The sequence below is a fragment of the Citrobacter sp. MGH106 genome (genome assembly GCF_001037495.1).
Lineage (GTDB): Bacteria > Pseudomonadota > Gammaproteobacteria > Enterobacterales > Enterobacteriaceae > Citrobacter > Citrobacter murliniae.
The window spans coordinates 683,638-741,308 of record NZ_KQ089823.1 but is presented as its reverse complement, the minus strand read 5'-3'; the positions used below and the strand labels follow the sequence as shown (position 1 = coordinate 741,308).

The 57,671-nt window shown below is 50.9% G+C and carries 46 protein-coding genes, 6 tRNA genes, 3 rRNA genes, 1 pseudogene and 2 riboswitches (1 of these 58 running past the window's edge); of the genes and pseudogenes, 14 read left to right on the top strand and 42 right to left on the bottom strand.

Annotated elements, in window-relative coordinates; genetic code table 11:
• Positions 1-825, bottom strand: the 5' portion of a protein-coding gene (gene zraS / locus SK36_RS23040; protein WP_045438393.1) for a two-component system sensor histidine kinase ZraS. It extends 570 nt beyond the left edge of the window; only the first 825 of its 1,395 coding nucleotides appear in the window; it begins with the start codon at positions 823-825; its stop codon lies off the left edge, out of view.
• 263 nt (positions 826-1,088) lie between these two features.
• Between zraS and zraP the strand changes: the two genes are divergently transcribed.
• On the top strand, positions 1,089-1,538 hold the full coding sequence (zraP, locus tag SK36_RS23035) for a zinc resistance sensor/chaperone ZraP (protein ID WP_045449394.1): 450 nt from the start codon (positions 1,089-1,091) through the stop codon (positions 1,536-1,538).
• Between the two features lie 37 nt (positions 1,539-1,575).
• Here the strand turns inward: zraP and SK36_RS23030 are convergent, their stop codons facing one another.
• The 6 genes from SK36_RS23030 to nudC form a co-directional block, all read right to left on the bottom strand.
• Positions 1,576-2,268, bottom strand: coding sequence for a DUF1481 domain-containing protein (locus tag SK36_RS23030; RefSeq protein ID WP_045449391.1), 693 nt, complete (start codon positions 2,266-2,268; stop codon positions 1,576-1,578).
• An 11-nt stretch (positions 2,269-2,279) separates the two neighbouring features.
• Entirely contained in the window at positions 2,280-2,552 is a 273-nt protein-coding gene (gene hupA, locus SK36_RS23025) for a nucleoid-associated protein HU-alpha (protein ID WP_001044509.1), read from the bottom strand.
• A 186-nt stretch (positions 2,553-2,738) separates the two neighbouring features.
• Positions 2,739-3,329, bottom strand: coding sequence for a YjaG family protein (locus SK36_RS23020; protein WP_003842015.1), 591 nt, complete (start codon positions 3,327-3,329; stop codon positions 2,739-2,741).
• Between the two features lie 33 nt (positions 3,330-3,362).
• Positions 3,363-4,043, bottom strand: coding sequence for a deoxyribonuclease V (gene nfi, locus SK36_RS23015; RefSeq protein ID WP_048223462.1), 681 nt, complete (start codon positions 4,041-4,043; stop codon positions 3,363-3,365).
• A 9-nt stretch (positions 4,044-4,052) separates the two neighbouring features.
• Positions 4,053-5,117 carry a uroporphyrinogen decarboxylase gene (hemE, locus tag SK36_RS23010; RefSeq protein ID WP_045438381.1) on the bottom strand — a complete coding sequence of 355 codons (1,065 nt, stop codon included), beginning with the start codon at positions 5,115-5,117 and terminating at the stop codon, positions 4,053-4,055.
• Positions 5,118-5,166: 49 nt separating this feature from the next.
• Positions 5,167-5,940: an NAD(+) diphosphatase gene (gene nudC, locus SK36_RS23005; protein ID WP_045438378.1), complete on the bottom strand. Its 774-nt coding sequence runs from the start codon at positions 5,938-5,940 to the stop codon at positions 5,167-5,169.
• Positions 5,941-6,035: 95 nt separating this feature from the next.
• Between nudC and SK36_RS23000 the strand changes: the two genes are divergently transcribed.
• From SK36_RS23000 to thiH, 7 genes are all read left to right on the top strand, one after another.
• On the top strand, positions 6,036-6,524 hold the full coding sequence (locus tag SK36_RS23000; protein ID WP_045438375.1) for an Rsd/AlgQ family anti-sigma factor: 489 nt from the start codon (positions 6,036-6,038) through the stop codon (positions 6,522-6,524).
• A gap of 53 nt (positions 6,525-6,577) precedes the next feature.
• Positions 6,578-6,687: riboswitch (TPP riboswitch) on the top strand.
• Positions 6,688-6,774: 87 nt separating this feature from the next.
• Entirely contained in the window at positions 6,775-8,673 is a 1,899-nt protein-coding gene (thiC, locus tag SK36_RS22995; RefSeq protein ID WP_048223461.1) for a phosphomethylpyrimidine synthase ThiC, read from the top strand.
• On the top strand, positions 8,673-9,308 hold the full coding sequence (gene thiE / locus SK36_RS22990) for a thiamine phosphate synthase (RefSeq protein WP_048223459.1): 636 nt from the start codon (positions 8,673-8,675) through the stop codon (positions 9,306-9,308). The genes thiC and thiE overlap by 1 nt, the downstream gene beginning before the upstream one ends.
• Entirely contained in the window at positions 9,301-10,059 is a 759-nt protein-coding gene (thiF, locus tag SK36_RS22985) for a thiazole biosynthesis adenylyltransferase ThiF (RefSeq protein WP_045438360.1), read from the top strand. The genes thiE and thiF overlap by 8 nt, the downstream gene beginning before the upstream one ends.
• Positions 10,040-10,240 carry a sulfur carrier protein ThiS gene (thiS, locus tag SK36_RS22980; RefSeq protein ID WP_045438358.1) on the top strand — a complete coding sequence of 67 codons (201 nt, stop codon included), beginning with the start codon at positions 10,040-10,042 and terminating at the stop codon, positions 10,238-10,240. The genes thiF and thiS overlap by 20 nt, the downstream gene beginning before the upstream one ends.
• Position 10,241: 1 nt before the next feature.
• Positions 10,242-11,012 (top strand): thiazole synthase, encoded by a 771-nt coding sequence (thiG, locus tag SK36_RS22975; RefSeq protein ID WP_045438356.1) that lies wholly within the window; start codon positions 10,242-10,244, stop codon positions 11,010-11,012.
• Complete coding sequence (gene thiH, locus SK36_RS22970; RefSeq protein WP_048223457.1) at positions 11,009-12,142, top strand: 2-iminoacetate synthase ThiH; 1,134 nt, start codon at positions 11,009-11,011, stop codon at positions 12,140-12,142. Before thiG ends, thiH begins: the two co-directional genes overlap by 4 nt.
• A 328-nt stretch (positions 12,143-12,470) precedes the next feature.
• Here the strand turns inward: thiH and rpoC are convergent, their stop codons facing one another.
• The 13 genes from rpoC to SK36_RS22905 form a co-directional block, all read right to left on the bottom strand.
• Positions 12,471-16,694, bottom strand: coding sequence for a DNA-directed RNA polymerase subunit beta' (rpoC, locus tag SK36_RS22965; RefSeq protein ID WP_045438350.1), 4,224 nt, complete (start codon positions 16,692-16,694; stop codon positions 12,471-12,473).
• Between the two features lie 76 nt (positions 16,695-16,770).
• Entirely contained in the window at positions 16,771-20,799 is a 4,029-nt protein-coding gene (gene rpoB, locus SK36_RS22960) for a DNA-directed RNA polymerase subunit beta (RefSeq protein WP_048223455.1), read from the bottom strand.
• Between the two features lie 320 nt (positions 20,800-21,119).
• Positions 21,120-21,485, bottom strand: coding sequence for a 50S ribosomal protein L7/L12 (rplL, locus tag SK36_RS22955; protein WP_045438343.1), 366 nt, complete (start codon positions 21,483-21,485; stop codon positions 21,120-21,122).
• Positions 21,486-21,551: 66 nt separating this feature from the next.
• A complete protein-coding gene (gene rplJ, locus SK36_RS22950) occupies positions 21,552-22,049 on the bottom strand; it encodes a 50S ribosomal protein L10 (protein ID WP_007704673.1) in 498 nt (165 codons plus the stop codon).
• A 293-nt stretch (positions 22,050-22,342) separates the two neighbouring features.
• Positions 22,343-23,050, bottom strand: coding sequence for a 50S ribosomal protein L1 (gene rplA / locus SK36_RS22945; RefSeq protein WP_045438335.1), 708 nt, complete (start codon positions 23,048-23,050; stop codon positions 22,343-22,345).
• A gap of 3 nt (positions 23,051-23,053) precedes the next feature.
• Complete coding sequence (rplK, locus tag SK36_RS22940; protein WP_003033122.1) at positions 23,054-23,482, bottom strand: 50S ribosomal protein L11; 429 nt, start codon at positions 23,480-23,482, stop codon at positions 23,054-23,056.
• Positions 23,483-23,637: 155 nt separating this feature from the next.
• Positions 23,638-24,183, bottom strand: a complete 546-nt coding sequence (nusG, locus tag SK36_RS22935) for a transcription termination/antitermination protein NusG (protein ID WP_003033125.1) — start codon at positions 24,181-24,183, stop codon at positions 23,638-23,640.
• 1 nt (position 24,184) lies between these two features.
• The gene (gene secE / locus SK36_RS22930) at positions 24,185-24,568 is read right to left on the bottom strand and encodes a preprotein translocase subunit SecE (protein ID WP_003033128.1); all 384 of its coding nucleotides are present in this window, start codon (positions 24,566-24,568) and stop codon (positions 24,185-24,187) included.
• A gap of 229 nt (positions 24,569-24,797) precedes the next feature.
• On the bottom strand, positions 24,798-25,982 hold the full coding sequence (gene tuf, locus SK36_RS22925) for an elongation factor Tu (protein WP_003031109.1): 1,185 nt from the start codon (positions 25,980-25,982) through the stop codon (positions 24,798-24,800).
• A gap of 118 nt (positions 25,983-26,100) precedes the next feature.
• A tRNA-Thr gene (locus SK36_RS22920) sits at positions 26,101-26,176 on the bottom strand.
• A 5-nt stretch (positions 26,177-26,181) separates the two neighbouring features.
• A tRNA-Gly gene (locus tag SK36_RS22915) sits at positions 26,182-26,256 on the bottom strand.
• Positions 26,257-26,369: 113 nt separating this feature from the next.
• Positions 26,370-26,454 (bottom strand) — tRNA-Tyr (locus tag SK36_RS22910).
• Positions 26,455-26,462: 8 nt separating this feature from the next.
• A tRNA-Thr gene (locus SK36_RS22905) sits at positions 26,463-26,538 on the bottom strand.
• Between the two features lie 19 nt (positions 26,539-26,557).
• On the opposite strand from SK36_RS22905, the pseudogene SK36_RS25120 reads away from it, so the two are divergent.
• Both SK36_RS25120 and coaA read left to right on the top strand, forming a co-directional pair.
• Positions 26,558-26,638: pseudogene (locus SK36_RS25120) on the top strand (hypothetical protein); the annotation flags it as partial.
• A 289-nt stretch (positions 26,639-26,927) separates the two neighbouring features.
• Entirely contained in the window at positions 26,928-27,878 is a 951-nt protein-coding gene (gene coaA / locus SK36_RS22900; RefSeq protein WP_045449387.1) for a type I pantothenate kinase, read from the top strand.
• Between the two features lie 32 nt (positions 27,879-27,910).
• Here coaA and birA read toward each other — a convergent pair whose 3' ends face one another.
• The 9 genes from birA to btuB form a co-directional block, all read right to left on the bottom strand.
• A complete protein-coding gene (birA, locus tag SK36_RS22895) occupies positions 27,911-28,873 on the bottom strand; it encodes a bifunctional biotin--[acetyl-CoA-carboxylase] ligase/biotin operon repressor BirA (protein ID WP_045438322.1) in 963 nt (320 codons plus the stop codon).
• Positions 28,870-29,898: a UDP-N-acetylmuramate dehydrogenase gene (gene murB / locus SK36_RS22890; RefSeq protein WP_048223451.1), complete on the bottom strand. Its 1,029-nt coding sequence runs from the start codon at positions 29,896-29,898 to the stop codon at positions 28,870-28,872. Before murB ends, birA begins: the two co-directional genes overlap by 4 nt.
• 162 nt (positions 29,899-30,060) lie before the next feature.
• Positions 30,061-30,176: ribosomal RNA gene (rrf, locus tag SK36_RS22885) — 5S ribosomal RNA — on the bottom strand.
• A 91-nt stretch (positions 30,177-30,267) separates the two neighbouring features.
• A 23S ribosomal RNA gene (locus SK36_RS22880) occupies positions 30,268-33,173 on the bottom strand.
• A gap of 207 nt (positions 33,174-33,380) precedes the next feature.
• Positions 33,381-33,456 (bottom strand) — tRNA-Ala (locus SK36_RS22875).
• Positions 33,457-33,561: 105 nt separating this feature from the next.
• Positions 33,562-33,638 (bottom strand) — tRNA-Ile (locus SK36_RS22870).
• 70 nt (positions 33,639-33,708) lie between these two features.
• A 16S ribosomal RNA gene (locus SK36_RS22865) occupies positions 33,709-35,250 on the bottom strand.
• The 16S, 23S and 5S rRNA genes sit together here with 2 tRNA genes alongside, the layout of an rRNA operon.
• A 374-nt stretch (positions 35,251-35,624) precedes the next feature.
• Positions 35,625-36,476 carry a glutamate racemase gene (gene murI / locus SK36_RS22860; protein WP_048223449.1) on the bottom strand — a complete coding sequence of 284 codons (852 nt, stop codon included), beginning with the start codon at positions 36,474-36,476 and terminating at the stop codon, positions 35,625-35,627.
• A complete protein-coding gene (gene btuB, locus SK36_RS22855; protein ID WP_048223446.1) occupies positions 36,421-38,304 on the bottom strand; it encodes a TonB-dependent vitamin B12 receptor BtuB in 1,884 nt (627 codons plus the stop codon). Before btuB ends, murI begins: the two co-directional genes overlap by 56 nt.
• A gap of 65 nt (positions 38,305-38,369) precedes the next feature.
• Positions 38,370-38,565, bottom strand: a riboswitch (cobalamin riboswitch).
• Positions 38,566-38,680: 115 nt separating this feature from the next.
• On the opposite strand from btuB, the gene trmA reads away from it, so the two are divergent.
• Positions 38,681-39,781 (top strand): tRNA (uridine(54)-C5)-methyltransferase TrmA, encoded by a 1,101-nt coding sequence (gene trmA / locus SK36_RS22850; protein ID WP_048223444.1) that lies wholly within the window; start codon positions 38,681-38,683, stop codon positions 39,779-39,781.
• A 57-nt stretch (positions 39,782-39,838) separates the two neighbouring features.
• On the opposite strand, the gene SK36_RS22845 is transcribed toward trmA, so the two are convergent.
• Complete coding sequence (locus tag SK36_RS22845; RefSeq protein WP_045449381.1) at positions 39,839-40,198, bottom strand: YijD family membrane protein; 360 nt, start codon at positions 40,196-40,198, stop codon at positions 39,839-39,841.
• 15 nt (positions 40,199-40,213) lie between these two features.
• A complete protein-coding gene (fabR, locus tag SK36_RS22840) occupies positions 40,214-40,849 on the bottom strand; it encodes an HTH-type transcriptional repressor FabR (RefSeq protein ID WP_003028862.1) in 636 nt (211 codons plus the stop codon).
• Positions 40,850-41,040: 191 nt separating this feature from the next.
• Here fabR and sthA point away from each other — a divergent pair, with 191 nt between their 5' ends.
• Positions 41,041-42,441, top strand: coding sequence for a Si-specific NAD(P)(+) transhydrogenase (gene sthA / locus SK36_RS22835; protein WP_048223440.1), 1,401 nt, complete (start codon positions 41,041-41,043; stop codon positions 42,439-42,441).
• On the opposite strand, the gene oxyR is transcribed toward sthA, so the two are convergent.
• The 8 genes from oxyR to SK36_RS22795 form a co-directional block, all read right to left on the bottom strand.
• Positions 42,424-43,341 carry a DNA-binding transcriptional regulator OxyR gene (oxyR, locus tag SK36_RS22830; protein WP_045449377.1) on the bottom strand — a complete coding sequence of 306 codons (918 nt, stop codon included), beginning with the start codon at positions 43,339-43,341 and terminating at the stop codon, positions 42,424-42,426. The two genes, sthA and oxyR, sit on opposite strands and share 18 nt — an antisense overlap.
• A 268-nt stretch (positions 43,342-43,609) precedes the next feature.
• The gene (locus SK36_RS22825; protein ID WP_048223438.1) at positions 43,610-45,091 is read right to left on the bottom strand and encodes an FGGY-family carbohydrate kinase; all 1,482 of its coding nucleotides are present in this window, start codon (positions 45,089-45,091) and stop codon (positions 43,610-43,612) included.
• 10 nt (positions 45,092-45,101) lie between these two features.
• Positions 45,102-45,983 (bottom strand): L-ribulose-5-phosphate 3-epimerase, encoded by an 882-nt coding sequence (locus SK36_RS22820; RefSeq protein WP_048223436.1) that lies wholly within the window; start codon positions 45,981-45,983, stop codon positions 45,102-45,104.
• Positions 45,983-47,029: an ABC transporter permease gene (locus SK36_RS22815; RefSeq protein WP_048223434.1), complete on the bottom strand. Its 1,047-nt coding sequence runs from the start codon at positions 47,027-47,029 to the stop codon at positions 45,983-45,985. Before SK36_RS22815 ends, SK36_RS22820 begins: the two co-directional genes overlap by 1 nt.
• A gap of 13 nt (positions 47,030-47,042) precedes the next feature.
• Positions 47,043-48,035, bottom strand: coding sequence for an ABC transporter permease (locus SK36_RS22810; RefSeq protein WP_048223431.1), 993 nt, complete (start codon positions 48,033-48,035; stop codon positions 47,043-47,045).
• Positions 48,028-49,545, bottom strand: coding sequence for a sugar ABC transporter ATP-binding protein (locus SK36_RS22805; protein WP_048223429.1), 1,518 nt, complete (start codon positions 49,543-49,545; stop codon positions 48,028-48,030). The genes SK36_RS22810 and SK36_RS22805 overlap by 8 nt, the downstream gene beginning before the upstream one ends.
• 61 nt (positions 49,546-49,606) lie before the next feature.
• Positions 49,607-50,611, bottom strand: coding sequence for a substrate-binding domain-containing protein (locus SK36_RS22800; protein ID WP_048223427.1), 1,005 nt, complete (start codon positions 50,609-50,611; stop codon positions 49,607-49,609).
• A 145-nt stretch (positions 50,612-50,756) separates the two neighbouring features.
• A complete protein-coding gene (locus tag SK36_RS22795) occupies positions 50,757-51,569 on the bottom strand; it encodes a DeoR/GlpR family DNA-binding transcription regulator (protein ID WP_048223424.1) in 813 nt (270 codons plus the stop codon).
• Between the two features lie 430 nt (positions 51,570-51,999).
• Between SK36_RS22795 and araD the strand changes: the two genes are divergently transcribed.
• Positions 52,000-52,692 carry an L-ribulose-5-phosphate 4-epimerase gene (gene araD, locus SK36_RS22790; RefSeq protein WP_048223421.1) on the top strand — a complete coding sequence of 231 codons (693 nt, stop codon included), beginning with the start codon at positions 52,000-52,002 and terminating at the stop codon, positions 52,690-52,692.
• A gap of 60 nt (positions 52,693-52,752) precedes the next feature.
• On the opposite strand, the gene argH is transcribed toward araD, so the two are convergent.
• From argH to argC, 3 genes are all read right to left on the bottom strand, one after another.
• Positions 52,753-54,126, bottom strand: coding sequence for an argininosuccinate lyase (argH, locus tag SK36_RS22785; protein ID WP_048223418.1), 1,374 nt, complete (start codon positions 54,124-54,126; stop codon positions 52,753-52,755).
• A gap of 108 nt (positions 54,127-54,234) precedes the next feature.
• Positions 54,235-55,011, bottom strand: coding sequence for an acetylglutamate kinase (gene argB / locus SK36_RS22780; protein ID WP_136345564.1), 777 nt, complete (start codon positions 55,009-55,011; stop codon positions 54,235-54,237).
• Between the two features lie 7 nt (positions 55,012-55,018).
• The gene (gene argC, locus SK36_RS22775; protein ID WP_048223413.1) at positions 55,019-56,023 is read right to left on the bottom strand and encodes an N-acetyl-gamma-glutamyl-phosphate reductase; all 1,005 of its coding nucleotides are present in this window, start codon (positions 56,021-56,023) and stop codon (positions 55,019-55,021) included.
• Between the two features lie 155 nt (positions 56,024-56,178).
• Here argC and argE point away from each other — a divergent pair, with 155 nt between their 5' ends.
• The gene (gene argE, locus SK36_RS22770; RefSeq protein WP_045449364.1) at positions 56,179-57,330 is read left to right on the top strand and encodes an acetylornithine deacetylase; all 1,152 of its coding nucleotides are present in this window, start codon (positions 56,179-56,181) and stop codon (positions 57,328-57,330) included.
• Positions 57,331-57,671 lie beyond the last annotated feature (341 nt).

The following is a 57,671-nucleotide window of genomic DNA, read 5'->3' as shown; positions in this document are numbered from 1 at the left end:
ACCCGCTGGCGTACGTTCGGCAAAATACTTCGCTAATCCTTTGATGGAAGACAGTGGGTTACGAATTTCATGCGCTACCCCTGCCGCCAGATGTCCGAGCGCCATCAATTTCTCTTTGCGCTTCATCGCATCCTGCAATTCTTTATACGAACGCTGATAGCGCTGATACCAGAAAAATGTCAGCACAGTTGCCAGCAGCACGGCCGCCAGCGCAGAAAGGACAATCAGTGTATTACGCCACTCTCTGGCCTGCGTTGCCGCCAGATCGCTGGCATCAAAGGCGATAAAAATGGTTTGCTCAGGCGTATTACTGTGCTCGTCATTACCGTCACAGCGCGCCATGCCGTGTCTTCCTGGACCATACATCGGCTGGAACTGGCGATAAATTTCCAGTACCGGCATTTTTTCGCCGTCATCGGCCGGTATATCGATACGCCGCCAGCGTTCCTGTTCCCCAGAATTTAGCTCTCGCAGCACATCTGGCGAATAGAGTGTTTTGCCAACCATCGCGGAATTACTGTGCGTAATGATGGTGCCATGCGTGTCTACGACAGCAAACCATAGCACCCCCGGTTGCACCGCCATTTCCTCCAGCAACGTTTGTTGCTGAGCATGATGCATACGCATTCCCATTCCCACACGCGTACCAGACTCAAGGGCGCGGATCAGCACACTCCCTTTTTCCAGTAACGTTTGCCGGGCGGCGTCGCTTTCCCGACCATAGTCCCGAATGGTCATAATAGAAAACCAGCCGACCAATATCAGGATTGCCGCCGGCAATAGTCTGCTCAGCCACTTTGCCGCCGTATCCTTATATAAACGCATACGTTCTCCCTTTCACCATCGTTACCTTGCTTCGTTTCAGGTATACAGCAGAAATCATGCCATTTTTTCTCCCTGATAACCCAGCCCTTCGGCACAAACAATTGAAAGTAGTGGGTAAAAATGACCCACCGGGACGTTCCGACGAGTCATTTTTACTCACTTCCAGCGGGCAAATATCTGAACGGCACCCGTAGCGTGGGGATCCGCAGGCTGGCACGGAAGATGCAATAGAGAAAATAAGATAACCAACAGGAGAACAAATGATGAAACGGAATAACAAAATGGGTCTGGCGCTGCTCGCGCTCTCTCTTATGGCTTTGGGCTCCACCTCAGCGTTAGCACAACATCACTGGGGCAATGGTAATGGGATGTCACAACAGGGCGGAATTCCAATGACCACTGAACAGCAGACTGCCGCCCAAAAAATATATGACGATTACTACACGCAGACCAGCGCATTACGCCAACAGCTGGTTTCCAAACGTTACGAATACAATGCGTTGTTAACCGCCAGCTCGCCGGATACTGCAAAAATTAATGCAGTGGCAAAAGAGATGGAGTCTCTGAATCAGTCACTCGACGAGCAGCGTGTTAAGCGGGATGTCGCGATGGCGCAGGCGGGTGTACCTCGCGCAGCCGGAATGGGTTACGGCGGATGTGGTGGTGGCGGTAACCATCGCGGCGGTGGTCATATGGGAATGGGTCACTGGTAAGCGTAGTCTGCCGAATGACGGCTTACGGTCCAGGTTTTCAGAAGGTCTTGGCTTTAGGTTGCCAGTGACAAAAATCCTCATTGGCGACCAGCAATAGCTGAGATCCTTCTGGCGCTTCCAGCCAGGCAACGCTTACATCTACCGATGAGTGGCTCTGGCGGCGCTCAATATGGTTTATTGCCCATGAATCTAAGTCGGGCTTAATTGTCTCGCCCTCGCAGGTGGTGACCGTGTTATTCGCATGCCAGCGTCCCTGACGTAATACAACACGCCCCTGACGCAACGCGTCGCTGGTCTGGCGGATTTGATCGGCACGGTAGCGGTAGAGCGCTATTTGATCGCTGGAAAGCTGCTGCTTTTGCCCGTCAACTTCACGCTGCATGAAACTCAGCTCGCCCCGGTCATCGAAGCGTATGCGAATATGCTCCGGCGGCTTGCTGTATACATTAAGTTCTATCAGAGAGAGCGAATCACCCTGCCAGCGGTATTCACTGGTAGTGGTCTCGCCTTTACGCCACGGACTAAATACCGAGAGCAAGTGAACATCGTCACTGGAATCTTTACGCCAGACGCGCACCGCCCCCTGATCGCCAACATAGCCGCTGGCCGTGAACGGAGGAAGCTCAGAATGGCGACTGCAGGCTGACAGCAACAGAACACCTGAAAGCCAAAGCGTATGACGCCAGATGGACAAAAGGGGCGAAACCGCCCCTTCGTTAAAACTGTTCACTGCCACGCGAATTACTTAACCGCGTCTTTCAGTGCTTTACCAGAAACAAATGCCGGTACGTTAGCTGCGGCGATTTTGATTTCTTTACCGGTCTGCGGGTTGCGGCCAGTGCGCTCAGCGCGGTGGTTCACTTTGAAGGTACCGAAACCAACCAGTTGTACAGCATCGCCTTCTTTCAGAGACTCAGTAATAGCAGCCAGAGTGGATTCCAGAGCAGCTTTAGCCTGGGTTTTAGACAGTTCTGCTTTGTCTGCAATTACATCAATCAGTTGAGTCTTGTTCATAAGTTATCCTTACAATGTGTTTATCGCTTGCTAAGCATCGAGTGCGACGGAAATGCCAAAAAAGCACTCTCCTGCATACACGCACCGATAGCCACTTTTTTTCGCCCCCCAAATGTAGACCAGACCGGGGGCGGATGGGAAGCCTTCAGGCACGACAAATCAGGCGTTAAATCACGTTTTGTTGTGTCATTGCTGAAAATTTATACCAATATTGCTCTCGCCAGCCTCGCGCAGGTCTGCACGCAGCCCTTTTATCAGTTCAATATCGCGTTCTTCACAGTCGGCCAAAAGTCGGAATATTTCCCACTGAATATCCCATTCTTGTTCAACGGCAGGGTTTTCTTTCAGCTCTTCATCGGTCATTTCGCGACCAGCCTGAGTCATTTCCAGCATCGCGACCGTCGTGATCGAAGCTTTACTGACTTCAATCGCGTGCTCGAGAGTTTCACCACTCAAACGTGAGTGCATCAATTCACTTAATGCCACGCAAGCATCAATTGCCGGATAAACGCCGTACAGATCGTAATCATCTGCCGACGGGATAGCCTCTTCAAACTTCTCCAGTTGGCTGTCAAAGTTGATTTTTGCATCTTTGACCGTCAGCGCTTCCCAAATCAAATCCAGAATTCGGCGGTAAATTTGCCCATCGCCAAACTCAGTTTGCTTACAGAACATGGCGTAGTTTGGGTACATGCGCTCGCACAGGCATGCCATAAAAGTGACGTGCTGCCAGCTTTCCAGCTTCTCCAGGCGCAAATGAATCGGATTTTGTAACATGTTGAGTTCTCAAATACGGAAATTAGCGGCAGTTTACCCGATATGGGGTGTTTTTGCTGCAAGCCGCGAAAATGCCGGGCGTTCCGATGCTACCGCATCCGCCCAGCGAGTCGGTTCCGGCAGACGATAGCCGTTCATACAGCGCTGCACCCACGCCAATGCGCTGTCCATGCTCACGCGATGACCAGTAGAGATAAACAGTGGATTACAGCGTGCTTTGCTACGCCAGACCCATGCCAGCTGCTCACCGTTATCCAGTAGCGGAGATAAGGCACCAGGTTCAGCGTCAAGCGGTTCAAATTTACCGCACAGTCGCTTTTTCGCCACACCAATTGTCGGCACATCCACCAGCAGACCAAAATGGCTAGCGACACCCAGACGGCGAGGATGGGAAATCCCGTGTCCGTCCACAAACAGCAGATCCGGCTTTTGTGATAAAAGCTGCCACGCCGCCATTAGTGCGGGAGTTTCACGAAAAGAGAGAAAACCGGGGATATACGGCATGGTGGTGGCGATACGCGCCACCTTGTATTCAACCAGCTCAAGCGTGGGGTATTTCAGCAAGACCATCGCGGCTCGCGTCACTTCACCGCCCTGCTCAAACCCAACATCCGCCCCACCGATCAGATCCGGCGGATCGTTCTCAAGGCGATCCTCCCGGATCACCGAAGAAGCCAGTTCAAGCTGTTTTGCGCGCAGCGACGCGAGATCCATGCTGATTCCTTAGCGGTGGTACTGTTCGGACAAGCGATGCACCGCCTCCACGAAGACACCCGCATGCTCTGGCGGCACGTCCTGGTGAATACCGTGACCAAGGTTAAAGACGTGCCCTTCGCCCTGACCAAACCCAGCGAGAATGGTCGCCACCTCTTCTTCGATACGAGCTGGCGGCGCATACAGCATGGACGGGTCCATATTGCCCTGCAGCGCCACGTTATGACCAACACGACGACGCGCATCAGCAATATCCGTCGTCCAGTCGAGACCTAATGCATCACAACCGGTTTCCGCCATCGCTTCCAGCCACTGTCCACCGCCTTTAGTGAACAGCGTTACCGGCACGCGGCGACCTTCGTTTTCACGCAGCAAGCCATCAACAATTTTGTGCATGTAGTAGAGAGAGAACTGCTGATAATCACGCCCGGTCAACACACCGCCCCAGGTGTCGAAGATCATCACCGACTGCGCACCCGCTTTGATCTGTGCGTTCAGGTACAAGGTGACGCTTTTCGCCAACTTATCAAGCAGCAGATGCAGAGCCTTAGGGTCGGCGTACATCATCTTTTTAATCACGGTGAAGGCTTTGCTGCTGCCGCCCTCTACCATATAGGTTGCCAGCGTCCACGGGCTACCGGAGAAGCCGATCAGCGGCACTTCGCCCTTCAGTTCACGGCGAATAGTACGTACCGCATTCATAACGTATCCCAATTCACCTTCAGGATCCGGAATCGGCAATTTATCAACATCGGCTTTACAGGTAATTGGCGAGGTAAAACGTGGACCTTCACCGGCTTCAAAATGGAGACCAAGCCCCATTGCATCCGGAATAGTCAGAATGTCCGAAAAGAGGATCGCCGCATCGAGTTTATATCTGCGCAACGGCTGTAGCGTCACTTCACATGCCAGCTCGGCATTTTTGCACAGCGACATAAAATCGCCCGCCTGTGCTCGGGTGGCTTTGTACTCCGGCAAATAGCGGCCCGCCTGGCGCATCATCCATACTGGAGTGACATCAACGGGCTGGCGCAGCAGCGCACGCAGGTAACGATCGTTCTTCAGTTCGGTCATTTTTATATTCCTTATAGCGTCAGACCGCCAGTGTATCACTACTCGAAGTTTACTCGTACTCGGCCCGACACATCGCGACGGTATCTTCGATCAGTCGACGCGCAACGGTTCCCGGCGGGGGAAGAAGCGGTAAATCATCGTAGCGATACCAGTTCGCTTCCAACAGCTCTTTCGGGTCGATTACAATCTCGCCACTGTCGTACTCTGCCATAAATGCGGTCATCAACGACTGCGGAAACGGCCACGGTTGGGAGGTGACGTAGCGCAGGTTCTTCACCTTGATACCGCTCTCTTCCATCACTTCACGTGCTACCGCCTGTTCTAATGTTTCCCCCACTTCGACAAAACCTGCCAGCACGGTATGCACGCCATTGCGATGGCGAACATGTTGGGCAAGAAGAAGGCTGTCATCACGGCGGATAGCAACGATAATGCAGGGCGCAATTTGCGGGTAGTAGCGTTCACGGCAGTGGCTGCACAACATCGCCCATTCGGTTTTACTCGGGTACATAGCATGGCCGCAGTAACCGCAGAATTTGTGCGAGCGATAGAACTCCGCCAGTTGCACACCGCGTCCGGCCAGTTGAAACAATCCTACATCCTGATCGATAACCTGACGCACCGAGCCCATATCATGCCGTCGCTGCTGCTGCACCAGCCAGACCGTATCCCCTTCCCATTCGCCGATCGGCAGTGCGCGCTGTCCTACCAGATCAAAATTTGCCGCTTCACCATATGGCAGCTCTCCGCGAGGTAGCCAAATTTTTTGCTCATGGCTGACAATCCACCAGCCGCTGTCTAATTTTTCAATTATACGATCCATATCTCTTGCGCAACCTTTGCTTCACAGGCATGTTGTTTACATTATTTTTACATTTATGGGCGAGCAGTTCTTAAACATCACTTGCGGAGTCAATCATGCTAAACCAGCTGGAAAGCCTGACGGAGCACGTCGGAGGAAGTAATAAACTGGTTGATCGCTGGCTACATGTACGTAAGCACCTGCTCGTGGCTTACTACAATCTGGTTGGCATTAAGCCTGGCAAAGAATCGTACATGCGGCTCAATGAAAAAGCGCTGGATGATTTTTGTCAAAGCCTGGTCGATTACCTATCCACCGGACACTTCAGTATTTATGAACGTATTCTCCATAAATTGGAAGGGAACGGGCAGCTTTTAAAAGCAACAAAAATTTGGCCATCACTGGAAGCCAATACGCAGCTGATCATGGACTATTATGATTCCAGCCTGGAAACCGCGATTGATCATGATAACTTCCTTGAATTTCAAAAGGCTTTGTCCGATCTTGGCGAGGCACTGGAAGCCCGGTTTGTGCTGGAAGATAAGCTGATTATGCTGGTGTTTGACGCGATGCATGACAATGCCATGATCAAACGTCCTGCTTGAGATCTGCAGCATTAACGAGTAGTTTACATTCATTACCTCTAATCATCAGAGGTTGCTTCTTGTCGGAGTGCCTTACGTGAAAGCGTAGGCTGAGACCGTTAATTCGGGATCCGCGGAACCTGATCAGGCTAATACCTGCGAAGGGAACAAGAGTAATTCAGCTTTATGCTGCTGCCTTCACGGGCGGCGCGCATCCATTACTCAATCCGTCGTCTGACAAGCCATATCCTTACTTTTTTTGGAATGAGCTATGTCTGCCACTACTAAACCATCACGTCGCGAACAGCGCGCCCAGGCCCAACACTTTATCGATACCCTGGAAGGAACCGCCTTTCCTAACTCGAAACGCATCTACATAACCGGTTCGCAGCCGGATATCCGTATTCCGATGCGTGAAATCCAGCTTAGTCCGACGCTGACCGGCGGTTCGAAAGACAATCCGCAGTTTGAAGATAACGAAGCTGTACCGGTGTACGATACCTCCGGCCCGTACGGCGATCCGGATGTGGCGATTAATGTCCAGAAGGGGCTGGCAAAGCTGCGCCAGCCATGGATTGCAGCACGTAACGACAGCGAAGAGCTTAATGACCGCAGCTCGGCGTACACCAAACAACGTCTGGCCGATGATGGCCTTGACGAGTTACGCTTCACTGGCCTGCTGACCCCAAAGCGCGCCAAAGCCGGTAAGCGCGTCACGCAACTGCACTACGCCCGTCAAGGGATCGTCACCCCTGAGATGGAGTTTATCGCTATCCGCGAAAACATGGGCCGCGAGCGTATTCGTAGTGAAGTCTTACGCCACCAGCACCCGGGGATGAGCTTTGGCGCACGCCTACCAGAAAATATCACGCCGGAATTTGTGCGTGATGAAGTCGCCGCCGGACGCGCCATCATACCTGCCAACATCAACCACCCGGAATCGGAACCGATGATTATCGGCCGCAATTTTCTGGTGAAGGTCAACGCCAATATCGGCAACTCAGCGGTCACCTCTTCCATCGAAGAAGAGGTCGAAAAACTGGTGTGGTCTACACGCTGGGGGGCGGATACGGTGATGGACCTTTCTACAGGTCGCTATATTCACGAAACTCGCGAATGGATCCTGCGTAACAGCCCGGTACCAATCGGTACCGTACCGATCTACCAGGCGCTGGAGAAGGTCAACGGGATCGCCGAAGATCTGACCTGGGAAGCGTTCCGCGACACACTGCTGGAGCAGGCAGAACAGGGCGTCGACTACTTCACCATCCACGCAGGCGTGCTGCTGCGCTACGTACCAATGACCGCCAAACGTCTGACCGGGATTGTTTCGCGCGGCGGTTCAATTATGGCGAAATGGTGTCTTTCGCATCACAAAGAGAACTTCCTGTTTGAGCACTTCCGCGAAATTTGCGAAATCTGCGCCGCCTATGATGTTTCGCTCTCATTAGGCGACGGCCTGCGTCCTGGCTCGATTCAGGATGCCAACGACGAGGCGCAATTCTCCGAGCTGCATACGCTGGGAGAACTGACCAAAATTGCCTGGGAATATGACGTACAGGTGATGATTGAAGGCCCGGGCCATGTACCGATGCAGATGATCCAACGCAATATGACCGAAGAGCTTGAACACTGCCATGAAGCGCCGTTCTACACCTTAGGACCGTTGACCACCGATATCGCGCCAGGTTATGACCACTTCACCTCCGGCATTGGCGCCGCGATGATTGGCTGGTTCGGATGTGCGATGCTCTGTTACGTCACGCCGAAGGAGCATCTCGGCCTGCCGAACAAAGAGGATGTAAAACAGGGGCTGATCACCTACAAGATTGCCGCGCACGCCGCTGATTTAGCCAAAGGCCATCCTGGTGCGCAAATCCGTGATAACGCCATGTCGAAAGCACGCTTTGAATTCCGCTGGGAAGACCAGTTTAATCTGGCGCTCGACCCATTCACCGCCCGCGCCTATCACGATGAAACCCTGCCGCAGGAGTCAGGCAAAGTCGCCCACTTCTGCTCGATGTGCGGACCGAAATTCTGCTCAATGAAAATCAGCCAGGAAGTTCGCGACTACGCCGCCGCGCAAACCATTGAAGTCGGCATGGCCGATATGTCAGAAAACTTCCGCGCCAAAGGTGGCGAAATCTACCTGAAAAAGGAGGAAGCGTGATGTATCAGCCTGATTTTCCTACGGTGCCTTTTCGTCTCGGCCTTTACCCGGTCGTCGACAGCGTGTTGTGGATTGAGCGTCTGCTGGAAGCAGGCGTGCGCACGATCCAACTGCGCATTAAAGACAAGCGAGATGGAGAAGTTGAAGCCGACGTGGTTGCCGCCATTGCGCTGGGGCGGCGCTACAACGCCCGGCTGTTTATCAACGACTACTGGCGACTGGCAGTCAAACACCAGGCTTACGGCGTGCATCTGGGACAGGAAGACCTCGAAACCACCGACCTGAAGGCTATTCAGGCTGCAGGTTTGCGCCTTGGTGTGTCGACCCACGATGATATGGAGATCGACGTGGCGCTCGCCGCTCGCCCGTCTTACATCGCACTAGGACATGTCTTTCCGACGCAAACCAAACAGATGCCATCTGCCCCACAGGGGCTGGCACAACTGACGAACCATATTAAGCGGCTGGCTGATTACCCCACCGTCGCTATCGGCGGAATAAGCCTTGAACGAGCGCCAGCAGTGCTGGCTACCGGTGTCGGTAGTATTGCCGTGGTTAGTGCAATCACTCAGGCCGCAAACTGGCGTACTGCCACGACCCAACTGCTCGGAATCGCGGGAGTCGGCAATGAATGATCGTGATTTTATGCGCTACAGCCGCCAAATATTACTGGGCGATATTGCCATTGAGGGCCAGCAAAAGCTCAACGCAAGCCACGTGCTGATTATCGGTTTAGGCGGATTAGGTTCACCCGCAGCGCTGTATCTGGCGGGTGCGGGCGTAGGAACACTGGTACTGGTTGACGATGACGATGTGCATCTGAGCAACCTGCAACGCCAGATCCTGTTCACTACCGATGATATCGCCCGGTCAAAATCGCAGGCTGCGCAGCAACGACTGACGCGGCTCAACCCGGATATCGAACTGGTAGCATTACAGCAGCGTCTGACGGGCGATGCCCTCAGACATGCCGTTGCACATGCCGACGTGGTGCTCGACTGTACCGATAACATGGCGACCCGCCAGGAGATCAACGCCGCCTGCGTGGCGCTGAATACGCCTCTCATCACCGCCAGCGCGGTCGGTTTTGGAGGTCAGTTAATGGTACTCACGCCCCCCTGGGAACAGGGCTGTTACCGCTGCCTGTGGCCAGATGATGTGGAACCGGAACGCAATTGTCGCACTGCGGGCATTGTCGGTCCGGTCGTCGGAATAATGGGAACGTTGCAGGCACTGGAAGCCATCAAATTGCTGAGCGGCATTGAAACACCCACTGGTGAATTACGCCTGTTTGACGGTAAAACCAGCCAGTGGCGCAGCCTGGCGCTGCGTCGTGCCAGCGGTTGTCAGGTATGTGGGGGGCAACATGCAGATCCTGTTCAATGATGAACCTATACAGTGTATCGAGGGACAAAACGTCAGCAACCTACTGGTTCAGCTTAATCAGCTTAAACCCGGTACAGCGCTGGCGCTGAATCAACAGATCCTGCCGCGCGAGCGGTGGGAGCAGCAAATCGTGCAGGAAGGCGACCAGATCCTGCTTTTTCAGGTTATAGCAGGGGGTTGATATGTTACGAATTGCCGACAAAACGTTTGATTCACATCTGTTCACCGGGACCGGAAAATTTGCGTCATCGCAACTGATGGTGGACGCCATTCGTGCTTCTGGTAGCCAGTTAGTGACGCTGGCAATGAAGCGCGTGGATTTACGTCAGCACAACGACGCGATCCTGGCGCCATTGGTCGAGGCTGGCGTGACACTGCTACCCAACACGTCGGGAGCAAAAACGGCGGAAGAAGCTATCTTTGCTGCACAACTGGCGCGTGAAGCGCTGGGGACAAACTGGCTGAAGTTAGAAATTCACCCGGACGCCCGCTGGCTGCTACCGGACCCGATAGAAACGCTGAAAGCCGCCGAAGCACTGGTGAGGCAGGGATTCATAGTGCTCCCCTACTGTGGCGCTGACCCGGTGTTGTGCAAGCGGCTGGAAGAAGCTGGTTGTGCGGCAGTAATGCCGCTCGGTGCGCCTATAGGCTCCAACCAGGGGCTGGAAACGCGAGCCATGCTGGATATCATCATTCAGCAAGCGACCGTCCCGGTGGTCGTTGACGCAGGTATCGGCGTACCCAGCCACGCCACACAGGCACTGGAAATGGGTGCCGACGCGGTACTGGTCAATACAGCGATAGCTGTGGCGGACGATCCAGTGATGATGGCAACCGCCTTCCGCCTGGCAGTTGAAGCGGGTGTTTTGGCTCGTCAGGCGGTACCGGGAAGCCGCAGTTCACACGCGCAAGCCACCAGCCCGTTAACTGGATTCCTGGAGGTAATGGCATGAATACGTTCAGCGATCGCTGGCGACAACTGGACTGGGACGACATCCGCCTGCGTATCAACGGTAAGACTGCGGCTGACGTACAACGGGCTCTCAACGCTTCGCAGCTTAGTCGCGATGACCTGATGGCTCTGCTCTCTCCTGCTGCTGCTGACTATCTGGAGCCACTGGCGCAGCGGGCGCAGAAACTTACCCGCCAACGCTTTGGTAACACAGTGAGTTTTTACGTTCCGCTGTACCTTTCCAATCTGTGTGCCAACGACTGTACCTACTGCGGTTTTTCAATGAGTAACCGCATCAAGCGTAAAACGCTGGATGACGTGGAGATTGCTCGCGAGTGCGAGGCCATTCGCAAGCTGGGATTTGAACATTTGTTGCTGGTGACTGGGGAGCATCAGAGTAAGGTCGGCATGGATTACTTCCGTCGCCATTTACCCGCTATTCGTCGCCAGTTTTCCTCTTTACAAATGGAGGTACAACCGCTGTCAGAAGCGGAATATGCAGAACTAAAGGCGTTAGGACTGGATGGCGTAATGGTTTATCAGGAGAGCTATCACGAGGCGATTTACGCCCATCATCATCTGAAGGGGAAAAAGCAGGACTTCTTCTGGCGGCTGGAAACGCCGGACAGACTGGGTCGTGCCGGAATCGACAAAATTGGTCTTGGGGCGTTGATTGGCCTATCCGACAGCTGGCGGGTTGATTGCTACATGGTGGCCGAACATCTGCTGTGGATGCAACAACATTACTGGCAGAGCCGTTATTCTATCTCCTTCCCGCGCCTGCGTCCGTGCACCGGGGGTATAGAGCCGGCATCAATTATGGACGAGCGTCAACTGGTACAAACCATTTGCGCATTTCGCTTGCTGGCTCCGGAAATTGAACTGTCGCTCTCCACCCGCGAGTCGCCGTGGTTTCGCGATCACGTCATTCCGCTGGCAATTAACAACGTCAGCGCCTTTTCAAAAACGCAGCCCGGTGGTTATGCCGACAATCATCCTGAACTGGAACAGTTCTCTCCTCACGACGACCGTCGCCCGGAAGCCGTTGCCAACGCACTGATGGCAAAGGGGTTACAGCCCGTATGGAAAGACTGGGATAGCTATCTTGGACGCGCTTCGCAAACGCGATGAACCATCATGTAAGAGCATAAGTATTTTACGAGCCATTACGTAATGTGAAAAACGGGAGCTTGTCGTCAGGCTGCCGTTTTTTTATTTTGTCTCCGTCAGTCACGGAAGCTGACCAGGGCAGAAGTTATCTTCCTCATTTTGCCCTGCCTTCACCTCGACAGATCTTACCTGGTTCTGTGAAAAATATCGTTCCAGCCGCACCACCGGTAAATTAATACCCATCCTATATGGCTGGGTGGCGTCGCAAGCAAATTATCCGGCCAACAACAGCATTTCTTCAGGCAAAAAAAACCCGCCGAAGCGGGTTTTTTATTACGGTCAACAACGATTAATCGTTATCAGAACCACCCAGACCTGCGTTCAGCAGTTCTGCCAGGCTGGCAGATGCATCTTCCGCAGTAACCTGAGGTGCTGCTGGCAGTTCGCCCGCAGCACGACGGCGCATACGATCCTGATGGTACGCATAACCGGTACCAGCTGGGATCAGACGACCCACGATGACGTTCTCTTTCAGACCGCGCAGTTCGTCGCGTTTGCCCGCAACGGCTGCTTCGGTCAGCACGCGAGTAGTCTCCTGGAACGATGCCGCAGAGATGAAGGACTCGGTTGCCAGAGATGCCTTGGTGATACCCAGCAGATCGCGGGAGAAAGTCGCCGCAACTTTGCCGTTCGCTTCCAGTTCGCGGTTAGCGATCTTGACGCGGGAGTATTCAACCTGCTCGCCTTCGAGGAAGTCGGAGCTACCAGCACTTTCGATGGTCGCTTTACGCAGCATCTGACGAACGATAACTTCGATGTGTTTATCGTTAATCTTAACGCCTTGCAGACGGTAAACGTCCTGTACTTCGTTGGTGATGTAACGCGTTACCGCGTGTACGCCACGAAGACGCAGGATGTCGTGTGGCGCTTCCGGACCGTCGGAAACCACATCACCACGTTCTACACGTTCACCTTCGAACACGTTGAGCTGACGCCATTTCGGAATCATCTCTTCGTACGGTTCGCTGCCGTCTAACGGAGTAATAACCAGGCGACGCTTCCCTTTGGTTTCTTTACCGAAGGAAATGATACCGCTGATTTCCGCCAGGATTGCCGGCTCTTTCGGACGACGAGCTTCGAACAGGTCCGCAACGCGCGGCAGACCACCGGTAATATCCTTGGTACCGCCTGATTCCTGAGGAACACGCGCCAGGGTGTCACCTGAGCTGATCTGCACGCCATCTTCCAGCTGAACAATCGCTTTACCCGGCAGAAAGTACTGAGCAGGCATATCGGTACCTGGGATCAGAACGTCGTTGCCCTGGGCATCAACAATTTTCAGTGCCGGACGCAGGTCTTTACCACCCGCAGTACGCTCTGCAGAATCCAGAACCACCAGAGAAGACAGACCGGTCAGCTCGTCGGTCTGACGAGTAATGGTCTGGCCGTCGATCATGTCAGTGAAGCGGACAAAACCACTCACTTCGGTGATAACCGGCATGGTGTGCGGATCCCAGTTTGCAACGGTTTCGCCGCCAGCAACCTGTTCGCCATCACCTTTCGCCATAACGGAGCCGTAAGGCACTTTATAGCTTTCTTTGGTACGACCGAATTCGTCGATCAGTTTCAGTTCGGTGTTACGTGAGGTGATAACCAGTTTACCGCTGGAGTTCACAACCGACTTCGCATTGCTCAGACGGATGCTACCTTTGTTTTTCACCTGGATGCTGGATTCAGCAGCCGCACGAGATGCCGCACCACCGATGTGGAACGTACGCATCGTCAGCTGTGTACCCGGCTCACCGATGGACTGTGCCGCGATAACGCCGATTGCTTCACCTTTGTTGATGATGTGGCCACGCGCCAGGTCACGACCATAGCAGTGCGCACATACACCAAAGTCGGTGTCACAGGATACGACGGAACGTACTTTGACGGAGTCAACGGAGTTCTCTTCCAGCAGATCACACCACTGCTCGTGCAGCAGGGTGTTGCGTGGAACCAGAATATCCGCCGTACCCGGCTTCAGAACGTCTTCAGCAGTCACACGACCCAGAACGCGATCACGCAGCGGCTCTTTAACATCACCACCCTCGATAACCGGGGTCATGGTGATACCTTCCAGAGTGCCACAATCGTCTTCAGTGACAACCAGATCCTGCGCGACGTCAACCAGACGACGAGTCAGATAACCGGAGTTAGCTGTTTTCAGTGCGGTATCCGCCAGACCTTTACGAGCACCGTGAGTAGAGATGAAGTACTGGAGTACGTTCAGACCTTCACGGAAGTTCGCGGTGATCGGCGTTTCGATGATGGAGCCATCCGGCTTCGCCATCAGACCACGCATACCTGCCAGCTGACGAATCTGTGCTGCAGAACCACGCGCACCGGAGTCGGCCATCATGTAAATGCTGTTGAAGGAAACCTGCTGCTCTTCGACGCCGTCACGGTTAATAACGGTTTCAGTTTGCAGGTTATCCATCATCGCTTTGGATACACGATCGTTCGCCGCAGCCCAGATATCGATAACTTTGTTGTAACGTTCGCCTGCGGTTACCAGACCAGACTGGAACTGCTCCTGGATCTCAGCAACTTCAGCTTCCGCTTCAGAGATGATCTCGTGTTTCTTCTCTGGGATGACCATGTCATCAATACCAACAGATGCACCTGAACGCGCTGCATAAGCAAAGCCGGTGTACATTGTCTGGTCAGCGAAGATAACGGTCGGCTTCAGGCCCAGAATGCGGTAACAGGTGTTCAGCATTTTGGAGATTGCTTTCTTGCCCAGCGCCTGGTTGACGATGGAGAAAGGCAGACCTTTCGGTACGATCATCCACAAAATAGCACGGCCAACGGTCGTGTCTTTCAGGCTGGTTTTCGCAACGAATTCGCCGTTTTCATCTTTTTCATATTCGGTGATACGCACTTTAACGCGCGCATGCAGAGAGGCCAGACCTGCGCGATAGATACGCTCAGCTTCTTTCGGGCCAGTCAACACCATGCCTTCGCCTTTGGCGTTAACACAGTCACGGGTCATGTAGTACAGACCCAATACAACGTCCTGAGACGGAACGATGATAGGTTCGCCGTTCGCCGGAGACAGAATGTTGTTGGTAGACATCATCAGCGCACGCGCTTCGAGCTGGGCTTCCAGCGTCAGCGGTACGTGAACAGCCATCTGGTCACCATCGAAGTCGGCGTTATACGCCGCACAAACCAGCGGGTGCAGCTGGATAGCTTTACCTTCGATCAGTACCGGTTCAAATGCCTGGATACCCAGACGGTGCAGTGTTGGTGCACGGTTCAGCAGTACCGGGTGTTCGCGGATAACTTCGTCCAGGATATCCCAAACGACAGCTTCCTCACGCTCAACCATTTTCTTAGCGGCTTTGATGGTGGTGGCGAGGCCACGCAGTTCCAGCTTGCCGTAAATGAACGGTTTGAACAGTTCCAGTGCCATTTTCTTAGGCAGACCGCACTGATGCAGACGCAGGTATGGACCTACGGTGATTACAGAACGACCAGAGTAGTCAACACGCTTACCGAGCAGGTTCTGACGGAAACGACCCTGTTTACCTTTGATCATATCGGCCAAAGATTTCAGAGGACGTTTGTTAGAACCGGTGATCGCACGACCGCGACGACCGTTATCCAGCAGGGCGTCGACCGCTTCCTGCAGCATACGTTTTTCGTTGCGTACGATGATGTCCGGCGCAGCCAGATCCAGCAGACGTTTCAGACGGTTGTTACGGTTGATAACGCGACGATACAGATCGTTCAGATCCGACGTTGCGAAACGACCACCATCCAGCGGAACCAGCGGACGCAGATCTGGCGGCAGAACCGGCAGAACGGTCAGAATCATCCACTCTGGCTTGTTACCAGACTGTACGAACGCTTCCAGCAGTTTGATACGCTTGGTCAGCTTTTTACGCTTGGTTTCGGAGTTGGTTTCGTTCAGCTCTTCACGCAGAGTTTCACACTCTTGCTCCAGATCCATGCTTTTCAGCAGAGCCTGGATAGCTTCCGCACCCATCTTCGCGTCGAATTCGTCACCGAACTCTTCCAGCGCATCCAGATACTGCTCTTCAGTCAGGATCTGTTGGCGTTCCAGGTTAGTCATACCGCCTTCGATTACCACATAAGATTCGAAGTACAGTACGCGCTCGATATCGCGCAGCGGCATATCAAGCAGCAGGCCGATACGGGACGGCAGAGATTTCAGGAACCAGATGTGAGCGGTCGGAGATGCCAGCTCGATGTGGCCCATACGCTCACGGCGTACTTTAGTCTGGGTCACTTCAACGCCGCACTTCTCACAGATCACACCACGGTGTTTCAGGCGCTTGTACTTACCGCACAGGCACTCGTAATCTTTTACTGGCCCAAAGATACGGGCGCAGAAAAGGCCGTCACGCTCAGGTTTGAACGTACGGTAGTTGATGGTTTCCGGCTTCTTAACTTCACCAAAGGACCATGAACGGATCATGTCTGGCGATGCCAGAGCAATTTTGATCGCATCAAACTCTTCGGTTTTAGTTTGCGCTTTCAGAAACTTTAATAAGTCTTTCACGGATTTGCTCCCGTCGGAGTTAGCACAATCTGGTGCTGGCTGTTACGCCAGCACCAGTGACCTGTATGAGCGAGAGTTACTCGTCTTCCAGCTCGATGTTGATACCCAGCGAACGAATCTCTTTCAACAATACGTTGAAGGATTCCGGCATGCCTGGTTCCATCTGATGGTTGCCGTCCACGATGTTTTTATACATCTTGGTACGACCATTTACGTCATCAGACTTAACGGTGAGCATTTCCTGCAGGGTGTATGCTGCGCCATATGCTTCCAGCGCCCACACTTCCATCTCCCCGAAGCGCTGACCACCGAACTGAGCCTTACCACCCAGCGGCTGCTGAGTAACCAGGCTGTAAGAACCGGTAGAACGCGCATGCATCTTGTCATCAACCAGGTGGTTCAGTTTCAGCATGTACATGTAGCCAACGGTAACCTGGCGCTCGAATTGCTCACCGGTACGACCGTCGAACAGTGTGATCTGACCGGAAGTCGGCAGGCCACCCAGCTGTAACAGTTCCTTGATTTCAGACTCTTTCGCACCGTCGAAGACCGGCGTTGCGATCGGCATACCTTTTTTCAGGTTTTCAGCCAGACGCAGAACTTCTTCATCGCTGAAGGTACTCAGGTCAACTTTCTGACGAACGTCGGCACCCAGATCATAGGCACGCTGGATGAACTCGCGCAGTTTCGCGACTTCTTGCTGCTGTTTCAGCATGGCGTTGATCTTATCGCCAATACCTTTCGCAGCCATACCCAGGTGGGTTTCCAGAATCTGACCGATGTTCATACGAGATGGTACGCCCAGCGGGTTCAGCACGATGTCTACCGGCGTACCGTTAGCATCATGAGGCATATCTTCGATCGGGTTGATCTTAGAAATTACACCCTTGTTACCGTGACGACCTGCCATCTTATCACCAGGCTGGATCCGACGTTTAACCGCCAGATACACCTTAACAATCTTCAGCACGCCTGGTGCCAGATCGTCGCCCTGAGTGATTTTACGGCGTTTCGCTTCGAGTTTTTTCTCGAACTCGTGTTTCAGTTCGTCGTACTGCTCAGCCAGCTGTTCCAGCTGATTTTGTTTCTCTTCGTCGGTCAAGCCGAGTTCCAGCCAGCGATCGCGAGGCAGTTTGTCGAGCTTCTCAGCTTCAACGCCACCGGCAACCAGCACCGCGTAGATACGACTGAACAGGCCAGCTTCGAGGATCTGCAGTTCTTCAGACAGGTCTTTCTTAGCCTGTTTCAGCTGCATCTCTTCGATTTCCAGCGCACGTTTGTCTTTCTCTACGCCATCGCGAGTAAAGACCTGAACGTCGATAATCGTACCGGAAACACCGTTTGGTACGCGCAGAGAAGAGTCTTTAACATCAGACGCTTTCTCACCGAAGATCGCACGCAGCAGCTTCTCTTCTGGCGTCAGCTGGGTTTCACCTTTCGGCGTTACCTTACCAACCAGAATGTCGCCACCGGTCACTTCTGCACCAATGTAAACGATACCGGACTCATCCAGTTTGGAGAGCGCAGCTTCACCCACGTTCGGGATGTCAGCGGTGATCTCTTCCGGCCCCAGCTTGGTGTCACGGGACACACATGCCAGTTCCTGAATATGGATGGTGGTGAAACGGTCTTCCTGAACAACACGCTCGGAAACGAGGATGGAGTCTTCGAAGTTATAGCCGTTCCACGGCATGAACGCGACGCGCATGTTCTGACCGAGCGCCAGTTCACCGAGGTCGGTGGACGGACCGTCTGCCAGTACATCACCACGTTCGACCGGCTCACCCAGGGACACACAAGGCATTTGGTTGATACAGGTGTTCTGGTTAGAACGGGTGTATTTGGTCAGGTTATAAATGTCGATACCTGCTTCGCCCGGGTACATCTCGTCTTCGTTAACTTTGATAACGATACGGGAAGCATCCACGTACTGAACGGTACCGCCACGTTTAGCAACTGCAGTAACACCGGAGTCAACGGCAACAGCACGTTCCATACCGGTACCAACCAGCGGCTTATCAGCGCGCAGAGTTGGAACGGCCTGACGTTGCATGTTCGCACCCATCAATGCACGGTTGGCGTCATCGTGTTCCAGGAACGGGATCAGGGACGCACCGACGGAAACCACCTGTTGGGTGGATACGTCCATGTAGTCAACCTGGTCGCGGCTGAACAAGCTGGATTCGCCTTTGCTACGACAAGTTACCAGGTCTTCTACAAAGTGGCCTTCGTCATCCAGGTTGGAGTTCGCCTGAGCGATAACGTAGTTGCCTTCTTCGATAGCAGACAGGTAATGAATTTCGTCAGTTACAACACCGTCGGTCACTTTACGGTACGGAGTCTCAAGGAAACCGTATTCGTTAGTCTGTGCGTACACGGACAGGGAGTTGATCAGACCGATGTTCGGACCTTCAGGCGTTTCGATTGGGCATACGCGACCATAGTGAGTCGGGTGTACGTCTCGAACTTCGAAGCCTGCACGTTCACGGGTCAGACCGCCTGGGCCGAGTGCAGAGATACGACGTTTGTGCGTAATCTCAGACAGCGGGTTGTTCTGGTCCATAAACTGAGACAGCTGGCTGGAACCAAAGAACTCTTTCACTGCTGCAGAAATCGGTTTGGCGTTGATCATATCCTGAGGCATCAGGGTATCCAGATCGCCCAGAGACAGACGCTCTTTCACCGCACGCTCTACACGTACCAGGCCAACGCGGAACTGGTTTTCCGCCATTTCGCCTACGGAACGGATACGACGGTTACCGAGGTGGTCGATATCATCGACTTCGCCTTTACCGTTACGGATATCGATGAGCTTCTTCATCACGTCAATGATGTCGTCTTTGCTCAGGATGCCAGAACCTTCGATTTCGTCGCGCAGCAGAGAACGGTTGAACTTCATACGACCAACCGCAGAGAGATCATAGCGGTCTTCGGAGAAGAACAGGTTCTCGAACAGGCTTTCAGCAGCTTCACGAGTCGGCGGCTCACCAGGACGCATCATGCGGTAGATTTCTACCAGTGCGCTCAGACGATCGTTTGTTGGGTCGACGCGTACAGTTTCAGAAATGTACGGACCGTGGTCCAGATCGTTAGTGAACAGCGTTTCGATACGCTTGTGACCAGACTGGCTCAGCTTAGCCAGCAGATCCAAGCTCAGCTCCATGTTAGCTGCGCAGATCAGCTCGCCAGTGGATTCATCAACGTAGTCTTTAGACGCAACTTTACCAGCAATGTACTCAACCGGAACTTCGATATGTTTGATATCGTCTTTTTCCAGCTGGCGAATGTGGCGCGCAGTGATGCGACGGCCTTTTTCGACGTAGATTTTGCCGTTAGCTTCGATGTCAAAGGAGGCGGTTTCACCACGCAGGCGTTCCGGCACCAGTTCCATCTGCAACTTATTGTCGCGGATCTCAAAGACGACTTTTTCAAAGAACAGATCCAGAATCTGCTCAGTGGTGTAGTTCAGCGCACGCAGAATAATGGTCGCAGGCAGTTTGCGGCGACGGTCAATACGTACGAACAGGTTGTCCTTCGGATCGAATTCGAAGTCCAGCCAGGAACCACGGTAAGGAATGATGCGCGCGTTATACAGCACTTTACCCGAAGAGTGGGTTTTACCTTTGTCGGAGTCAAAGAAGACGCCAGGACTACGGTGCAGCTGAGAAACGATAACACGTTCAGTACCGTTGATTACAAAGGTACCGTTGTCAGTCATGAGCGGAATTTCGCCCATGTAGACTTCTTGTTCTTTAATGTCTTTTACGGTGCCTTCCGGCGCTTCGCGCTCGTAGATCACCAGACGCAGTTTTACGCGCAGCGGTGCGGAATAGGTCACGCCACGAATCTGACATTCCTGAACGTCAAACACCGGTTCGCCAAGGCGATAGCTGACGTATTGCAGCTCGGAGTTACCGCTATAGCTCTGAATCGGGAAAACGGAACGGAAAGCTGCTTCCAGACCATACTGCCCTTCAGGATCTTGCTCGATGAACTTCTGAAACGAGTCAAGCTGGATAGAAAGGAGATAAGGTATGTCCAACACTTGTGGACGTTTACCAAAATCCTTACGAATACGTTTTTTCTCGGTATAGGAGTAAACCATTAGGGTTCCTCAGCTCGCTGACAAGTCGACCCATCTGTCCGACGAAGGGACAGTTTGTGCAACACTATTTTGTTGACCGGAAAATCGAATACTTTCCGCAATGCCTGTTGCTATCACGCTTAAACCATTTCATTGCGATTTACACAGAACTAACGCTCTGTCGCAGTATATTAAGGCGTCGATAGAAACAAGCATTGAAAGGCACAGCAGTAGTCAAACAGTGTGAAATGCTACTGGCGCCTTACAGCGCAAAAAGGCTGGTGACTAAAAAGTCACCAGCCATCAGCCTAATTGCTTAGGCTGCAACCAGAAAAGTTGGCTTATTTAACTTCAACTTCAGCGCCAGCTTCTTCCAGAGATTTTTTCAGTGCTTCTGCGTCGTCTTTGCTCACGCCTTCTTTCAGAGCAGCCGGTGCAGATTCTACCAGGTCTTTAGCTTCTTTCAGACCCAGGCCAGTTGCGCCACGTACTGCTTTGATAACAGCAACTTTGTTAGCGCCAGCAGCTTTCAGAATTACGTCGAATTCAGTTTTTTCTTCAGCTACTTCAGCCGGGCCAGCAGCTACAGCTACAGCAGCAGCAGCGGAAACACCGAATTTTTCTTCCATTGCAGAAATCAGTTCTACAACGTCCATTACGGACATAGCGGATACTGCTTCAATGATTTGATCTTTAGTGATAGACATTTAAATTGTTCCTGAAAATCAGAATAAGTTTATACGTAAGCAGATGCTTGATAAAGATAACTGCGATTAAGCAGCTTCTTTCGCATCGCGAACAGCAGCCAGAGTGCGAACCAGTTTGCCAGCCGAAGCTTCTTTCATGGTTGCCATCAGGCGTGCAATTGCTTCTTCGTAGGTCGGCAGAGTTGCCAGGCGATCGATTTGCGATGCCGGGATCAATTCACCTTCAAAGGCTGCGGCTTTGACCTCAAATTTTGCATTCGCTTTCGCGAAATCTTTGAACAGACGAGCAGCTGCGCCCGGGTGTTCCATAGAATATGCAATCAGGGTCGGACCAACGAACGCGTCTTTCAGGCACTCAAACTGAGTACCTTCAACAACACGGCGCAGCAGGGTGTTACGAACAACACGCATGTATACGCCGGCTTCGCGACCTGCTTTACGCAGTTCAGTCATTTTGTCTACAGTTACGCCACGGGAATCCGCAACTACTGCAGACAGCGCGCCTTTGGCTACTTCGCTGACTTCAGCAACAATCGCTTGTTTGTCTTGAAGATTTAAAGCCATTAGCTTTGCTCCTGGATGTTTGCCGGAACTCATGTTCCGGAACTCACTTCACTCTTCCCAACGGACAGAGCGTCTAAATACGGTGAGCAGAAACAAGCCAGAGTATCAGAAATAATCTTAGCGTTCTGTCACCGTCTACGCAGGGCATTAAGCTTCTTACGAAACACCTGCGGTCTTCGACGGAGGCCTGGATAGGCCAGGCTCCAACGAACAAATCTGTTTATTTGCTAACTTTCGTTAGCAAACGTGGGGGTAGAATTGTAGACAAATTCACCGCCCACGTAAAGCTAATCTTAGCTGTTCGCAGACGCGCTCAGACCAGCTTGATCAACGGCAACGCCAGCACCCATGGTGGTGGAGAGGCTAACTTTCTTGATGTACACGCCTTTTGCCTGAGTTGGTTTCGCTTTTTTCAGCGCAACCAGCAGAGCTTCCAGGTTTTCTTTCAGTTTGTCAGCGTCAAAATCCACTTTACCAATGGTAGTGTGGATGATGCCGTTTTTGTCGTTACGGTAACGAACCTGACCCGCTTTAGCGTTCTTAACCGCTTCAGCAACGTTCGGAGTTACAGTACCAACTTTCGGGTTTGGCATCAGGCCACGCGGACCCAGAACCTGACCCAGCTGGCCAACAACGCGCATTGCATCCGGGGAAGCAATAACAACGTCAAAGTTCATTTCGCCTTTCTTGATCTGGTCAGCCAGATCTTCCATACCTACCAGCTCAGCGCCTGCAGCTTTAGCAGCTTCAGCGTTTGCACCCTGGGTAAATACGGCTACGCGAACGGAACGGCCAGTACCGTGCGGCAGTACAGTTGCACCACGTACGTTCTGGTCAGATTTACGAGCATCGATGCCGAGGTTAACAGCAACGTCCACGCTTTCTACGAATTTAGCAGTGGCCAGCTCTTTCAGCAGAGCAATAGCTTCGTTGATGTCATACTGTTTAGTTGCATCAACTTTGTCACGGATCACGCGCATACGCTTGGTCAGTTTAGCCATTTCTTAGTCCTCCACTACCAGGCCCATGGAACGTGCAGTACCTTCAATGGAGCGAGTCATCGCTTCAATGTCGGAACCAGTCATGTCGGCAGCTTTGGTCTGCGCGATTTCCTGCAGCTGAGCGCGGGAAATTTTACCCACTTTGTCTTTGTTCGGCTTACCGGAACCAGACTTGATACCAGCCGCTTTCTTCAGCAGAACTGCTGCCGGAGGCGTTTTGGTAACGAAAGTGAAAGAACGGTCAGCATAAACGGTGATAACAACCGGGATCGGCAGACCTTTTTCCATGGAATCAGTTTTTGCGTTGAACGCTTTGCAGAATTCCATGATGTTCACGCCTTGTTGACCCAGTGCTGGACCTACCGGCGGACTCGGGTTAGCCATACCAGCTGCAACCTGCAGCTTGACATAGGCTTGGACTTTCTTAGCCATTCTAAATTCCTCTAGTTGGGTTATAACGCCTCAGAGAGGCTCCCCGTGATAAAATTCGTTTTACGGATGCTATCCATAAAAACAAAAGGCGCGAAATTGTATTCCAATCTCGCGCCTTGTGCAACGATTAAATCGCCGCTTTTTTGATCGACGTGTTAGGCTTTTTCAACCTGAGCGAAGTCCAGTTCAACCGGAGTCGCACGACCGAAGATAGAAACAGAAACTTTCAGACGAGACTTCTCGTAATCGACTTCTTCAACAACACCGTTAAAGTCAGCAAACGGACCGTCACTAACGCGAACCATTTCACCCGGCTCGAACATCGTTTTCGGACGCGGTTTATCACCAACCTGCTGCAGACGGTTCATGATCGCATCAACTTCTTTGTCGCTGATTGGCGCCGGACGGTCAGATGTACCGCCGATAAAGCCCATCACACGCGGCACACTGCGCACCAGGTGCCAGCTTGCATCGTTCATCACCATCTGGACCAGTACATAGCCCGGGAAGAATTTGCGTTCGCTTTTACGACGCTGGCCACCACGGATTTCGACCACTTCTTCGGTCGGCACCATGACTTCGCCAAACAACTCTTCCATATTTTGTAACTTGATATATTCACGCAGCGATGTAGCTACGCGACCTTCAAAACCGGAAAACGCCTGAACGACGTACCAGCGCTTTTTAGGGGCTTCAGACATCTTAGAACCTCAGGCCAGTGATAAAGGATACCAGGCGAACCAGAATACCATCCAGTCCCCACAGGATCAGTGACATTACTGCGGTAACCGCAGCCACAATCAGCGTGGTGTGCAATGTTTCCTGGCGAGTCGGCCAAATGACCTTACGGACTTCGGTTCTCGCTTCACGGGCAAAAGCAACGGTCGCTTTACCTTTTGTTGTCAACAGCGCGACACCACCCGCTGCAGCAATCAGAATCACTACGGCCAGCGCACGCAGCGGCAACATCATGTCACGATAGAGGTAGTTGCCAACGATAGCTACAAGCAGCAATACAGCGACAACAACCCACTTCATCGCTTCCAGGCCGCGCCCGCTTCCTTGAGCTTCGGTATTCGCACTCATAAACCAACCTGTCAGAAGTATTCTACAAACATTTTCACCCCGCGTAAGCGAGGCGATCCAAACCGAAATGCTCTGGTGCGTTTCGGACTAAACGCCCTCTTCAGAGCCTGTCTCAGCAATGATTATGACAAAAAAAATCACTGATGAGCCAGGTTCTGGTGTGAAAGCGTGCAAAAAGGGCATCAAATGATGCCCTTTTATTGCGCATTGCGTCAAATGTTATCGGCAATTAGCTCATTACTTTGGCAACAACGCCCGCGCCAACGGTACGGCCGCCTTCACGGATTGCGAAACGCAGACCGTCGTCCATCGCGATCGGGTGGATCAGGGTAACAACCATTTTGATGTTGTCGCCCGGCATTACCATCTCTACGCCTTCTGGCAGTTCGATGGTACCAGTCACGTCAGTAGTACGGAAGTAGAACTGCGGACGGTAGCCTTTGAAGAACGGAGTATGACGGCCGCCTTCGTCTTTGGACAGAATGTACACTTCAGATTCGAACTTGGTGTGCGGCTTGATTGAACCCGGCTTAGCCAGTACCTGACCACGTTCGATTTCTTCACGTTTGATACCACGCAGCAGAACACCAACGTTCTCACCAGCACGGCCTTCGTCCAGCAGTTTGCGGAACATTTCAACGCCAGTACAGGTAGACTTAGCAGTCTCTTTGATACCAACGATTTCAACTTCTTCACCAACTTTGATGATACCGCGCTCTACACGACCGGTAACAACGGTACCACGACCGGAGATGGAGAATACGTCTTCGATAGGCAGCAGGAACGGCTTGTCAATCGCACGCTCTGGTTCCGGGATGTAAGAATCCAGGAAGCCAGCCAGTTCGATGATTTTCGCTTCCCACTCTGCTTCGCCTTCCAGCGCTTTCAGAGCAGAACCACGAACGATCGGAGTGTCGTCGCCCGGGAAATCGTACTGAGACAGAAGTTCACGAACTTCCATTTCTACCAGTTCCAGCAGCTCTTCGTCATCAACCATGTCGCATTTGTTCAGGAACACGATGATGTACGGAACGCCTACCTGACGACCCAGCAGGATGTGCTCACGAGTCTGCGGCATCGGGCCGTCAGTCGCAGCAACAACCAGGATCGCGCCGTCCATCTGCGCAGCACCGGTGATCATGTTTTTAACATAGTCGGCGTGGCCCGGGCAGTCTACGTGCGCGTAGTGGCGAGTCGGGGTGTCATATTCAACGTGAGAAGTGTTGATGGTGATACCACGAGCTTTTTCTTCCGGAGCGTTATCGATCTGATCGAATGCGCGAGCAGCACCGCCGTAGGTTTTAGCCAGAACGGTAGTGATTGCAGCGGTCAGCGTTGTTTTACCATGGTCAACGTGGCCGATAGTACCGACGTTAACGTGCGGTTTTGTACGTTCAAATTTTTCTTTAGACATCGATTGTCCCTCTAAGACACGGATAAATCGGTGATATCACCACATCAACCAGGCAATATACCTGAGCTGTTGAATGCTTTTAAAAGTAAACAGAGAGAAACGGGAAGGAGAAGTGAAGTGGTGCTGATACCCAGAGTCGAACTGGGGACCTCACCCTTACCAAGGGTGCGCTCTACCAACTGAGCCATATCAGCACGTCTGGAGCGGGCAGCGGGAATCGAACCCGCATCATCAGCTTGGAAGGCTGAGGTAATAGCCATTATACGATGCCCGCATCCTGAAACTCGGCTACCCAGTTCTTTCTGTAACAAAAAAGAGATTCTCTCTTCTTCGTACGAGCTGATTAATTTTTTAACCAACTCAGGCGGCGATAACGCTGCCAGAAAGTGGTGGTGGGGGAAGGATTCGAACCTTCGAAGTCTGTGACGGCAGATTTACAGTCTGCTCCCTTTGGCCGCTCGGGAACCCCACCGGACTTGATGGTGCCGACTACCGGAATCGAACTGGTGACCTACTGATTACAAGTCAGTTGCTCTACCTACTGAGCTAAGTCGGCATCAAGTAGCGCGCATTTTATGGAGACCTGCGTGCGCATGCAACTAAAAAATTGCATAAAATGTTCTATCGCTCACATTTTGCACTATACGACCGATAAATAATCTATTCGCACTGTGGATTGAGCAAATTTCCAGCGGTCGTTACCCTTTAATGGAGGCATTTTGCTTCACAGCGTGTTTACCTGCAGACAGAAAGTGCATCTTTATATATATGGAATGCCCGTCACATTGCTTTTCAGGTGATGATTTTTTCTTATTATTCGCCCCCATCTGGTGTTACCCTCCTGCCCATTGTCCAAATTAACTGAAATGTGACGTGCCATTGCGTGCCGGGGATGATTCGTTTTTACCACTGACCTGATACAGCAATGACAGCCAGACCATGCGTATGAGTATAAAAGAGCAAGCGTTAATGACGCCTTACCTACAGTTTGATCGCAACCAGTGGGCTGCGCTTCGTGATTCCGTGCCAATGACTCTGACCGAGGACGAGATTGCTCGTCTGAAAGGCATTAATGAAGACCTGTCGCTGGAAGAAGTTGCCGAAATTTATTTGCCTCTGTCGCGTTTACTAAATTTTTATATCAGTTCAAATCTGCGCCGCCAGGCTGTTCTGGAGCAATTCCTGGGCACTAACGGCGAACGTATTCCTTATATCATCAGTATTGCTGGCAGTGTCGCGGTTGGTAAAAGTACGACTGCGCGTGTCCTGCAGGCATTGTTGAGTCGCTGGCCAGAGCATCGCAAGGTTGAGTTGATTACTACCGATGGCTTTCTTCACCCCAATCAGGTGTTGAAAGATCGTGGACTAATGAAGAAGAAAGGCTTCCCTGAGTCCTATGATATGCATCGTCTGGTAAAATTCGTTTCCGATATTAAATCAGGTGTACCAAACGTCACGGCCCCGGTCTATTCACATCTAATTTATGACGTGATTCCTGATGGTGACAAAACTGTCGCACAGCCCGATATATTGATCCTCGAAGGATTAAATGTATTACAAAGCGGGATGGATTATCCTCACGATCCACATCATGTATTTGTTTCTGACTTTGTCGATTTCTCTATTTACGTGGACGCGCCAGAAGAATTACTCCAGACGTGGTATATCAACCGTTTCCTGAAATTCCGCGAAGGGGCATTTACCAATCCGGATTCTTATTTCCATAACTATGCGAAATTATCAGAAGATGAGGCCATTAATACGGCCACCTCTCTTTGGAAAGAAATTAACTGGCTGAATTTAAAGCAAAATATATTACCTACGCGTGAGCGTGCCAGCTTGATTATGACTAAAAGTGGCAACCATGCCGTTGAGCAAGTCAGACTACGAAAATAATAAAAAAGGGGGAGCAACGGCTCCCCTTTTTATTATTCTGCACTTCTGAGTGATATTTCTCCGCCCATCCATGGTTTTATCACACCATCTTGCTCAAGCAATAGTGCGCCTTGCGCATCTATTCCCCTGGATATACCAAATATTTCTTTATCCCCGATAATCAGCTTAACGGGCCGATTGATAAAGTTATCCAGTTTTTTCCAACGGGACAGATAAGGCGCTAATCCCTCTTGCTCAAACAGTACCAGCGCAGCACGTAGATCACGGATCAGCCGGGCAGCAAGTGTATTGCGGTCAATGTTAATTCCGGCTTCCTGGAGGTTAATCCATCCTTGATTTACCACATCCTCTTCGACCCGGCGCATGGCCATGTTAATACCTGCACCAATAACAATCTGCGCTGCATCGCCCGTCTTACCAGTGAGTTCAACCAGAATGCCCGCCAGTTTCCGGTCGAGCAGATAGAGATCGTTAGGCCATTTCACACGAACCTGATCAGCACCCAGATCGCGTAAAACCTCTGCCATGACGATACCAATAACCAGACTCAGGCCAATTGCTGCTGCCGGCCCCTGCTCCAGACGCCAGAACATTGACAGATACAGGTTAGCGCCAAACGGCGAAAACCATTTTCGCCCGCGACGTCCACGCCCGGCCTGCTGATATTCAGCGACACAGGCATCGCCTGACTCCAGTTGGCTAATTCGGTCCAGCAGATATTGGTTGGTTGAATCGATAACGGGTAAGACGGTTACATTTCCGCTATTCAGCTGGGAATGAATAAGTGCTGAATCCAACAGCTGGATAGGCTCCGGTAGGCTGTATCCTTTACCAGGAACAGTAAATACATCAACACCCCAGTCGCGCAATGTCTGAACGTGTTTATTGATAGCCGCACGACTCATTCCAAGTTTTTCACCAAGCTGTTCGCCTGAATGAAATTCACCATCTGCTAATAACGAGATGAGCGTCAGGGGTACGGTATTATCCTTCATGTAATAATCTCCACGGCATTCACTTCCCCCTGAGGTCCAATAAACCTCACTTCCGGTTCGAGCCAGACATTGAATTTTTCACCTACTTTTTGACGGACATAATGTGCAAGCTGAATAACATCCTGGCTCGTTGCATTGTCAGCATTAATCAGTACCAGTGCCTGCTGCTGATGTACTGCAGCCCCACCAATACGCATACCTTTTAGCTGGCACTGATCGATGAGCCAGCCAGCGGCCAGTTTTACGGAACCATCCGCCTGAGGATAATGAGGCGCAGTGGGGAATTGCGAAAGCAAAATCTTTGCCACTTCAGCTGTAACAACCGGGTTTTTAAAGAAGCTTCCCGCATTACCGTGCACTTTCGGATCAGGTAGTTTTGTTGTGCGCATGTGGCAGACGGATTCAAACACCTGCAGAGGAGTCACCGTAACAGGATCAAGGCGAGCTAAGTCACCGTAGGTCAACACCGGCTGCCATTGTTTAGGCAAGCGCAGACCAACAGCCACAATTGCAAAACGATCCTGGTACTCATGTTTGAAGATGCTATCACGGTAACCAAAGCGACATTCTGCGGCATTGACGCGCAATTGCTTGGCTGTGGACAGTTCAACACAGTCAACATATTCACAGACACGTTGTAACTCTACGCCATAAGCACCAATATTCTGGATAGGTGAAGAGCCAACGCAACCGGGAATTAATGCCAGATTTTCCAGCCCCGGCATGCCAAGCTGCAGCGTATGCTGTACCAGGTTGTGCCAGTTTTCACCAGCCCCCACATGTAAATGCCACGCGTCAGGTTGTTCTGTAACCTCAATGCCCTTGATGCGGTTGATAATTACCGCACCATGGAAGGAATCAAGGAACAGGACATTACTCCCTTCGCCCAGGATCAGTACTGGATAATGTAATGCGTTAGCTGATTGCCAGGCACTAAGTAGTTGTTGCTCGTTTTCGGCGCAGACAAGCTCGTTAGCATATTGATCGATACCGAAGGTATTCCAGGCTTTAAGGGAGTGATTCATAGACGCTTTCCTGATGCAAAATCGCGTTTAGTTTACCGCATATGCCGCAGGATGGCTTGTGTTATGGAAGAGTGGTTGTGTTGTGCCGGACGGCAGTATTTCCTGCAGTCCGCAGACGCAAAAAAGCCCATCCGGCAGGATGGGCTTCTTCACTGATTTGATGCCTGGCAGTTCCCTACTCTCGCATGGGGAGACCCCACACTACCATCGGCGCTACGGCGTTTCACTTCTGAGTTCGGCATGGGGTCAGGTGGGACCACCGCGCTACAGCCGCCAGGCAAATTCTGTTTATCAACACGCTTTCGCATGTCAATTTAATCTGTATCAAGCTGAAATTTCGTCTCTTCGCCAAAACAGCTTCGGCGTTGTAAGGTTAAGCCTCACGGTTCATTAGTATCGGTTAGCTCAATGTATCGCTACACTTACACACCCGACCTATCAACGTCGTCGTCTTCAACGTTCCTTCAGGAGACTTAAAGTCTCAGGGAGAACTCATCTCGGGGCAAGTTTCGTGCTTAGATGCTTTCAGCACTTATCTCTTCCGCATTTAGCTACCGGGCAATGCCATTGGCATGACAACCCGAACACCAGTGATGCGTCCACTCCGGTCCTCTCGTACTAGGAGCAGCCCCCCTCAATTCTCCAGCGCCCACGGCAGATAGGGACCGAACTGTCTCACGACGTTCTAAACCCAGCTCGCGTACCACTTTAAATGGCGAACAGCCATACCCTTGGGACCTACTTCAGCCCCAGGATGTGATGAGCCGACATCGAGGTGCCAAACACCGCCGTCGATATGAACTCTTGGGCGGTATCAGCCTGTTATCCCCGGAGTACCTTTTATCCGTTGAGCGATGGCCCTTCCATTCAGAACCACCGGATCACTAAGACCTGCTTTCGCACCTGCTCGAGCCGTCACTCTCGCAGTCAAGCTAGCTTATGCCTTTGCACTAACCTCCTGATGTCCGACCAGGATTAGCTAACCTTCGTGCTCCTCCGTTACTCTTTAGGAGGAGACCGCCCCAGTCAAACTACCCACCAGACACTGTCCGCAACCCGGATTACGGGTCTACGTTAGAACACCAGCCATTAAAGGGTGGTATTTCAAGGTTGGCTCCATGCAGACTGGCGTCCACACTTCAAAGCCTCCCACCTATCCTACACATCAAGGACCAGTGTTCAGTGTCAAGCTATAGTAAAGGTTCACGGGGTCTTTCCGTCTTGCCGCGGGTACACTGCATCTTCACAGCGAGTTCAATTTCACTGAGTCTCGGGTGGAGACAGCCTGGCCATCATTACGCCATTCGTGCAGGTCGGAACTTACCCGACAAGGAATTTCGCTACCTTAGGACCGTTATAGTTACGGCCGCCGTTTACCGGGGCTTCGATCAAGAGCTTCTCCTTACGGATAACCCCATCAATTAACCTTCCGGCACCGGGCAGGCGTCACACCGTATACGTCCACTTTCGTGTTTGCACAGTGCTGTGTTTTTAATAAACAGTTGCAGCCAGCTGGTATCTTCGACTGATTTCAGCTCCATGAGTAAATCACTTCACCTACATATCAGCGTGCCTTCTCCCGAAGTTACGGCACCATTTTGCCTAGTTCCTTCACCCGAGTTCTCTCAAGCGCCTTGGTATTCTCTACCTGACCACCTGTGTCGGTTTGGGGTACGATTTCGTGTTACCTGATGCTTAGAGGCTTTTCCTGGAAGCAGGGCATTTGTTACTTCAGCACCGTAGTGCCTCGTCATCACACCTCAGCGTTAAAAGGTACCGGATTTACCTGGAACCTCCGCCTACATGCTTAAACCGGGACAACCGTCGCCCGGCTAACATAGCCTTCTCCGTCCCCCCTTCGCAGTAACACCAAGTACAGGAATATTAACCTGTTTCCCATCGACTACGCCTTTCGGCCTCGCCTTAGGGGTCGACTCACCCTGCCCCGATTAACGTTGGACAGGAACCCTTGGTCTTCCGGCGTGCGGGTTTTTCACCCGCATTATCGTTACTTATGTCAGCATTCGCACTTCTGATACCTCCAGCACCCCTCACAGGACACCTTCAACGGCTTACAGAACGCTCCCCTACCCAACAACACATAGTGTCGCTGCCGCAGCTTCGGTGCATGGTTTAGCCCCGTTACATCTTCCGCGCAGGCCGACTCGACCAGTGAGCTATTACGCTTTCTTTAAATGATGGCTGCTTCTAAGCCAACATCCTGGCTGTCTGTGCCTTCCCACATCGTTTCCCACTTAACCATGACTTTGGGACCTTAGCTGGCGGTCTGGGTTGTTTCCCTCTTCACGACGGACGTTAGCACCCGCCGTGTGTCTCCCGTGATAACATTCTTCGGTATTCGCAGTTTGCATCGGGTTGGTAAGTCGGGATGACCCCCTAGCCGAAACAGTGCTCTACCCCCGAAGATGAGTTCACGAGGCGCTACCTAAATAGCTTTCGGGGAGAACCAGCTATCTCCCGGTTTGATTGGCCTTTCACCCCCAGCCACAAGTCATCCGCTAATTTTTCAACATTAGTCGGTTCGGTCCTCCAGTTAGTGTTACCCAACCTTCAACCTGCCCATGGCTAGATCACCGGGTTTCGGGTCTATACCCTGCAACTTAACGCCCAGTTAAGACTCGGTTTCCCTTCGGCTCCCCTATTCGGTTAACCTTGCTACAGAATATAAGTCGCTGACCCATTATACAAAAGGTACGCAGTCACCCCATAAAGAGGCTCCCACTGCTTGTACGTACACGGTTTCAGGTTCTTTTTCACTCCCCTCGCCGGGGTTCTTTTCGCCTTTCCCTCACGGTACTGGTTCACTATCGGTCAGTCAGGAGTATTTAGCCTTGGAGGATGGTCCCCCCATATTCAGACAGGATACCACGTGTCCCGCCCTACTCTTCGAGTTCACAACACGTGTGATTTTGTGTACGGGACTATCACCCTGTACCGTCGGACTTTCCAGACCGTTCCACTACCACACATGCTGATTCAGACTCTGGGCTGCTCCCCGTTCGCTCGCCGCTACTGGGGGAATCTCGGTTGATTTCTTTTCCTCGGGGTACTTAGATGTTTCAGTTCCCCCGGTTCGCTTCATTACGCTATGTATTCACGCAATGATAGTGTGACGAATCACACTGGGTTTCCCCATTCGGAAATCGCCGGTTATAACGGTTCATATCACCTTACCGACGCTTATCGCAGATTAGCACGTCCTTCATCGCCTCTGACTGCCAGGGCATCCACCGTGTACGCTTAGTCGCTTAACCTCACAACCCGAAGATGTTTCGTAAAACATTTCGACTTGCGAAAATTTGAGAGACTCGAACACACCATTTATCTGTTCTTATTACGGAGAACAGACACAGTGTGTCGTTTCAATTTTCAGCTTGATCCAGATTTTTAAAGAGCGAAACTTCGCAGTGAACCTTTTCAGGTACACTCTGAAGTTTTCTTGGTATTTTTGCAGTAAGTAATGGTGGAGCTATGCGGGATCGAACCGCAGACCTCCTGCGTGCAAAGCAGGCGCTCTCCCAGCTGAGCTATAGCCCCATCGAAGTCATCTCGTTCACCTCAATTCGTTTCCGGGCGCGGCGTGGCGAAGCGAAGCATACTGAAGTATGCGAGCTTTGGCACAACAAAGCGCGGGAGCGAATTTGGTAGGCCTGAGTGGACTTGAACCACCGACCTCACCCTTATCAGGGGTGCGCTCTAACCACCTGAGCTACAAGCCTGCAGAGATTTCTTACTGCTAATTTTCATCAGACAATCTGTGTGGACACTACAAGGAACGGTTCTTTAAGGTAAGGAGGTGATCCAACCGCAGGTTCCCCTACGGTTACCTTGTTACGACTTCACCCCAGTCATGAATCACAAAGTGGTAAGCGCCCTCCCGAAGGTTAAGCTACCTACTTCTTTTGCAACCCACTCCCATGGTGTGACGGGCGGTGTGTACAAGGCCCGGGAACGTATTCACCGTGGCATTCTGATCCACGATTACTAGCGATTCCGACTTCATGGAGTCGAGTTGCAGACTCCAATCCGGACTACGACATACTTTATGAGGTCCGCTTGCTCTCGCGAGGTCGCTTCTCTTTGTATATGCCATTGTAGCACGTGTGTAGCCCTACTCGTAAGGGCCATGATGACTTGACGTCATCCCCACCTTCCTCCAGTTTATCACTGGCAGTCTCCTTTGAGTTCCCGGCCGGACCGCTGGCAACAAAGGATAAGGGTTGCGCTCGTTGCGGGACTTAACCCAACATTTCACAACACGAGCTGACGACAGCCATGCAGCACCTGTCTCAGAGTTCCCGAAGGCACCAAAGCATCTCTGCTAAGTTCTCTGGATGTCAAGAGTAGGTAAGGTTCTTCGCGTTGCATCGAATTAAACCACATGCTCCACCGCTTGTGCGGGCCCCCGTCAATTCATTTGAGTTTTAACCTTGCGGCCGTACTCCCCAGGCGGTCGACTTAACGCGTTAGCTCCGGAAGCCACGCCTCAAGGGCACAACCTCCAAGTCGACATCGTTTACGGCGTGGACTACCAGGGTATCTAATCCTGTTTGCTCCCCACGCTTTCGCACCTGAGCGTCAGTCTTTGTCCAGGGGGCCGCCTTCGCCACCGGTATTCCTCCAGATCTCTACGCATTTCACCGCTACACCTGGAATTCTACCCCCCTCTACAAGACTCTAGCCTGCCAGTTTCGGATGCAGTTCCCAGGTTGAGCCCGGGGATTTCACATCCGACTTGACAGACCGCCTGCGTGCGCTTTACGCCCAGTAATTCCGATTAACGCTTGCACCCTCCGTATTACCGCGGCTGCTGGCACGGAGTTAGCCGGTGCTTCTTCTGCGAGTAACGTCAATTGCTGAGGTTATTAACCTCAACACCTTCCTCCTCGCTGAAAGTACTTTACAACCCGAAGGCCTTCTTCATACACGCGGCATGGCTGCATCAGGCTTGCGCCCATTGTGCAATATTCCCCACTGCTGCCTCCCGTAGGAGTCTGGACCGTGTCTCAGTTCCAGTGTGGCTGGTCATCCTCTCAGACCAGCTAGGGATCGTCGCCTAGGTGAGCCGTTACCCCACCTACTAGCTAATCCCATCTGGGCACATCCGATGGCAAGAGGCCCGAAGGTCCCCCTCTTTGGTCTTGCGACGTTATGCGGTATTAGCTACCGTTTCCAGTAGTTATCCCCCTCCATCGGGCAGTTTCCCAGACATTACTCACCCGTCCGCCACTCGTCACCCAAGGAGCAAGCTCCTCTGTGCTACCGTTCGACTTGCATGTGTTAGGCCTGCCGCCAGCGTTCAATCTGAGCCATGATCAAACTCTTCAATTTAAGTTTGATGCTCGTGAATTAAACTTCGTAATGAATTACGTGTTCACTCAGAGACTTGGTATTCATTTTTCGTCTTGCGACGTTAAGAATCCGTATCATTGAGTGCCCACACAGATTGTCTGATAAATTGTTAAAGAGCAGTGCCGCTTCGCTTTTTCTCAGCGGCGCGGGGTGTGCATATTACGCCATCCCGCTTCAGAGTCAAGCATTTATTTTTGCTTTTCTCTGCGAAGTTCTCAGTGGAACCCCGCTGACCCGGCGGCCTGTAGTCCGTTGTTCCGTGTCAGTGGAGGCGCATTATAGGGAGTTATTTCAGGCTGACAAGGGGAAATTTAAAATAACTTTCTGAGTGCGTGTTTTTTCACCAAAACTGATTAAACCGTCAGCTTTTCGAGCGTTTTGAAGCCATAACGCTGCAAAACGGGCAATAATTGTTCAGCTTCTGTCGTCATTGCCATGCAGAAGGCAATGTTCTCATCAGTTGATTTCGCATCAGGCGCTTCATGTTCTAATAACCAAGCCGTTCGACGCGCAATCGCTGCTCCTGAATCCACCAGTCGCGTCCCTTCAGGAAGAACCTGCAAAAGTTCTTCCTGTAATAGAGGGAAATGCGTACATCCCAGGACCACCGTATCCGGTGGCTCTGGCATCCGTAGCCACGGCCGCAGAATACGACGCAGTTCCTCCAGGGAAACAGGTTCACCGTGGAGCTTCGCTTCAGCCAGCTCCACCAGCTCAGCGGATCCCAGCATTGCAATCTGGCATTCGTTAGCAAACCGCTCAATCAGTTCGTGCGTATAAGAGCGCTTTACTGTCGCACGCGTAGCCAGTAACCCGACGATGCCATTAGCCGTGAGTCGCGCCGCCGGTTTAATAGCAGGTACAACACCAACTACCGGGAAGGCGAACTTTTCGCGTAAGGCGGGGAGTGACACCGTACTTGCGGTATTACACGCGATGACAGCAAGTGAAAGGGGGTAGCGCAGCTGAACCGCAGTAACTATCTCAACGACACGCTCGACAATAAACTCCTCGCTCTTCTCTCCATAAGGAAAGGCAACGTTATCGAAAGCGTATATATAGTGGAGATCCGGCAAGAGATTCCGGATCTCATTGTAGACCGACAACCCACCGACGCCGGAATCAAACACCAGCACGGTGGGACGTGGATCAGAAGGTGTAGCTGCCAGACAAGGTGTATTCCCGTCCTGCAGTTTCGTAGCCATAAACTGTCTCGTAATCTTTATCGAACAGGTTGGCGATTTTACCACGAACTGTCAGTTGTGAGGTGACCGGATATGAAAGTCCAATATCCCACAGACTAACACCACCTAGTTTAACCGGATGAGAAGTGCCGGTTGCTTCGTCATAGGCGTTGTCATTGCGCTGCCCCATATACTGGTAAGCCACATTCCAGCCGAGATCATAAATCTGCCCCGTCAGCTCATACTTCACCTGCTGTTTCGCACGGCGAGCAAGGGTCTTATTGGTTTCATCATCGCGCGGATCAACATATTGCAGCGTCAGGTGATGTTCCACCGGGCCGGTCGTCACATTCCCCGTCCACTCAAGCCCCTTAATAGTTGCCGACTTGACGTTGACATACTGGTTGAGGCCATTAGTGCTTTTATAGTCTATCAGGTTTTGAATTTCATAACGGTATGCCGAGAGACGCCAATCCAGTGGCCCGGTTAAACCATCAATCCCCGCTTCCCACTGTTTAGACTCTTCTGGCTTCAAATCCGGGTTGGCAGAGATACCAGAATAATATTCCGAAGCATAACGTGTAGCGCCAAACTGCTGACCCAGAGACGGCGCCAGGAAGCTGGTTCCGTAGGAAAGCGTTGCGCGATAGCCGTCCACAAACTCCCAACCGGCGGCGGTCTGCCACGTACCATGCCAGCCAAACTGCTCGTCGTGGTCTTCACGGCCTGAAGCTTCCAGCGTCACACTATCGATCTGTTGTTGCCCGGTCAGGTAAAGCCCGGTGGTATCGCGTTTGTAGACATCGGATTTTGTTGTGCTGCTGGATGTCAGCTTTTCCTGTTTCCAGTCAACACCACCATTAATCGCCCCATGCCCGACCTCAACGCTATTACCCCACTGGATATAGCGCTGTTCCATGTCATCCAGCGTGGCATCACCCGCATAGCGACCAAGATTATTGGTGTAGTTGTAATTTTTAAGATGTTGGTAATTAGCGATCAGTTGGGAAGAATAGATACCAGAATTGTAGCGCAGACCTGTATCCCAGGATTGGTTGTAATTCTGGCCTTCTTCATTACCTTTAGCAGAACCATATGCTGAACCCTGGTCGTAATCGCTGTTAGCGGTATAGCTATAGCCGCGGAAGAAGCCAGAGAGGTTATCGTCAAACTTGTGCTGCACGCCACCCCAGAACAGCTTATTACGGTAGCCATCACGATCGCTGTCACCGCTGTAAGGAGAATTAGGCTGGATATTAAAGCCTTTGGTGGTCTGGTACGCGCCGGCCGCTGTCACCATCGTGTCGCCAAAACGCTTGTTAACCGCACCATCATAGGTCTGGTAGCCGTGCGTTCCCATCCCTGCATTAATTTGCGCGCGCTCATCATCCGACATGGTAATGATATTGACCACACCACCAATCGCGCCAGATCCGTACACCGCTGAACGCGGTCCGCGAATGTATTCAATGCGTTGCACCAACGATACCGGAATCTGACCAATATCAATCGCGTTGCCAATACCCGCACGCGCCATTGGCACACCATCAATCAATACCAGAACATGGCGCGATTCAGTGCCACGGACATACAGAGAAGAACTACTCCCCATACCGCCACTCTGCGAGATGTCCACACCAGGAAGGCGGCGCATTACGTCATTGAGATCTTTTGACTGCCAGCGCTGAATATCTTCATGTGTCACCACATCGGTAGGCGCCAGAACAGTATTAACAGGCTGCTGAAAACGGTTCGCAGTGACGACGAGTGTATCCGGGCTAGCGTCCTGCGCCCAACCAGAAGATGCCGCGACGGAGAGTGCCGTCAACAGCAACGATTTTTTAATCATTGTAAAGCATCCACAATATAAGAAGGATGCCGCAGGCCCCACCGATAGTACGCGATGGTGAAAACCAGATGCGACGTTAGCCGGCAGGTCTTCGGGCTTGGAAGGTTATTCAGGATATAGAATAAAAAGAAATGAAGACTTCCCACCCGCAGGCAGTGTCTGCTTACGCTCTCATCTCACCTTTCTTTACCGCTGCGCGTCAGCTCCAGATTCACACTGGATTCCCTATTAACTCACAGGACCGGAACGCGGATGCTACAGTCTGTTACAACCTTGTGTCCAGACCGTATATCACAATATCGGAAATCATCAATAACTGGACATCTACTGAGCAATCCCTACAATCCCCGCGTACTTTTATTTTTCAGGATACATCATGACCCCCGAACACCTTCCGACAGAACAGTATGACGCGCAGTTAGCTGAAAAAGTGGTGCGTTTGCAGAGCTTAATGACACCATTCTCTGATCAAGCTCCGGAAGTGTTTCGCTCACCGGTCAGTCATTACCGCATGCGCGCTGAATTCCGCCTGTGGCATGACGGTGATGATTTGTATCACATCATGTTCGATCAACAGACCAAAAGCCGTATTCGCGTCGACAGCTTTCCGGCGGCCAGCGAACTCATCAACACGCTGATGACGGCAATGATTGAAGGTGTTCGCAACAACCGTATCCTGCGTCACAAACTCTTCCAAATTGATTACCTCACCACTATGAGCAATCAGGCGGTGATATCTATGCTGTATCACAAAAAGCTGGATGACGAATGGCGCCAGGAAGCCAAGGTATTGCGTGACGCGTTGCGTGCACAGAATCTGAACGTGCATCTGATTGGTCGGGCAACCAAAACCAAAATCGAGCTCGATCAGGATTATATCGACGAGCGTTTGCCGGTTGCGGGGAAGGAGATTATCTACCGCCAGGTTGAGAACAGCTTTACACAACCCAACGCCTCCATGAATATTCAGATGCTGGAATGGGCGATTGATGTCACCAAAAATTCAAAAGGCGATCTGCTCGAACTTTACTGCGGCAACGGTAACTTCTCACTAGCCCTGGCACAAAATTTCAACCGCGTACTGGCAACCGAAATCGCCAAGCCATCTGTTGCAGCCGCACAGTACAACATTGCGGCCAACCACATAGATAACGTACAAATTATTCGTATGGCAGCTGAAGAGTTTACTCAGGCGATGAACGGTGTACGTGAATTCAACCGTTTGCAGGGAATCGATCTGAAGAGCTACCAGTGTGAAACCATTTTCGTGGACCCACCGCGTAGCGGTCTGGACAGCGAAACGGAGAAGATGGTGCAGGCGTATCCGCGAATTATGTACATCTCTTGCAACCCGGAAACACTGTGTAAGAACCTGGAAACATTAAGCCAGACGCACAATGTTTCACGTCTGGCTCTGTTCGATCAGTTCCCGTATACGCACCATATGGAGTGTGGTGTATTGCTGACAGCAAAGTAGTTTGCAGTCCTGTAGGCCCGATATGCACAGCACCATTGGGCCTACAGAGCGGAGAAATTATTCAGAGATCTCCTGCTTACGGTTACGCACTTTGAAGCCGATCCAGAACACCAGAATTACCGACAGTACCGCCGGGAAGAAGTTAGAGCCGATATCCGGATATTCAGCCCGCACTACGGTACTGTACAGCAGGACGCCGAGAATGAAACAGGCAGCAGCCAGACCCGGCAATCCCACAGGCATGGTGCGATTTTGGTAACGTTGATGCAGGCAGTAAACCGTCAGCACCAGCGAAATAATCGGGAATACAGAGAATGGCACAATGGAGCTAAACAGCGCCGCGAATGTGCCATTGATCGATAAGCCAGCAACCAGCGCCAGCAGCAGAGTACCTTTATCTTGACCTGACTGTTTCATTGCTCGTCCTTCTCGTTACTCGGAGTGATGCGTCATCTTCTCTTGTTCACGGCGGTACCAATAAAATGCGCCTTTCGCGATCATGCGCAGCTGCAATACCAACCGCTCTTCCAACTGCCGGCGCTGTTCTGCGCCAACATCCAGTGCCTCTGCCCCCGCACTGAAAACAATCGTCACCATGGCTTCAGCTTGCGCTTCAGTAAACGCACGAGGCATATGGTTTTCGAGTTCCAGATAGTCCGCAAGTTCCGCAATGAAATGCTGAATTTCACGCGCTACCGCTGCACGAAACGCTGCGGAGGTACCAGAGCGCTCGCGCAATAATAAACGGAAGGCATTGGGATTGTTGCCAATGAATTCCATAAATGTTGAGACCGAGGTACGGATCACACTACCGCCCTTGGCGATACGCTGACGCGCCTGGCGCATTAGCTGGCGCAGCATCAGACCACTCTCGTCTACCATCGTCAGGCCGAGTTCATCCACATCGCGAAAATGGCGATAAAAGGAAGTTGGGGCAATGCCCGCTTCACGAGCGACTTCTCGTAAACTGAGGCTGGCAAAACTACGTTCTGCGCTCAGTTGACTAAATGCAGCTTCTACCAGCGAACGCCGGGTTTTTTCTTTTTGTTGCGCTCTAACGCCCATCACGATGTCTGAATCCTTCCATATACCTTGCTGGCACTATACCAGAGATTAGGTTGTTGGCATGGCTTTGTGAATGTTTGTTTACGCGCAGTTTGTGCTTCGACTTCGCAAAAAAGCACAACGATAATTGGGTTATCCCGACAACGATGTTACTATTCTGTTGCTTTTATGTATAAGAACAGGTAAGCCTGACCATGTCACATTCCTACGATTACGATGCAATAGTAATAGGTTCCGGTCCCGGCGGCGAAGGCGCTGCAATGGGTCTGGTTAAGCAAGGAGCTCGCGTCGCGGTTATTGAGCGCTATCATAATGTCGGCGGCGGTTGTACCCACTGGGGCACTATCCCGTCTAAAGCGCTCCGCCACGCAGTCAGCCGTATCATTGAATTCAATCAGAACCCCCTTTACAGCGACCATTCCCGACTCCTCCGCTCCTCCTTTGCCGATATTCTCAATCACGCTGATAACGTGATTAACCAGCAAACGCGCATGCGGCAAGGGTTTTACGAGCGTAACCACTGCGAAATTCTGCAGGGGAATGCCCGCTTTGTTGATGAACACACCATTGCTCTGGAATGCCACGACGGCACAGTGGAAACGCTAACGGCAGATAAATTTGTTATCGCCTGTGGCTCACGCCCTTACCACCCTGTTGATGTCGACTTCTCCCACCCGCGCGTTTACGACAGCGATTCTATCCTCAGCCTGCACCATGAACCTCGCCATGTGCTGATTTATGGCGCTGGCGTGATTGGCTGTGAATATGCGTCGATTTTCCGCGGAATGGACGTCAAAGTTGATTTAATCAACACCCGCGACCGTCTGCTGGCGTTCCTCGACCAGGAGATGTCCGATTCGCTCTCTTATCACTTCTGGAACAGTGGTGTTGTTATTCGCCACAACGAAGAATACGAGAAGATTGAAGGCTGTGATGATGGCGTCATCATGCACCTGAAATCCGGCAAAAAGCTGAAAGCCGACTGCCTGCTGTACGCGAATGGTCGCACCGGGAATACAGATTCACTGGCGCTGGAAAACATTGGCCTGAAAACAGACAGCCGCGGGCAGCTCAAAGTGAATAGCATGTACCAGACGGCACTGCCACATGTGTATGCCGTGGGAGATGTTATCGGCTATCCGAGCCTTGCATCTGCAGCCTACGATCAGGGCCGCATTGCCGCACAGGCGCTGGTGAAAGGTGAAGCTAACGCACATTTGATCGAAGACATTCCGACTGGCATTTACACCATTCCGGAAATCAGCTCTGTCGGGAAAACCGAACAGCAGTTAACAGCAATGAAAGTCCCTTACGAGGTTGGTCGTGCTCAGTTTAAACATCTGGCTCGCGCCCAAATCGTCGGGATGAGTGTAGGAACGCTGAAGATCCTGTTCCATCGTGAAACCAAAGAGATTTTAGGGATCCACTGCTTTGGAGAACGCGCTGCCGAAATTATTCATATCGGTCAGGCGATAATGGAGCAAAAAGGTGGTGGTAACACCATTGAGTACTTCGTTAACACCACCTTTAACTACCCGACCATGGCGGAAGCCTATCGGGTAGCGGCGCTAAATGGCCTAAACCGCCTGTTTTAACGCACTGTCGAAATGGCCATCCATTGCTCCACGGATGGCCTCTGCCAGCTGTTCATAACGGCTGCGCAGCGGCGAGCCAGGACGATACACCAGGCCAATCGTACGGCGTGGTTCAGGCTTAATGCACGGCAGATAGACAACACCATCACGCTTACGCTCCGGTGGAACCGCCAGCGCGGGCAGTAAGGTAATACCGCTGCCTGCCGCCACCATGTTACGCAGCGTTTCCAGGCTGGTAGCCCGGAAATGGGTATCTTCATCAGCACCCGCTTCAAAGCAGAACCCCATCGCCTGGTCACGCAGACAGTGGCCATCTTCCAGCATCAGCAGTTTTTCACCCGCCAAATCGGACATCGGAACGCACTCGCGATTTGCCCATGAATGTTCTTCATAGATCGCCAGCAACATCGGCTCATCAAATAGCGGAACTTCGATGAATGCCTCACTCTCTTTCACCAGCGCCAGAATTACGCAGTCAAGCTTACCGCTATCCAGTTGCGCCAGCAGCTGATGCGTCTGCGCTTCATGCAGGTACATTTCCAGTTTCGGGAAGGTCTGGTGCAACATAGGGATAATATGCGGCAGCAGATAAGGTCCCACCGTTGGGATCAAACCAATATGCAGAGGACCAGACATTGTCTCGCCTTGTTGGCTTGCCATCTCCTTGAGCACTTTGACCTCACGCAGCACAGTGCGCGCCTGATCCACCAGCAGTAAACCCGCCTGAGTGAACAGCACTTTACGACTCGTACGCTCCAGCAGCATGACGCCAAGCTCATCTTCCAGCTTACGGATTTGCCCGCTAAGCGTTGGCTGGCTGACGTGGCAGGAGTCCGCCGCTCGTCGGAAGTGACGATGTTCGGCTAGCGCTACCAGGTATTCAAGATCACGAATATTCATTATTCATCCTCCATTGCCACGATAGTTCATGGCGATAGGTAGCATAGCAACGAACGATTATCCCTATCAAGTTTTCTGTTTAATAATGCACCACAGAAACGGAGCGGTACCCTTTAACCCTTGAAGTCACTGCCCGTTCAGAGAATCTCTCTCATACTCGAAATAACTAAAGCCAACGTGAACGTTTGCGGACCTCTGGTCCGCTTTTTTTTTGCGTAAAAAAGCCCGGCTTAATGCCAGGCTGGATTGATACAACAATGTGCTGTTGTTACGTTGCTACCGTGCTCAGTGCATCAGCGACACGTTTGAACCGTTCGAATCGGCTCCGCAACATACTATGTTTCGCCGCATCCGGCTCCAGGCGAATCACTGGTGGCAGGGTCGCTTTAATCGCCTGTTCAAAACCTGAATAATCACCGGTTCCCACGGCAGCACACATTGCAGCCGCCCGGCAACCGGACTGTTCAATATCAACAATCTCAATCGGCAAGTTACTGGCATCGCAAAACATTTGCATCCAGATGCGCGAATGCGTTGGACCACCGGTAAAACGAATTGATTCCGTGCCGTCACTGAGCTGCAACAATTTGTCCTGATGCAATAAATGCGAAAAAACGACACCCTGATAGATTGCGTAAACCATATCCGCAACATCGTGATGGCCTCCTAACCCGAGAAATCCACCACTCAATGAATCGCAGTAGTTTGAGCCGTACAACCAGGGGAAAAATAGAATGCAGTCCTGTTTCTCGTAGCCACGAGCCGCCCATTGGTTGAGCGTGTCATGATCGTCCAGTAAATCCGGGAAAAAACGATTAATAAACCAGGTCAAATTACTGGCAGAAGTAGGGCTTCCTTCATGGGCAAAGTATTGCCCAGGGATACTGAATTTCCCCCACACATATGGATATTCTGCCGGAATGATGTTATCAAAAACGCGGGTGGCAATAGACCATGTTCCAGCAACAGCGCTGAGTTGCGTATTGTCATACACTCCGGAGGTCATTGCTGCGCCAACAACATCAAAGACGCCGCCAAAGACCGGCGTTCCCGGTTTTAATCCACACAATGCGGCAGCGTCTGTCGTAACGACTCCTGCCAGATCGGCGGAGCCGATCACCTTAGGCATACACCCCATCATCTCTTCAATGCCAAATATCGAGAACAATTCAGGATCGAATTCATTACGTTGCAGATTGAATAACTGGCTACCCGAAATATTAGTCTCTTCACAGGTAAATTCAGCCGTAAGGCAGTAACGTATGTAATCGTGAGCCATCAAAACATAGCCCGTACGTGCGTAATTCTCCGGCTCATGCTGCTTCAACCACCCCAACAACGCGACCGGATGAGAAGGCCATAGTTGTTGGAAACTGCGTGGATAAGCCAAACGATCGATATCCTGCGCCTTCCAGGCAGTAACCAAGGGCTGGGCCCGAGAATCAGAGGACACAATACCATTGCGTACCGGGTGCCCTGACTTATCGACCAGATAAAGCCCCTTACCGTGTGAGGAAAAACCAATCCCGTGAATCTGTTCCGCTGAAAGATGGCTCTCTGTCAACGCTCGCCGGATAACTTCACAGGTTGTCATCCAGAGGTCAGTCATATCACGTTCACAAAACCCCGCCTGCGGACTCAATAATGGTAAGGTCTGGGCGGCCACAGTGATTTCCTTACCCTCGGCAGTGTAGAGCCCCACTTTGGTAACAGTGCCGCCCAAATCAATGCCCATATAGTAATGGTCCATCGTATTCTCCTTATCCGGCGATAAGCGACCGCTCGTCATACCATCCAGCCGCCTGCATCTTGCTCTCTATCCACTGGCGTGCGTGAATAATTTCCAGTAATGGCTCTGCAGATTTTTCCGTCCACATTTCTATCAAGAAGGTTCCCCGATAGTTAAGTTGGCGTAATATTTTGAATAATTTGATAAAATCTACGCAACCTTCACCAAAGGGAACATCGCGGAACTGCCCTGGGGAATCCGGTGTCACTGGAAATGTGTCTTTAAGATGGATTGCGGCAATCCGATCAATACCTTTTGCCAGTTCACTCTCCAACTCGTTGCCCCATGCAGTTAGATTGCCGACATCAGGATAAACGGCAAACCATGGAGAGTTAATTTTGGCATCCAGCAATTTCCATTTACTGATGGAGTTAATAAAAGGTGTATCCATAATTTCCACAGCGCACATAACCTGTGCAGCCGCAGCTTGTTCCGCCGCCCAAGCCATCGCATCTTCAAACCAGGCAATAGTTTCATCATTTTGCGGCTCATAATAAACGTCATAACCGGCAAGCTGGATGGTTCTAATCCCCAGATCCTGCGCCAGTCGTAGCGCTTTTTGCATAATAATTCGCGCTTGCTGTCGAGTATCACTATCGCGACTGCCAAACGGAAAGCGTCGATGGGCAGAGAGGCACAATGTTGGAATACGTACCCCTGTCTTCTGAATGGCGCTGATAATTTCCATACGATCCGCAAGGGACCAGTCCAGGCGAGCCAGCCGGTCCTCACTCTCATCCACCGACATTTCAACAAAATCAAAGCCGCATGATTTAGCCAGTGCAAGCTTCTCGACCCAACTGGTGTTCCTGGGGAGCGCCTTTTCATAAATACCTAACGGGTGGCTACGCATTATCTTCCCTCACGAGTTGCCAATTGTTGTTGAAACGCTTTCCGACTGTTATTCATGGCGCGCCGTGCCTGCCATTTTTGTTTGAAGAACTTAAATGCCAGTGCGGCAATCAATGTAATCCCCCATACAGCCAGATTAAAATGCAGGCTAAGACCTAGCAGGCTAAGCCCGGTAGCGATAACCTGGAGCACCAATAGTGCGCAAAATACATGAGCAACTTTGCCTACCCCACCGAACGGATCGGTGCCGCCCAAAACAATGGCCAGTACTGTGAGCAGAAGATAAGAATCGCCATATCCCATACGAGCGGAATTGAAGCGAGCAAGCATAATCAGCCCCGCCAGGACGCATAACAGACTGGAGATAGCATAAATAGCAATCAGCACGCGCTCGGTGCGAATGCCGCTAAACCAGGTTGCATTAATATTGCTGCCGCACATATAGATGACTTTTCCAGTGCGCGTTTTTCCAAGGAATAGTGCCAGCCCGAGAGTCGTAATGATAAAAATCACCATCGGAACCGGCATCCCATAAATGACCTCTGACCCAATGCTACGGACTATCGGTGGCATACCACTTAAGGCAGCGCCTTTAGTGAGATAAATACCAATACCACTGATAATCGTCATACTGCCCAGTGTTACCAAAATTGGGTGTGCGCCAACACGAGAGATGATCATTCCTGTCACAGCGCCAATCGCGACAGCGATCATCATCGCTCCCACTATCGCCAAAAATAACCACCCTAACTGCATACTGGTAGAAGCATCAGCAGGTACGAATTGGATCAACAGCCAGGCCATAAACAGGCTGGTTAGATTAGCGGTACCAATAATCGCCAGATTCAGCCCACCGCTCAGCATTGGCACAAACATCGCGAAAGTGAGCAATCCCAACTCGGGTAGCTGGAAGGCAATACTCAGAAAAGTATTATCGGTAAAAAAACGTCCGGGCATCGCCAGGCTAAAAGCCACTACTGCAAAGAAACATATCGCCAGTAAGCCGGAGCTGGTGCCATCAATTGGTAAAAATGCCTTTTTTTTCATTTCACGCCCCCTGTCAGACAAATCCAACGTCCGTTTCTTTACGCTTTTTGTAATGGGTGACGCAGATAGCCGAAACAATCACCACACCGATGACGATATTGACGAAGTAGCTGGACACGCCAATCAAGTTGAGACCATTTTTGAGTATGCCGATGAGGAAGACCCCCATAAGCGTACCGATCACCGAACCACGACCTCCGGATAAGCTAGCACCTCCCAGTACAGCAGCGGCCAGAACATCCAATTCACCGCCAACCAACGCATTGGGAACAACCTCGCTCATGCGGTAAGCCTGCAGCATTCCGCCGATCGCCGCCGCCGCGCCAAGATAGCCGTAGGCGAACAAATAAATCAGTGAAACCCGGATACCAATACGCCGCGCCGACTCTGTACTGCCGCCCACAGCATAAAGCTGACGTCCAATATGGGTTTTCGTCATTACAATCCATGTAAAACAGGCCATGCCCAGCATCACTACCAGAGGCAATCCAACCTGATAAACCTCCCCTTCAAATTCGAAGCTAAAAAGGGAACGTTGCGTTATCCACCAGTCAGGTAAGTCATAGATGCTGTGACCATTAGTCAGCCACATCAACATGCCGAATAACAACGACTGCATACTGATGGTGATAATGATGGAAACTACATTGAGGTAATAAATGAGGATCGCATTGATCAGGCCAAACAAAACACCCAGAGAAATAGCAACCCCGAGACATAGCAGTGGATTGGCTATTGTTTCGTTAAGCAGTAATGACGCCACCACATACTGAACAACTGAGGCTACAGCAGCGAATGAAATATCAATTCCTCCTGTCACCAGCACAACAAATAGCCCGAGGGCAAAGATCCCTGTAACGGCATAGCTTTCTGTCAGATCCAGCAGGTTTTGAATTGACAGAAATTGATCATTCATAAGAGAAAACAGTACCAGCATCAGGGCGATAACCCATCCCAGCCATCCTTCGACTGAACGTGGAAACCGCAGGTGCAATAAACTAGCCATTAATCACCTCCGCTAGCTGTTGTTCGGTATAGAGAGAAGGCTGCAGTTCGTTAATAATCTTCCCACGCCGCATATGAAAAATACGATCGCAGTTGTAATACGCTTCTGGCGCTTCATCAGTAATCAGCAAGACTGAAATACCTACACCGGAAAGCCGGTGAATAAGCTGATAAATACTGTCTTTCGCTCCTATATCAACACCAACTGTAGGGGCATCAAGAATAAGTACTTTTGGACGCGTTAAAATCCATTTCGCCAGCACCACTTTTTGTTGATTACCACCAGAAAGTGTTGAAAGTGGGTTATCAGGATTGGTGACTTTAATATCCAGATCCTGAATCCATTCTTTAACCAAGGCGTCCTGGCGTTTTTCATCAATAAATTGCCATGGTGTTTTTAACCGGTTAAGAATCGAAAGTACCATATTGTCACTGACTGACTGGGATAAAACCGCTCCCAATGTAAGACGATCTTCAGAGACATAGGCAATACCTAATTTCGCTGCCTGGGTATTATCTTTAATCACAACTTTTTTACCCTCCAGATAGATATCTCCGCTATCTGGATGAGTAATACCAAATAGGCTCAACGCCAGCTCTGTTCGTCCCGAACCTAACAAACCGCACAATCCCAGAACCTCACCCTGATGAAGTTTCAGGGAAATATCTTCAAATTGTCCTTTCCTGCTCAACTTTTTCAGCTCAAGGACAACTTTGCCTTCAACACTATTCGGTAATTTTTTCTGGTGAACAATGGTCCTGCCGGTCATCAGTTCTGTGATGCGTCCCGGAGACAACTGTTCAGCTGCCCAGGTACCTATAATTTCACCATCGCGAATAACCGTGATACGGTCGGAAATCTCTTTGACCTCATCCAAGCGGTGGCTAACAAAAACTACAGTGATATTTTTATGACGGAGATAATTTACCGTACGTAGTAGTTGGTTAACTTCGGTACGAGTAAGTGAAGCCGTTGGTTCGTCCATTATCACCAGTCGGGCTTCTGCGACCAGAGCACGACAAATGGCAACCTGCTGGCGCTGCGCAATAGGCAAATGCTGAACCAATGCGTCAACATCGAGGTTAAAATTTAATTCCTGTATAATCTTCTCTGATACCGCTTTCAGATGTGCTTTTTTGTGCCACCTAAAATACCCCTTAAGGTTATATTCAAAGGCTATGTTTTCTGCCACCGTCAAATTAGGAAATAATGAGAGATCCTGATAAATAACCTGGATACCTAACTCGCGAGCTCTATCTGGTGAAAGTCTGGACCAGGATCTATTATCAATAATAATTTCGCTACCCGTATCCGGGATATACACACCACTCAGCGTTTTTATTAATGTACTTTTACCACAACCATTTGCACCAGCAAGACAGTGGACTTCACCTTTATTTAGAGTGAGATCAATATTTTTTAATGCCCGATGACCGCCGAAGCTTTTAGTTAACGATTTTAACGTCACTAACGGTTCACCTGTATTTTTCTCTGTAATATGAGGCATCATACTGTTCCTAAACGACCAAAGGATTTCCGGGCCAGTTTAGGCCCGGTGATGCAAACTAAAATTACAAACCTAACTTCACTAAACGTTGCGTATTTTCCAGATCGAGTTTTTCAGGGTTATCGCTGAGAATGGTGTTGTTCTGAACTTTAATTTCTCCCATATCACCGATTTTTACACCATCCTTAATTGGCTCACCGTTCATCATCGCCGTGGCGACCTGAACAAACACTTTACCTGCAGTCATCGGGTTAGAAATGTAGCCGCCATCGATAGCACCTTTTTCCAGCAACTTAATGCCCTGGCCTGGGGTGAACGTACCAAATACGCAAATTGCATCATTTTTCTTACGTTTATCAATAGCACGGCCTGCACCGATTGGTCCCTGCGAACCAAAAGACATGATGCCTTTCAGATCTTTGTATTTAGACATCAGATCATTGGCTGTACGCATAGAGTCATCTACAGACTCCGCTACACCAAAGCGATCCTCAACGAGCGTCATTTTAGGATAATGTTCTTTTTGATAAGCAATGGCGGCATCAGCCCAGTCATTCACCAATGGAACCGTCAGACTGCCTACAAACATTGCGTACTTCCCTTCTTCACCCATGCATTTCGCCATGTCTTTCATGTGATTGGCGCCCATCGTTTGGGTGTTAAGCAACTCAAAGTCCCAGTCAGCATTGGCCTGGTTCGGTGACTCATGAGTAATGACTTTAATACCAGCCTCCTGGGCGCGCTTTAACACCGGTTCCAGAACTTTCGCATCATTTGGAACAACGCCAATCACATCAACTTTCTTGGCGATTAAATCTTCAATAGCTCGCACTTGCTCGGCGGGATCCGCAGTTGTCGGTCCTACTTGCCAGGCATCTACACCTAATGCTTTACCTTCTTCCTTAATGCCTTGTTCCATCACGTTAAACCATGGAATACCACCAACTTTTACCACGACGCCCATCGTAAAAGGTTTATTCGCTTTTTGCGCTGCTGCAGGTTGTTCTGCCCATACAACAGATGATGACAAAGCTGCAGTAATCAGACAGGGTAAGATTAATTTTTTCATCGTAAATTCCTTAAGAAATATTCTTCATATGTCAGGAAATCCCGATAAAAATATCAGCCTGACTTTTTATTTATTTCAACTTTCCTCTGGTATTGGCTAAATAATCGGGCACAGCCTTAATTATTTAGTTAACGACTAACATCTATTACTTATCGACTTCTACTACATTTAATTGCGGGTAAAGGCTACGATAACGTTCGTCAATACAATTATTAGTAACCATGACGTCAATTTCATCTAACATACAAATTTTACTGAATGCATACTGCTCAAACTTACTGGAGTCTACCATTAATATTTTTTGAGCAGAGACCTGAAGCATCACCTGTTTTAATCTGGCATTTATTTCGCTGCCATCTCTAACTCCATTCTCCAAATTCAGCCCCTGACATGAAAAGAAAAAGCTATTAATCTGGAAATTCCTGATCGCACTCTCTGCTACTGGTCCATGAAAGTCATCATGACGCTCTGAATACTCTCCGCCGATACCAATAATGCGAACTTTATCCCGGCACGCTAATGCCTGGATAATCCGTAACGAATTCGTCACAACCGTAATATCAATATCCGGAATCTGCCGGGCAAGAAACCAACAGGTGCTACTGTTATCCATCAAAATACAATCGCCAGAGCGAATAAACTGCAACGCCGCCTTGGTTATTTTGGCTTTAACATCGGGATGTGCTTCAGTACGCTTGCGAAATGACTCTGCGCGATCCACGCTATTTGTTTGCCAGGTTTTATCTTCTGTTATAGCCGTAGATATTAAATCAGGAGCATCCAAAGATACGGCGCCGCCAAAGCTGCGGGTGAGTTTCTTTTTTTGTTCAAGTTTTGTCAAATCTCTTCGAATAGTTTCCTGGGATACCTGGCATAATTTCGACAGTTCCGTTACACGCACAGCGCCCATTTGTTGAACGTGTGCGCAAATTATTTTATAACGTTCTGCCTGCAACATAATTTCAGCCCACCAAGACAAAATTCACTGTGTCTACATAATTAATCTTTTTGCCTTAACTTAAAGTGATTGGTATCAAGAATTGCTTTACAGAAATAATACACAATTAACAGTGTGATCTAAGCTAAGTTTATTGATGTAATAAATGAATTCTATAACACGATAGTGAGATTTTCATCACAGAATTAATCTCTTTTCTTATTTAACTATCACAGCATAACGACTAAACGGGCATATACGGGCATCAATAAAATAGAAAAATACGCCCGAATACTTCCGAATTTGACCGTTTGAGCCGCTTTATACATAAGTATCGTCTGCTTGTATTTTACATCTTATGTATTCGGCGTAATTTAAATAGCAACATGATTTCCCAGCAAAATTAAAGAACTCATTTTTATAAAGCTAAATAATATTTCTGGAGTCAAAAATGGATACACTGAAGGAAAAAGTATTTAACGCTAATTTATCCTTGCCAGCCCATCATCTGGTGACGTTTACATGGGGCAACGTCAGCGGCATTGATCGTGAAAAAGGCATAATGGTCATTAAACCTTCTGGTGTCGAATATGACAGCATGAGCCTGGATGATATGGTTGTTGTCGACATACAAAGCGGGAAGGTTGTTGAGGGGAATAAAAAACCTTCATCTGATACCGACACACACCTGGCTCTGTATCACGCCTTTCCAAATATCGGTGGGATCGTTCATACCCATTCCCGTCATGCCACCATTTGGTCACAAGCAGGAAAAGACTTAATGCCGCTGGGAACAACGCATGCGGATTATTTCTACGGTGCGATTCCCTGTACACGAACGATGCTTGATGACGAGATTAATGGGCATTATGAACATGATACCGGCAAGGTAATCATTGAAACATTTAAACAACGTGGAATATCTCCCGACCATATCCCGGCAGTGTTGGTTAACAGTCATGGTCCTTTTACCTGGGGAACTGATCCTGCCAACGCGGTTCATAACGCTGTCGTGCTTGAAGAAATTGCCTATATGAATTTGTTCACACAGCAACTGCAACCCCATTTGACTGCCATGCAAAAAACGTTACTGGATAAACACTTTTTAAGAAAGCACGGTGATAATGCTTATTATGGTCAGTAAAAAATAGGTCTTTTGACAAAAAGCCTGGCACCACGCCAGGCCTTATAATGATCAATGCCGTTACGCAAGACGCGCCTTCGCGTAGTCAATCGCTTGTGCGACTTGCTGCGGTGAAACACCACCTTTTGCCGCACGTTTATCGAGACACGACTGCAGCGACAGAATCGGGTAAACATCATCGCTAATTACGCTGCTGAACTTCTGTAAATCAGCAAGCGGCAACGCTTCCAACGGTTTGCCCTGACGAATCGCCTCTACGACCGTTTCACCCACAATATGGTGCGCTTCACGGAACGGTACTCCTTTCGCTACCAGATAATCTGCCAGTTCGGTGGCGTTAGCATAGCCCTGCTGCGCCGCTTCCTGGCAGCGTGGGCGTTTCACCTGAATACCGTCCAGCACCAGTGCAGCCATATGCATGCAGTCCAGCCAGGTATCAAGAGCATCGAACAGCCCTTCTTTGTCTTCCTGCATATCTTTATTGTAAGCCAGCGGCAGTCCTTTCAGCGTCATCATCATTCCGGTCAGCGCGCCCTGTACACGACCGCACTTGCCACGAATCAGCTCTAACGCATCCGGGTTTTTCTTCTGCGGCATCAGCGATGAACCAGACGTCACGCGATCGGACAGCTCAACAAAGCCCGCTTCGCCGGTATTAAAGAAAATCAGGTCTTCGGCGAAGCGCGACAGATGCACCATACCGATAGAGGCGTCGGAGAGCAGCTCCAGCACGTGGTCGCGGTCAGACACACTGTCCAGGCTGTTACGGGTTGCCGAAGCAAAGCCCAGCCAGTCGGCCAGTTGCTCACGATCGATTTCATAGGCGGTGCCAGCCAGCGCGCCGCAGCCTAACGGGCTAACGTCCAGGCGCTTGAGCGTATCCTGCAGGCGGCTCTCATCACGTGCCAGCATTTCTACATAGGCCAGACACCAATGAGCAAACGTCACCGGTTGCGCGCGCTGCAGGTGAGTGTAACCCGGCATTACGGCGTCCTGGTTGTTCTCCGCCGTAACCACCAGCGCACTTTGCAACTGTCGGTTCGCAGAAAGCAATTCAATCACTGTGTCTTTGCACCACAGTTTGAGATCGGTCGCAACCTGGTCATTACGGCTACGACCAGTGTGCAGTTTTTTACCGAGTTGACCGACTTTATCGATCAGCTTACCTTCCACCCAGCTATGAATGTCTTCGGCATCGCTCTCAAGAATTTGCTGCGGATTCACACGAACCTCTTCCAGCAAAGTGTTCAGCGCCTCTTCCAACTGGAGTTGTTCATCCGCAGTCAACACGCCTACCGTTACCAACGCTTTGGACCAGGCGACAGAGCCAGTAATGTCCTGCTCCGCAAGGCGATAGTCGAAGCGCAAAGAGTCATTGAACTGTTTGAACCGTTGATCCGCAGCCTGTGTAAAACGCCCACCCCAAAGTGCCATAACTTTTTTCCTTAAGTTCTTCGATTTCAATGCCGCCGGATGATGCTATGTTCATCCAGCCTTCGGTCTTGTAGGCCCGGCAAGCAAAATGCCGTCGGGCATAAAGTCTTAAGCCAAAATACGTGTGCCAATCGGCGTGCCGTTAAACAGCGCCGGAAGCTGTTCTGCATGACGCCAGGAAGCGATATCCACCGGACGACCCAGCGTACGGGCAGCATCCAGCGCGGCGTTCACCTTCACTATCATGCCATCAGTAATAATGCCCTGCTCGATCAACTGTTCCGCTTTCGCAGCGGTCATTTCGCCAATACGCTGACCTTTGCCATCGAGGATACCACTAACGTCAGAAAGCAGGATCAGATCCGCGCCCAGCGTTGCCGCCAATGCCGTCGCCGCCTGATCGGCATTGACGTTCATCAGTAACCCATCATCTGTTACGCCAATGGAGCTGACGACCGGCAAAAAACCGCTTTCCAGCAGGGTATTAATCAGCTTAGGTGAACCCGGTTGCGCCAACCCAACGTGGCCTAACTCTTTATCAAGCGGGGTTACTTTAACGCTATCACCATCGCCAAGATACAGACCCACTGAAGAAATACGATGTTTTTTCGCCCATGCCAACAGCGTTTTATTCGCGGTTCCCGCCAGCGCACCGGTGATGATGTCAATCTGATCGGCAGGCGTCACACGCAGGCCATTTTTCTTTTTCACAGGCAGGTTAAGCTGTTTCATCAGCTCATCGACCACGCAGCCACCACCGTGCACGATGACCAGTGGACGCTGATTCGACTCGCGATAATTCACCAGCGCGGTAAACAGACGCTCCAGCGCCTCTTCGCTATCCAGTAACACACCGCCCAGCTTGATAATTAATGGATTCATCATTGCACCCTTAAATAAGAGACTGCGTCTCAGCAAAGCCGAAACGGATATTTGCACACTGCATGGCCTGTGCTGCCGCGCCCTTCAATAAATTATCTTCTGTCGCTACCACAATCAGATGCTCACCCTGAACGGCGAATCCGATATCGCAGAATGGTAAACCAACCACGTTTTTCAGTGCCGGTACACCTTTGTCATACAGACGTACCAATGGCTTATTGCTATACGCCTGCTGTAACACATCGGCGACCTGGGCGTGGGTGATACCCGGCTGCAAACGGCAGGTGATGGTTTCCAGAATCCCGCGCGGGAAGTTGCCCAAATGTGGTGTGAAAATAACGTCCGCCCCCAGATGAGTAGCAATTTCTGGCTGATGGCGATGGGTAAACACGCCATACGGCTGCAGACTGACCTCGCAAAAACTGTTCGATATTGCCGCTTTACGGCCCGCGCCGCTCACGCCACTGGTGGCGTTAATCACAGGCCACTGGCTGAGATCCAGAAGATCGGCATCAATCAGCGGCTTGAGTGACAGTTGCGCTGCTGTCGGGTAACAACCGGGGACGGCAATCAGATTCGCGTCTTTCAGTTTGTCTGCGCTCCACTCAGCCAGGCCGTACACCGCCTGCTCCAGCAGGTCCGGGTGCTGGTGAGTAAAGCCATAATATTTTTCATAGAAGGCGCCGTCGTTTACACGGAACGCACCCGAGAGATCGAATACCACACAACCCGCTTGCAGAAACTGTGGCGCCAGGTCATGGCTCACTTCATGCGCTGTTGCGAGGAACACAATGTCAACCCCTGCGCTAAACTCGCTAATATCCGACATTGGCTGCAATGGTAAATCAACAATGCCCTTTAACTGCGGATGTAAATCAGAGATTAATTTTCCTGCATCATTGCTTTGCGCTGAGACAGTCAAAGCGGTTATGGTCATATCAGGATGGCGATTTACATAGGTCACAAGCTCTGCGCCAGCATAGCCACTGGCACCCACAATCAGCGTATTCAACATCGGGGCTGTTCACCTTCTTATATTCGGTTGCCAGGTATAAGCCTTTATCACCTCACCTTACACTTGGTGGGTTTTATTACGCTTAACGTTAGTGTATTTTTATTCACAAATAATGCATGAATATTGATACTATCATGACCCGAGGTGTGTCAACAATGAAAAACAATTTACCGCCATTTATCGAGATTTACCGCGCTCTGATTGCCACACCGTCGATTAGCGCCACGGAAGAAGCGCTCGATCAAAGTAATGCAGGTTTAATCACTATGCTGGCGGACTGGTTCAAAGAATTAGGCTTCAGTGTTGAAGTCCAGCCTGTTCCTGGTACGCGCAATAAATTCAATATGCTGGCAAGTATCGGACAAGGTGCAGGTGGTCTGTTGCTTGCGGGCCATACCGATACCGTACCGTTTGATGACGGACGATGGACGCGTGATCCATTCACCCTGACCGAACACGACAATAAGCTCTATGGCCTGGGCACGGCGGATATGAAAGGCTTCTTCGCCTTTATCCTCGATGCGCTGCGCGATGTGGATGTCGCAAAACTGAAAAAGCCGCTCTACATTTTGGCGACCGCCGATGAAGAAACCAGCATGGCGGGGGCACGCTATTTCGCTGAAACCACCTCGTTACGCCCGGACTGTGCAATCATTGGCGAACCGACCTCCCTGCAACCGGTTCGTGCGCACAAAGGTCATATTTCTAATGCGATACGTATTTTGGGGCAGTCTGGTCACTCCAGCGATCCGGCGCGTGGGATTAACGCTATCGAGCTGATGCATGACGCGATTGGCCACATCATGAAGCTGCGCGATGACCTGAAAGAACGTTATCACTATGAGGCGTTTACGGTTCCGTACCCCACGCTCAATCTCGGCCATATCCACGGGGGCGATGCCGCCAACCGCATTTGTGCATGCTGCGAACTGCACATGGATATTCGTCCGCTCCCGGGCATGACGCTCAACGACCTCAATGGGTTACTAAACGATGCACTGGCTCCGGTCAGTGAACGCTGGCCGGGTCGTCTGACGGTATCCGAACTGCATCCACCCATCCCTGGCTACGAATGTCCGCCAGATCATCAATTGGTGGAAGTGGTTGAAAAACTGCTGGGCGCGCAAACGGAAGTGGTGAACTACTGCACTGAAGCGCCGTTTATCCAGACGTTATGCCCAACGTTGGTACTCGGACCGGGTTCAATTAATCAGGCGCACCAACCAGATGAGTATCTGGAAACACGCTTTATTAAACCAACTCGCGAATTGATAACCCAGGTTGTTCATCACTTCTGCTGGCATTAATTTATATTGCCCGGTGGCGTAACGCTTTCCGGGCCAACAATCGCGTGCATACCAGGCTGCGATCGTTTTGTGCTCAGTTTTGTATATTCCCATAAGCATTTCTTATCTGGCAGGTTGTGAATTAACTTTCGTAAATTCCCGCCATTTATTCGTTTGCTGAACCGATTTCGCAGCAATTGACGTCAGGGGTTTTACGTGGCTTTATAAAAGTGAATAAAGTTGAGCCTGAAAGATTTCGCAGCGCAGCAAGACGGCAAGCAGGCACATCCCAGGGAGCATAGTGACCAGGGTGAGCAAACGCAGCCAATACCGCTGTGCGTGAAAGCTACAGGGCAATCAAA

Bases quoted from the DNA above. Each gene is read 5' to 3' on its own strand.
- zraP (WP_045449394.1), top strand. From the start codon at position 1,089: ATGAAACGGAATAACAAAATGGGTCTGGCGCTGCTCGCGCTCTCTCTT.
- hupA (WP_001044509.1), bottom strand. From the start codon at position 2,552: ATGAACAAGACTCAACTGATTGATGTAATTGCAGACAAAGCAGAACTG.
- SK36_RS23020 (WP_003842015.1), bottom strand. From the start codon at position 3,329: ATGTTACAAAATCCGATTCATTTGCGCCTGGAGAAGCTGGAAAGCTGG.
- nfi (WP_048223462.1), bottom strand. From the start codon at position 4,043: ATGGATCTCGCGTCGCTGCGCGCAAAACAGCTTGAACTGGCTTCTTCG.
- hemE (WP_045438381.1), bottom strand. From the start codon at position 5,117: ATGACCGAACTGAAGAACGATCGTTACCTGCGTGCGCTGCTGCGCCAG.
- nudC (WP_045438378.1), bottom strand. From the start codon at position 5,940: ATGGATCGTATAATTGAAAAATTAGACAGCGGCTGGTGGATTGTCAGC.
- SK36_RS23000 (WP_045438375.1), top strand. From the start codon at position 6,036: ATGCTAAACCAGCTGGAAAGCCTGACGGAGCACGTCGGAGGAAGTAAT.
- thiC (WP_048223461.1), top strand. From the start codon at position 6,775: ATGTCTGCCACTACTAAACCATCACGTCGCGAACAGCGCGCCCAGGCC.
- thiE (WP_048223459.1), top strand. From the start codon at position 8,673: ATGTATCAGCCTGATTTTCCTACGGTGCCTTTTCGTCTCGGCCTTTAC.
- thiF (WP_045438360.1), top strand. From the start codon at position 9,301: ATGAATGATCGTGATTTTATGCGCTACAGCCGCCAAATATTACTGGGC.
- thiS (WP_045438358.1), top strand. From the start codon at position 10,040: ATGCAGATCCTGTTCAATGATGAACCTATACAGTGTATCGAGGGACAA.
- thiG (WP_045438356.1), top strand. From the start codon at position 10,242: ATGTTACGAATTGCCGACAAAACGTTTGATTCACATCTGTTCACCGGG.
- thiH (WP_048223457.1), top strand. From the start codon at position 11,009: ATGAATACGTTCAGCGATCGCTGGCGACAACTGGACTGGGACGACATC.
- rpoB (WP_048223455.1), bottom strand. From the start codon at position 20,799: ATGGTTTACTCCTATACCGAGAAAAAACGTATTCGTAAGGATTTTGGT.
- rplL (WP_045438343.1), bottom strand. From the start codon at position 21,485: ATGTCTATCACTAAAGATCAAATCATTGAAGCAGTATCCGCTATGTCC.
- rplJ (WP_007704673.1), bottom strand. From the start codon at position 22,049: ATGGCTTTAAATCTTCAAGACAAACAAGCGATTGTTGCTGAAGTCAGC.
- rplA (WP_045438335.1), bottom strand. From the start codon at position 23,050: ATGGCTAAACTGACCAAGCGTATGCGCGTGATCCGTGACAAAGTTGAT.
- rplK (WP_003033122.1), bottom strand. From the start codon at position 23,482: ATGGCTAAGAAAGTCCAAGCCTATGTCAAGCTGCAGGTTGCAGCTGGT.
- nusG (WP_003033125.1), bottom strand. From the start codon at position 24,183: ATGTCTGAAGCCCCTAAAAAGCGCTGGTACGTCGTTCAGGCGTTTTCC.
- secE (WP_003033128.1), bottom strand. From the start codon at position 24,568: ATGAGTGCGAATACCGAAGCTCAAGGAAGCGGGCGCGGCCTGGAAGCG.
- tuf (WP_003031109.1), bottom strand. From the start codon at position 25,982: ATGTCTAAAGAAAAATTTGAACGTACAAAACCGCACGTTAACGTCGGT.
- coaA (WP_045449387.1), top strand. From the start codon at position 26,928: ATGAGTATAAAAGAGCAAGCGTTAATGACGCCTTACCTACAGTTTGAT.
- birA (WP_045438322.1), bottom strand. From the start codon at position 28,873: ATGAAGGATAATACCGTACCCCTGACGCTCATCTCGTTATTAGCAGAT.
- murB (WP_048223451.1), bottom strand. From the start codon at position 29,898: ATGAATCACTCCCTTAAAGCCTGGAATACCTTCGGTATCGATCAATAT.
- murI (WP_048223449.1), bottom strand. From the start codon at position 36,476: ATGGCTACGAAACTGCAGGACGGGAATACACCTTGTCTGGCAGCTACA.
- btuB (WP_048223446.1), bottom strand. From the start codon at position 38,304: ATGATTAAAAAATCGTTGCTGTTGACGGCACTCTCCGTCGCGGCATCT.
- trmA (WP_048223444.1), top strand. From the start codon at position 38,681: ATGACCCCCGAACACCTTCCGACAGAACAGTATGACGCGCAGTTAGCT.
- SK36_RS22845 (WP_045449381.1), bottom strand. From the start codon at position 40,198: ATGAAACAGTCAGGTCAAGATAAAGGTACTCTGCTGCTGGCGCTGGTT.
- sthA (WP_048223440.1), top strand. From the start codon at position 41,041: ATGTCACATTCCTACGATTACGATGCAATAGTAATAGGTTCCGGTCCC.
- oxyR (WP_045449377.1), bottom strand. From the start codon at position 43,341: ATGAATATTCGTGATCTTGAATACCTGGTAGCGCTAGCCGAACATCGT.
- SK36_RS22825 (WP_048223438.1), bottom strand. From the start codon at position 45,091: ATGGACCATTACTATATGGGCATTGATTTGGGCGGCACTGTTACCAAA.
- SK36_RS22820 (WP_048223436.1), bottom strand. From the start codon at position 45,983: ATGCGTAGCCACCCGTTAGGTATTTATGAAAAGGCGCTCCCCAGGAAC.
- SK36_RS22815 (WP_048223434.1), bottom strand. From the start codon at position 47,029: ATGAAAAAAAAGGCATTTTTACCAATTGATGGCACCAGCTCCGGCTTA.
- SK36_RS22810 (WP_048223431.1), bottom strand. From the start codon at position 48,035: ATGGCTAGTTTATTGCACCTGCGGTTTCCACGTTCAGTCGAAGGATGG.
- SK36_RS22805 (WP_048223429.1), bottom strand. From the start codon at position 49,545: ATGATGCCTCATATTACAGAGAAAAATACAGGTGAACCGTTAGTGACG.
- SK36_RS22800 (WP_048223427.1), bottom strand. From the start codon at position 50,611: ATGAAAAAATTAATCTTACCCTGTCTGATTACTGCAGCTTTGTCATCA.
- SK36_RS22795 (WP_048223424.1), bottom strand. From the start codon at position 51,569: ATGTTGCAGGCAGAACGTTATAAAATAATTTGCGCACACGTTCAACAA.
- araD (WP_048223421.1), top strand. From the start codon at position 52,000: ATGGATACACTGAAGGAAAAAGTATTTAACGCTAATTTATCCTTGCCA.
- argH (WP_048223418.1), bottom strand. From the start codon at position 54,126: ATGGCACTTTGGGGTGGGCGTTTTACACAGGCTGCGGATCAACGGTTC.
- argB (WP_136345564.1), bottom strand. From the start codon at position 55,011: ATGATGAATCCATTAATTATCAAGCTGGGCGGTGTGTTACTGGATAGC.
- argC (WP_048223413.1), bottom strand. From the start codon at position 56,023: ATGTTGAATACGCTGATTGTGGGTGCCAGTGGCTATGCTGGCGCAGAG.
- argE (WP_045449364.1), top strand. From the start codon at position 56,179: ATGAAAAACAATTTACCGCCATTTATCGAGATTTACCGCGCTCTGATT.